This window comes from Geodermatophilus sp. Leaf369, from assembly GCF_001424455.1.
Taxonomy (GTDB): domain Bacteria; phylum Actinomycetota; class Actinomycetes; order Mycobacteriales; family Geodermatophilaceae; genus Klenkia.
On sequence record NZ_LMQA01000004.1, the window covers coordinates 283,929 to 340,310 of the forward strand.

At 74.9% G+C, this 56,382-nt stretch carries 57 protein-coding genes (2 of these 57 running past the window's edge); 27 read left to right on the plus strand and 30 right to left on the minus strand.

From position 1 onward, the window contains the following. Positions 1–1,012: the start of an APC family permease gene (locus ASG36_RS17680; protein WP_055766985.1), read on the minus strand. 1,016 nt of this gene lie to the left of the window's left edge; 1,012 of the gene's 2,028 nt are visible here — the first part of the coding sequence; its start codon is at positions 1,010–1,012; its stop codon lies beyond the left edge, outside the window. 134 nt (positions 1,013–1,146) lie between these two features. Here ASG36_RS17680 and ASG36_RS17685 point away from each other — a divergent pair, with 134 nt between their 5' ends. Both ASG36_RS17685 and ASG36_RS17690 read left to right on the plus strand, forming a co-directional pair. After that, a complete protein-coding gene (locus ASG36_RS17685; protein WP_055766986.1) occupies positions 1,147–1,815 on the plus strand; it encodes a TrkA family potassium uptake protein in 669 nt (222 codons plus the stop codon). Beyond that, positions 1,815–2,483 (plus strand): TrkA family potassium uptake protein, encoded by a 669-nt coding sequence (locus ASG36_RS17690; RefSeq protein WP_055766989.1) that lies wholly within the window; start codon positions 1,815–1,817, stop codon positions 2,481–2,483. The genes ASG36_RS17685 and ASG36_RS17690 overlap by 1 nt, the downstream gene beginning before the upstream one ends. A gap of 69 nt (positions 2,484–2,552) precedes the next feature. Here the strand turns inward: ASG36_RS17690 and ASG36_RS17695 are convergent, their stop codons facing one another. Genes ASG36_RS17695 through ASG36_RS17725 form a run of 7 tightly spaced genes read right to left on the minus strand, consistent with a single transcriptional unit; the run spans position 2,553 to position 6,972 of the window. Next, the gene (locus ASG36_RS17695) at positions 2,553–3,326 is read right to left on the minus strand and encodes a DUF3159 domain-containing protein (protein WP_235495188.1); all 774 of its coding nucleotides are present in this window, start codon (positions 3,324–3,326) and stop codon (positions 2,553–2,555) included. Next, entirely contained in the window at positions 3,323–3,700 is a 378-nt protein-coding gene (locus ASG36_RS17700; RefSeq protein ID WP_055766992.1) for an OB-fold nucleic acid binding domain-containing protein, read from the minus strand. Before ASG36_RS17700 ends, ASG36_RS17695 begins: the two co-directional genes overlap by 4 nt. Beyond that, positions 3,697–4,476, minus strand: coding sequence for a S9 family peptidase (locus tag ASG36_RS17705; protein WP_055766995.1), 780 nt, complete (start codon positions 4,474–4,476; stop codon positions 3,697–3,699). Before ASG36_RS17705 ends, ASG36_RS17700 begins: the two co-directional genes overlap by 4 nt. Then, complete coding sequence (locus ASG36_RS17710; RefSeq protein WP_055766998.1) at positions 4,473–5,216, minus strand: DUF3710 domain-containing protein; 744 nt, start codon at positions 5,214–5,216, stop codon at positions 4,473–4,475. Before ASG36_RS17710 ends, ASG36_RS17705 begins: the two co-directional genes overlap by 4 nt. A 1-nt stretch (position 5,217) precedes the next feature. Beyond that, complete coding sequence (gene dut / locus ASG36_RS17715; RefSeq protein WP_235495190.1) at positions 5,218–5,706, minus strand: dUTP diphosphatase; 489 nt, start codon at positions 5,704–5,706, stop codon at positions 5,218–5,220. 29 nt (positions 5,707–5,735) lie between these two features. Continuing rightward, positions 5,736–6,662: a hypothetical protein gene (locus ASG36_RS17720; protein WP_055767001.1), complete on the minus strand. Its 927-nt coding sequence runs from the start codon at positions 6,660–6,662 to the stop codon at positions 5,736–5,738. Between the two features lie 10 nt (positions 6,663–6,672). Further along, positions 6,673–6,972: a DUF4193 domain-containing protein gene (locus ASG36_RS17725; protein ID WP_055767004.1), complete on the minus strand. Its 300-nt coding sequence runs from the start codon at positions 6,970–6,972 to the stop codon at positions 6,673–6,675. Positions 6,973–7,267: 295 nt separating this feature from the next. Here ASG36_RS17725 and ASG36_RS17730 point away from each other — a divergent pair, with 295 nt between their 5' ends. Further along, the gene (locus ASG36_RS17730; protein WP_055767007.1) at positions 7,268–8,314 is read left to right on the plus strand and encodes a phosphotransferase family protein; all 1,047 of its coding nucleotides are present in this window, start codon (positions 7,268–7,270) and stop codon (positions 8,312–8,314) included. A gap of 58 nt (positions 8,315–8,372) precedes the next feature. Further along, positions 8,373–8,909 carry a LytR C-terminal domain-containing protein gene (locus ASG36_RS17735; protein WP_055767009.1) on the plus strand — a complete coding sequence of 179 codons (537 nt, stop codon included), beginning with the start codon at positions 8,373–8,375 and terminating at the stop codon, positions 8,907–8,909. On the opposite strand, the gene ASG36_RS17740 is transcribed toward ASG36_RS17735, so the two are convergent. Next, positions 8,906–9,736 carry an inositol monophosphatase family protein gene (locus ASG36_RS17740; RefSeq protein WP_055767012.1) on the minus strand — a complete coding sequence of 277 codons (831 nt, stop codon included), beginning with the start codon at positions 9,734–9,736 and terminating at the stop codon, positions 8,906–8,908. The genes ASG36_RS17735 and ASG36_RS17740 overlap by 4 nt on opposite strands. A gap of 62 nt (positions 9,737–9,798) precedes the next feature. On the opposite strand from ASG36_RS17740, the gene ppgK reads away from it, so the two are divergent. The 5 genes from ppgK (at position 9,799) to ASG36_RS17765 (ending at position 16,319) form a co-directional block, all read left to right on the plus strand. Continuing rightward, positions 9,799–10,542: a polyphosphate--glucose phosphotransferase gene (gene ppgK, locus ASG36_RS17745; RefSeq protein WP_055767015.1), complete on the plus strand. Its 744-nt coding sequence runs from the start codon at positions 9,799–9,801 to the stop codon at positions 10,540–10,542. A 160-nt stretch (positions 10,543–10,702) separates the two neighbouring features. Further along, positions 10,703–12,031 carry an RNA polymerase sigma factor gene (locus ASG36_RS17750; RefSeq protein ID WP_055767018.1) on the plus strand — a complete coding sequence of 443 codons (1,329 nt, stop codon included), beginning with the start codon at positions 10,703–10,705 and terminating at the stop codon, positions 12,029–12,031. A gap of 415 nt (positions 12,032–12,446) precedes the next feature. Next, the gene (locus tag ASG36_RS17755) at positions 12,447–12,662 is read left to right on the plus strand and encodes a hypothetical protein (protein ID WP_055767021.1); all 216 of its coding nucleotides are present in this window, start codon (positions 12,447–12,449) and stop codon (positions 12,660–12,662) included. A 142-nt stretch (positions 12,663–12,804) separates the two neighbouring features. Next, entirely contained in the window at positions 12,805–15,171 is a 2,367-nt protein-coding gene (locus tag ASG36_RS17760; protein WP_082523254.1) for a VanW family protein, read from the plus strand. A 56-nt stretch (positions 15,172–15,227) separates the two neighbouring features. Continuing rightward, the gene (locus tag ASG36_RS17765) at positions 15,228–16,319 is read left to right on the plus strand and encodes a YihY/virulence factor BrkB family protein (RefSeq protein WP_235495208.1); all 1,092 of its coding nucleotides are present in this window, start codon (positions 15,228–15,230) and stop codon (positions 16,317–16,319) included. A gap of 1 nt (position 16,320) precedes the next feature. Here the strand turns inward: ASG36_RS17765 and ASG36_RS17770 are convergent, their stop codons facing one another. The 3 genes from ASG36_RS17770 to ASG36_RS17780 form a co-directional block, all read right to left on the minus strand. After that, the gene (locus ASG36_RS17770; protein ID WP_055767024.1) at positions 16,321–16,545 is read right to left on the minus strand and encodes a DUF3039 domain-containing protein; all 225 of its coding nucleotides are present in this window, start codon (positions 16,543–16,545) and stop codon (positions 16,321–16,323) included. 130 nt (positions 16,546–16,675) lie between these two features. Further along, positions 16,676–17,014: a DUF3099 domain-containing protein gene (locus ASG36_RS17775; protein ID WP_055767026.1), complete on the minus strand. Its 339-nt coding sequence runs from the start codon at positions 17,012–17,014 to the stop codon at positions 16,676–16,678. Positions 17,015–17,182: 168 nt separating this feature from the next. Further along, positions 17,183–17,779 (minus strand): HhH-GPD-type base excision DNA repair protein, encoded by a 597-nt coding sequence (locus tag ASG36_RS17780; protein ID WP_055767030.1) that lies wholly within the window; start codon positions 17,777–17,779, stop codon positions 17,183–17,185. A gap of 42 nt (positions 17,780–17,821) precedes the next feature. On the opposite strand from ASG36_RS17780, the gene dtd reads away from it, so the two are divergent. After that, entirely contained in the window at positions 17,822–18,253 is a 432-nt protein-coding gene (dtd, locus tag ASG36_RS17785) for a D-aminoacyl-tRNA deacylase (RefSeq protein WP_055767033.1), read from the plus strand. A 240-nt stretch (positions 18,254–18,493) separates the two neighbouring features. Then, on the plus strand, positions 18,494–19,477 hold the full coding sequence (gene sigB / locus ASG36_RS17790; RefSeq protein WP_055767036.1) for an RNA polymerase sigma factor SigB: 984 nt from the start codon (positions 18,494–18,496) through the stop codon (positions 19,475–19,477). Positions 19,478–19,532: 55 nt separating this feature from the next. On the opposite strand, the gene ASG36_RS17795 is transcribed toward sigB, so the two are convergent. Both ASG36_RS17795 and ASG36_RS17800 read right to left on the minus strand, forming a co-directional pair. Further along, a complete protein-coding gene (locus ASG36_RS17795; protein ID WP_235495210.1) occupies positions 19,533–22,265 on the minus strand; it encodes a bifunctional GNAT family N-acetyltransferase/acetate--CoA ligase family protein in 2,733 nt (910 codons plus the stop codon). After that, entirely contained in the window at positions 22,258–23,439 is a 1,182-nt protein-coding gene (locus tag ASG36_RS17800; protein ID WP_055767039.1) for an acetoin utilization protein AcuC, read from the minus strand. The genes ASG36_RS17795 and ASG36_RS17800 overlap by 8 nt, the downstream gene beginning before the upstream one ends. A 146-nt stretch (positions 23,440–23,585) precedes the next feature. Here ASG36_RS17800 and ASG36_RS17805 point away from each other — a divergent pair, with 146 nt between their 5' ends. Next, positions 23,586–24,281, plus strand: coding sequence for a metal-dependent transcriptional regulator (locus tag ASG36_RS17805; RefSeq protein ID WP_055767042.1), 696 nt, complete (start codon positions 23,586–23,588; stop codon positions 24,279–24,281). Positions 24,282–24,350: 69 nt separating this feature from the next. Next, entirely contained in the window at positions 24,351–26,405 is a 2,055-nt protein-coding gene (locus ASG36_RS17810; protein ID WP_055767045.1) for a S9 family peptidase, read from the plus strand. A 20-nt stretch (positions 26,406–26,425) separates the two neighbouring features. Here ASG36_RS17810 and ASG36_RS17815 read toward each other — a convergent pair whose 3' ends face one another. The 3 genes from ASG36_RS17815 to ASG36_RS17825 form a co-directional block, all read right to left on the minus strand. Next, a complete protein-coding gene (locus ASG36_RS17815) occupies positions 26,426–27,499 on the minus strand; it encodes a DUF4192 domain-containing protein (protein ID WP_055767048.1) in 1,074 nt (357 codons plus the stop codon). A gap of 158 nt (positions 27,500–27,657) precedes the next feature. Beyond that, positions 27,658–28,401 (minus strand): hypothetical protein, encoded by a 744-nt coding sequence (locus ASG36_RS17820; RefSeq protein WP_055767050.1) that lies wholly within the window; start codon positions 28,399–28,401, stop codon positions 27,658–27,660. A gap of 43 nt (positions 28,402–28,444) precedes the next feature. Further along, the gene (locus tag ASG36_RS17825; protein WP_055767053.1) at positions 28,445–29,185 is read right to left on the minus strand and encodes a hypothetical protein; all 741 of its coding nucleotides are present in this window, start codon (positions 29,183–29,185) and stop codon (positions 28,445–28,447) included. Positions 29,186–29,256: 71 nt separating this feature from the next. On the opposite strand from ASG36_RS17825, the gene ASG36_RS17830 reads away from it, so the two are divergent. Genes ASG36_RS17830 through ASG36_RS17845 form a run of 4 tightly spaced genes read left to right on the plus strand, consistent with a single transcriptional unit; the run spans position 29,257 to position 32,517 of the window. Continuing rightward, positions 29,257–30,480 (plus strand): glycosyltransferase family 4 protein, encoded by a 1,224-nt coding sequence (locus ASG36_RS17830; protein WP_082523256.1) that lies wholly within the window; start codon positions 29,257–29,259, stop codon positions 30,478–30,480. After that, positions 30,474–31,184, plus strand: coding sequence for a class I SAM-dependent methyltransferase (locus ASG36_RS17835; protein ID WP_055767055.1), 711 nt, complete (start codon positions 30,474–30,476; stop codon positions 31,182–31,184). Before ASG36_RS17830 ends, ASG36_RS17835 begins: the two co-directional genes overlap by 7 nt. Next, on the plus strand, positions 31,181–32,224 hold the full coding sequence (locus ASG36_RS17840; protein WP_055767058.1) for a prenyltransferase: 1,044 nt from the start codon (positions 31,181–31,183) through the stop codon (positions 32,222–32,224). Before ASG36_RS17835 ends, ASG36_RS17840 begins: the two co-directional genes overlap by 4 nt. A 5-nt stretch (positions 32,225–32,229) precedes the next feature. Continuing rightward, a complete protein-coding gene (locus ASG36_RS17845) occupies positions 32,230–32,517 on the plus strand; it encodes a hypothetical protein (RefSeq protein WP_055767061.1) in 288 nt (95 codons plus the stop codon). Here ASG36_RS17845 and ASG36_RS17850 read toward each other — a convergent pair. The 3 genes from ASG36_RS17850 to ASG36_RS17860 all read right to left on the minus strand — a co-directional run bounded on the left by ASG36_RS17850 (position 32,514) and on the right by ASG36_RS17860 (position 33,776). Then, positions 32,514–32,873 carry a hypothetical protein gene (locus ASG36_RS17850; protein WP_055767062.1) on the minus strand — a complete coding sequence of 120 codons (360 nt, stop codon included), beginning with the start codon at positions 32,871–32,873 and terminating at the stop codon, positions 32,514–32,516. The genes ASG36_RS17845 and ASG36_RS17850 overlap by 4 nt on opposite strands. After that, on the minus strand, positions 32,870–33,373 hold the full coding sequence (locus ASG36_RS17855; RefSeq protein WP_055767065.1) for a putative immunity protein: 504 nt from the start codon (positions 33,371–33,373) through the stop codon (positions 32,870–32,872). The genes ASG36_RS17850 and ASG36_RS17855 overlap by 4 nt, the downstream gene beginning before the upstream one ends. Positions 33,374–33,443: 70 nt before the next feature. Then, positions 33,444–33,776 (minus strand): TraR/DksA C4-type zinc finger protein, encoded by a 333-nt coding sequence (locus ASG36_RS17860; RefSeq protein ID WP_055767068.1) that lies wholly within the window; start codon positions 33,774–33,776, stop codon positions 33,444–33,446. 764 nt (positions 33,777–34,540) lie between these two features. Between ASG36_RS17860 and ASG36_RS21615 the strand changes: the two genes are divergently transcribed. After that, positions 34,541–35,136: HNH endonuclease signature motif containing protein (locus ASG36_RS21615; protein ID WP_235495212.1), on the plus strand; the 596-nt coding region annotated here is incomplete at its 3' end. A gap of 198 nt (positions 35,137–35,334) precedes the next feature. On the opposite strand, the gene ASG36_RS17870 is transcribed toward ASG36_RS21615, so the two are convergent. Beyond that, positions 35,335–35,826, minus strand: coding sequence for a hypothetical protein (locus tag ASG36_RS17870; protein ID WP_055767072.1), 492 nt, complete (start codon positions 35,824–35,826; stop codon positions 35,335–35,337). A 128-nt stretch (positions 35,827–35,954) separates the two neighbouring features. Between ASG36_RS17870 and ASG36_RS17875 the strand changes: the two genes are divergently transcribed. The 3 genes from ASG36_RS17875 to ASG36_RS17885 are packed head-to-tail and all read left to right on the plus strand — an operon-like array spanning position 35,955 to position 39,329. Then, a complete protein-coding gene (locus tag ASG36_RS17875) occupies positions 35,955–36,920 on the plus strand; it encodes an ATP-binding cassette domain-containing protein (protein WP_055767841.1) in 966 nt (321 codons plus the stop codon). Beyond that, positions 36,917–37,735 carry an ABC transporter permease gene (locus ASG36_RS17880; RefSeq protein ID WP_055767075.1) on the plus strand — a complete coding sequence of 273 codons (819 nt, stop codon included), beginning with the start codon at positions 36,917–36,919 and terminating at the stop codon, positions 37,733–37,735. Before ASG36_RS17875 ends, ASG36_RS17880 begins: the two co-directional genes overlap by 4 nt. 13 nt (positions 37,736–37,748) lie before the next feature. Further along, positions 37,749–39,329 (plus strand): sodium:proton antiporter, encoded by a 1,581-nt coding sequence (locus ASG36_RS17885; protein ID WP_055767078.1) that lies wholly within the window; start codon positions 37,749–37,751, stop codon positions 39,327–39,329. Here ASG36_RS17885 and ASG36_RS17890 read toward each other — a convergent pair. The 4 genes from ASG36_RS17890 to ASG36_RS17905 are packed head-to-tail and all read right to left on the minus strand — an operon-like array spanning position 39,310 to position 45,512. Next, positions 39,310–42,390 carry a BTAD domain-containing putative transcriptional regulator gene (locus tag ASG36_RS17890; protein WP_082523258.1) on the minus strand — a complete coding sequence of 1,027 codons (3,081 nt, stop codon included), beginning with the start codon at positions 42,388–42,390 and terminating at the stop codon, positions 39,310–39,312. The genes ASG36_RS17885 and ASG36_RS17890 overlap by 20 nt on opposite strands. Next, positions 42,387–43,007: a class I SAM-dependent methyltransferase gene (locus ASG36_RS17895; protein ID WP_235495214.1), complete on the minus strand. Its 621-nt coding sequence runs from the start codon at positions 43,005–43,007 to the stop codon at positions 42,387–42,389. Before ASG36_RS17895 ends, ASG36_RS17890 begins: the two co-directional genes overlap by 4 nt. After that, the gene (locus ASG36_RS17900; protein WP_055767080.1) at positions 43,004–44,260 is read right to left on the minus strand and encodes a YibE/F family protein; all 1,257 of its coding nucleotides are present in this window, start codon (positions 44,258–44,260) and stop codon (positions 43,004–43,006) included. The genes ASG36_RS17895 and ASG36_RS17900 overlap by 4 nt, the downstream gene beginning before the upstream one ends. A 4-nt stretch (positions 44,261–44,264) precedes the next feature. Beyond that, positions 44,265–45,512 carry a M20 family metallopeptidase gene (locus ASG36_RS17905; RefSeq protein WP_157498921.1) on the minus strand — a complete coding sequence of 416 codons (1,248 nt, stop codon included), beginning with the start codon at positions 45,510–45,512 and terminating at the stop codon, positions 44,265–44,267. A 53-nt stretch (positions 45,513–45,565) separates the two neighbouring features. Between ASG36_RS17905 and ASG36_RS17910 the strand changes: the two genes are divergently transcribed. Next, positions 45,566–46,492: an FRG domain-containing protein gene (locus ASG36_RS17910; protein WP_055767083.1), complete on the plus strand. Its 927-nt coding sequence runs from the start codon at positions 45,566–45,568 to the stop codon at positions 46,490–46,492. Here the strand turns inward: ASG36_RS17910 and ASG36_RS17915 are convergent. Next, a complete protein-coding gene (locus tag ASG36_RS17915; protein WP_235495216.1) occupies positions 46,480–47,586 on the minus strand; it encodes an amidohydrolase family protein in 1,107 nt (368 codons plus the stop codon). The two genes, ASG36_RS17910 and ASG36_RS17915, sit on opposite strands and share 13 nt — an antisense overlap. 25 nt (positions 47,587–47,611) lie before the next feature. Between ASG36_RS17915 and ASG36_RS17920 the strand changes: the two genes are divergently transcribed. Next, positions 47,612–48,484 (plus strand): oxidoreductase, encoded by an 873-nt coding sequence (locus ASG36_RS17920; RefSeq protein ID WP_055767850.1) that lies wholly within the window; start codon positions 47,612–47,614, stop codon positions 48,482–48,484. Here ASG36_RS17920 and ASG36_RS17925 read toward each other — a convergent pair. Next, a complete protein-coding gene (locus tag ASG36_RS17925) occupies positions 48,477–49,745 on the minus strand; it encodes an FAD-dependent monooxygenase (RefSeq protein WP_055767090.1) in 1,269 nt (422 codons plus the stop codon). The genes ASG36_RS17920 and ASG36_RS17925 overlap by 8 nt on opposite strands. Positions 49,746–49,821: 76 nt before the next feature. Here ASG36_RS17925 and ASG36_RS17930 point away from each other — a divergent pair, with 76 nt between their 5' ends. Further along, positions 49,822–50,364: a TetR family transcriptional regulator gene (locus ASG36_RS17930; protein WP_055767093.1), complete on the plus strand. Its 543-nt coding sequence runs from the start codon at positions 49,822–49,824 to the stop codon at positions 50,362–50,364. Positions 50,365–50,439: 75 nt separating this feature from the next. On the opposite strand, the gene ASG36_RS17935 is transcribed toward ASG36_RS17930, so the two are convergent. Continuing rightward, positions 50,440–51,528, minus strand: coding sequence for an epoxide hydrolase family protein (locus ASG36_RS17935; protein ID WP_055767096.1), 1,089 nt, complete (start codon positions 51,526–51,528; stop codon positions 50,440–50,442). Positions 51,529–51,546: 18 nt separating this feature from the next. Continuing rightward, positions 51,547–53,058, minus strand: a complete 1,512-nt coding sequence (locus ASG36_RS17940) for an APC family permease (RefSeq protein ID WP_055767100.1) — start codon at positions 53,056–53,058, stop codon at positions 51,547–51,549. A gap of 162 nt (positions 53,059–53,220) precedes the next feature. Here ASG36_RS17940 and ASG36_RS17945 point away from each other — a divergent pair, with 162 nt between their 5' ends. After that, positions 53,221–53,913 carry a hypothetical protein gene (locus ASG36_RS17945; RefSeq protein ID WP_055767103.1) on the plus strand — a complete coding sequence of 231 codons (693 nt, stop codon included), beginning with the start codon at positions 53,221–53,223 and terminating at the stop codon, positions 53,911–53,913. A 3-nt stretch (positions 53,914–53,916) separates the two neighbouring features. Here ASG36_RS17945 and ASG36_RS17950 read toward each other — a convergent pair whose 3' ends face one another. Continuing rightward, positions 53,917–55,614 (minus strand): thiamine pyrophosphate-binding protein, encoded by a 1,698-nt coding sequence (locus ASG36_RS17950; RefSeq protein WP_162245208.1) that lies wholly within the window; start codon positions 55,612–55,614, stop codon positions 53,917–53,919. 104 nt (positions 55,615–55,718) lie between these two features. On the opposite strand from ASG36_RS17950, the gene ASG36_RS17955 reads away from it, so the two are divergent. Both ASG36_RS17955 and ASG36_RS17960 read left to right on the plus strand, forming a co-directional pair. Beyond that, entirely contained in the window at positions 55,719–56,192 is a 474-nt protein-coding gene (locus ASG36_RS17955; RefSeq protein WP_055767106.1) for an Lrp/AsnC family transcriptional regulator, read from the plus strand. Positions 56,193–56,201: 9 nt separating this feature from the next. Continuing rightward, positions 56,202–56,382: the 5' portion of an IclR family transcriptional regulator gene (locus ASG36_RS17960; RefSeq protein WP_235495218.1), read on the plus strand. Its footprint extends 500 nt past the window's final position; the window shows 181 of its 681 coding nt (coding positions 1–181); it begins with the start codon at positions 56,202–56,204; its stop codon lies beyond the right edge, outside the window.

The window sequence follows — 56,382 nt, forward strand, 5'->3', positions numbered from 1 at the left end:
TGGCCGCCTGGATGTAGAAGAACCCGATGGAGGTGTCCCCGCCGAAGACGGCGCTGGCGACCTGGGCGATGACCGTGCGCTGCGGCTCGGTCTCGCAGTTCGTGAACCCCTCGAGGTCGCAGGGGAACTCGGCGTACTTGACCCCGGAGAACAACGCCAGCGCGGTCACGCCGGCGAACATCGTGGCGGCGATCCCGCCCATCAGCGCCAGCGTGGTGGCCGCGTTCTTCGACTTCGGGGGCTTGAAGGCCGGCACCCCGTTGGCGATCGCCTCGACCCCGGTCAGCGCGGTGCAGCCCGAGGCGAAGGCGCGCAACGCGAAGAACAGCAGGGCGACGCCGGTGAGGTTGTCGAAGCCCGGCTCCGGCGTGATCGTGTACGCCGCGCTCTCGGCGACCAGCGAGGCGTCCCGGAAGAAGTACTCGATGAACCCGGTGACGATCATGACCATGATCCCGGCCACGAACAGGTACGTGGGGACGGCGAAGCTCTTGCCCGACTCCCGCAGGCCCCGCAGGTTCGCCGCGGCCAGGAACCCGACCAGGACGACGGCGATCAACACGCGGTGCTGGGCCAGCTGCGGGAACGCCGAGATGATGTTGTCGGTGCCGGCGCTGACCGACACGGCCACGGTGAGCACGTAGTCGGTGAGCAGCGCGCTGGCGACCACCAGCGAGGCGAACCGGCCGTGGTTCTTGGCCGCCACCTCGTAGTCCCCGCCGCCGGAGGGGTAGGCGTGCACCACCTGGCGGTAGGACAGCACCACCACGACCAGCAGCAGGACGACGGCGACGGCCAGCCAGGGCGCCAGGAACAGGAACGCCGTCCCCGCGAGGGTCAGCACGATGAGGATCTCCTGGGTGGCGTAGGCCACCGAGGAGAGCGGGTCGCTGGCGAAGATCGGCAGCGCGAGCCGCTTGGGCAGGAGGGACTCGCCGGCCCGGTCGCTGCGGACGGGACGCCCGAGGACCAGGCGCTTGGGGAGTTGCCCGAGGTCGGACAGCGAAGGCACGAGCGGATGGTACGGACGGTGCGTGCGCGGACCCGCCCGACGGACCGCGGTCGTGTCGTGCAGCGGGTGTACGTTCGCGCGCTGTACGCCTCGGCGGTCCACGCCGGGGGGCCGGACCCGCGGGGAGAACCTCAGTGCACGTGGTCGTCATGGGCTGCGGTCGGGTCGGCTCGGCCATCGCCCGCCGTCTCGAGGAGATCGGGCACAGCGTCGCGGTCATCGACCAGAACGCCGAGGCCTTCCGTCGCCTCGGCCCGGAGTTCGAGGGCCGCCAGGTCACCGGCCTGGGCTTCGACCGGCAGACGCTGCTGGACGCCGGCATCGACTCCGCCGGGGCGTTCGCCGCGGTCAGCAGCGGTGACAACTCCAACATCATCGCCGCGCGGGTGGCCCGGGAGACCTTCGGCGTCGAGCACGTCGTCGCCCGGATCTACGACTCCAAGCGGGCCGAGGTCTACGAGCGGATGGGCATCCCCAGCGTCGCCACCGTCCCGTGGACGGTGAACCGGCTGATGCGCGAGCTGCTCAGCGTCAAGGTCACCGAGATCTGGCGCGAGCCCACCGGCAAGGTGCTGCTCATGCGGGTCACGGTCACCGACGGCTGGGTCGGCCGCCCGCTGGCCGACCTCGAGCGGGCCACCGGCGCCCGCGCCGCCTGGCTGGTCCGCTTCGGCGACGCCCAGCTCCCCCGCGCCAGCACCGTGCTGCAGACCGGTGACCACCTCGTGGTCGCCGCCACCGACGACATCGCCGCCCAGGTGCACGACGCGGTCGAGAACGTCCCCGCAGGAGGACAGCACTGATGCGCATCGCCATCGTGGGGGCCGGCGCGGTCGGCCGGTCCATCGCCGGGGAGCTGCTGGGCAACGGGCACACCGTGATGCTCATCGAGAAGAACGGCGCCAAGGTGCGCGCCAAGTCCGTCCCCGGCGCCGAATGGGTGCAGGCCGACGCCTGCGAGGTCACCGCGCTGGAGGAGGCCAACCTGTCCAGCTGCGACGTGGTCATCGCCGCCACCGGCGACGACAAGGCCAACCTGGTCGTCTCGCTGCTGGCCAAGACCGAGTTCGCGGTCGCCCGGGTCGTCGCCCGGGTCAAGGACCCGCGCAACGAGTGGCTCTACACCGAGGCGTGGGGCGTCGACGTCGCCGTCTCCACCCCGCGGGTGCTCGCCGCCCTCGTCGAGGAGGCGTTCACCGTCGGCGACGTCGTCCGGCTGATGAGCTTCCGCAAGGGCGCGGCCAACCTCTCCGAGATCACCCTCGCCGAGGACACCCCGTGGGTGGGCCGTCCGCTCCGCGACGTGCCGCTGCCCCGGGAGACCGTGCTCACCGCGATCCTGCGCGGCGAGCGGGTCATCACGCCCACCCCCGACGAGCCCCTCGAGGCCGGGGACGAGCTGCTGTTCGTGCTGCACGGCGATGTCGAGGAGGAGCTCCAGCGCCTGCTCTGCCGCGACGGCAACTGTTGAAGGACCCCGGTGCCCCCACCCCTCGCTGACGCTCGGGGCGGGACCCTGCACCGGGGCCGTCACAGGCGGTTACGCGACCCCGGCGGCGGGAGGCGTGCGGTGGCGGTGCAGGCGGGCGACGGCCCACAGGGTGACGACGAGCGCCACGGCGGTCACCGGCAGCCCGAGCACCAGGGACGCGGTGCCGAGCAGCTCCACCTGGTCCTGCCAGTACAGGACCCCCTGGACGGCGAAGCGGACCAGGAAGGTCATCGCCCACATCAGCGTCAGCCAGGAGTAGGCCCGGACCATCCGCCGGTCGGTGCGCCAGTGCCGCTCGGCGACGGCGTCGGGCTCCTGGTCGGCCGGAGCGGCACCCGCGGCGGCCTTCTCCTTGAGCCGGCCCGACAGCTTCCCGCCGCCCATGCTGTCGCGCAGGCTGTGCGTGGCCATCGACCCGAGGTGGCTGGGGGCCAGGAACTCCGCGGCCACCCCGACCAACGGCCAGCGCACCACGATCGAGCCCAGCAGCACCACACCGAGCGCGGCGTTGCGAATCAGGCCGGGGACGAAGAAGTCCCGCGCCTCCCCCGACACCCGGGCGATGGCCACCGCGATCGCGACGCCGATCAGCCCGGAGAACGCCTGCTGCACGCTCTCCTTGCGCACCAGCCGCAGCCCGAAGACCAGCACGGCGGCACCGACCGCGGCCCAGATGCCGACGGTCAGCCCGCCGATGGAGTTGGCGACGACGAAGGCGATCGTGGGCAGCGAGACGTCGATCATCCCGCGCCAGCCGCCGAGCTGGTCCAGGACCATCTGACGGTCGACCACCGGGGCCTTGCGGCCGTCGGTGGAACTCACCCGGCGCTCAGCTCGTACCAGGGGTTGTAGACGACCTGGCGCCCCTCGAAGGAGGCGAACCGGCCGCGGGCGGTGAGCGTGCGGCCGGGCTCGATGCCCGGGATGCGCCGGCGACCCAGCCAGACCAGCGTCACCGAGCCCGAGCCGTCGAACAGCTCGGCCTCCAGGGTCGGCACGGTCTCCCGCGGGGTGTAGACGACGGACTTGAGCCGCCCGGTCACGGTCACCACCTGCCCCTTGCGGCAGGCGCTGACCGGCTCGCACCCGGCCGTGGCGACGTCGGACTGCAGCTCCTGGGCGTCGATGGTCCGGTCGTCGGCCGTCAGCTTGTGCAGCTTGCGGGACAACCAGCTCGGCGCGCGGGTCTCGGTCACGGCCCCAGCGTAGGACGGTGCGGGCCCGCTGTCCGGTGTCGGTCCAGCCACGTCGTGGTGATCTGCCAGGCAGGTCCGGCCACGTCGATGACCACCATGTGGTCGCCGTCGACCAGCGCGACCTCGGCGGCGGGGTCCACCTCGGCGTACCGCCGGCTCTGCTCCGGCGGCACGGTGGTGTCGGCCTCGCCGTGCACGCACAGCACGGGCACCCCGGTGGGGGCCATTCGGGTCGGGGACGCCGCGGCGTACCGGTCCGGGTGCTCGGCGGGCGAGCCGCCCAGGAAGTCCGTGACCGCGCCGTCGCCCATCCGCTGACCGGCCGCGAGCTCGAGGTCGAGCACGCCGGCCTGCAGCACCGCCGCGGTGACCCGGGTGCGCGGGTCCGCGCCGGGGGCTCCGGCGGGGAGCAGGTGCCGGCCGGCGGCCCAGCCGGCCAGGTGGCCACCGGCGGAGTGCCCGACGACGGCGAGCACCGAGAGGTCCAGCCGGTCGGCGTCGGGGAGGTCGGGCAGCAGGTCCAGCGCCGCGGCGACGTCGTCCAGGGTCGTGGGCCACCCGCCGCCGGTGCCGACCCGGCGGTACTCGACGGCGACGGCGGCCCAGCCGCGGGCGGCCAGGTCGGCGGCCAGCGGCCGGGCCAGGTCGACCCCGTAGGCCGCGCGCCAGAACCCGCCGTGCAGGACGACGGCCACCGGCGCCGGGTCCGACCCGGCCGGCAGGGTGAGCTCGAGGAACTGCTGCTCGTCGGCCCCGTAGGCGTGGGTGGTGGTCACGCGGTGGGCGGCTCGGGCAGCGTGGCGGCCGGCCGCGCTCCCGCGGCGGGCGCGCCGGCCTTGGCCGCCGCCTGCTGGCGGGCGACCTGCTCGGCTGCCTGCGGGGGCAGGGTCATCGGCAGCTGCTCGCGCACCGGCATCGGCTCGGACCCCCGGACGACGACGATCCCGCGGAAGGCGTCCTCCAGCGCGGCACCGGCCTCCGGGCTCTCGGCAGCGGCGCCGCTGATCATCCCGCGCAGGAACCAGCGCGGACCGTCGACGCCGATGAACCGGGTCGCCCGCGCCACCGGCTGGGGCGGCGTCGTCTGGCCCGGCTGCTGCGGCGGGGTGGCCCGCACGTGGCCGGCCAGCTCGGGGCCGAAGGGCCCGTCCTGCTCGGTGAGCGAGCCGCCCTGGCCGCTGGCGCTGGTGGCCAGGTCGGCGCGGACGCCGTCCCAGATGCCACCGGCGCGCGGCGCGGCGAAGGCCGACACCTGCAGCAACGAGTCCCCGGCGCGCAGGCTGGCGCCGATCACCTTCTGACTGGCGTTCACGTCGACCCGCAGCTCCATGCCGGGCACCGCGGGCAGCTTCAGCGACCCCAGGTCGACCCGGGTGACGCCGTCCTCGGGGGCGTCGGCGGAGTCCCACGGCCCGGTGGTCTCGTCCTGCTCGCGCTCGCGCACCTGCGGCTCCGGGGGCACGCCCCGCTCCCGCACGCTGCGCTCGATCCGGTTGCGCCGCCGTCCGAACGGCATGTCAGTCCTGCCCCTCTGTCGTGTCCGTGGTCGTGGGTGCTGCGAACCCGCCGGTCGAGCCGTGCCCGCCGGCGCCGCGCTCGCTGTCGGGCAGCTGGGCGACCGGCGTGAAGACCGCGCGGACGACGGGCTGGACGACCAGCTGGGCGATCCGGTCGCCGCGGCGGAGCCGGATCGTCGTGCTCGGGTCGGTGTTGACCAGGTTGACCCGGATCTCCCCGCGGTAGCCGCTGTCCACCGTGCCCGGCGCGTTGACCAGGCCCAGTCCGTGCCGGTGGGCCAGGCCCGAGCGGGGGTGCACGAAGCCCGCGTACCCCTCGGGGATGGCCACCGACACCCCGGTGCCCACCAGCGCCCGCTGGTGCGGCGCGAGCTCCACGTCCTCGGTGGTGACCAGGTCCGCGCCGGCGTCCCCGGGCAGGGCGTAGGACGGCGCGACCGCGCCCGGGGCGAGTGCCACCGGGACGGTCACGGTCGGTTCGTCGGGCACGACGGCGAGGCTAGACCGGGTGGCCCGGCTCACCGGTCAGGGTGGCCCGTGCCCGGGAGCGCCGTCCGCAGGTCGACCAGCACGGCCTCGGCCAGCTGTGTGGTGGCCTTGCGGTTGCTGCGGGCGGCCAGCCCCGCGCCGATCAGCAGCGGAGCCGCCGAGGACACGTTGCGGGCCAGCCGGCGGGTGACCCGACGACGGAGCGCGTTCACCCCGGCGGAGCCGATCTGGGCGATCAGCCCGCCGGTGCGTGCCCCGCCCTCCACGGCCCGCTGCTGGGTCCAGGCGGTCAGGTAGGCCCCGGCCCGCGAGCGCGCGTCCCCGGTGGCGGGCCGGCCGTAGAGCTCGTGCAGCTCGCCGATGAGCACGACCTCGACCATGGCCACCAGCACGGTCTCCGCGCCCAGCTCCAGCGGCAGCGCCACCAGCGAGGGGGTGGCGAACCACTGGGCGGCGGTGAGCCCCCCAGTGGCCGCGCCCACCCCGGCGGTCAGCCGGGCGGCGCGGGCGACCAGCCGGTCGGCGATCTCGCCGTCGGTGGACCCGGGGTGGGCGGCCCGGATCTTCTCCCGGTCCCGGATCGACAGCCGCGGGGCCGCCGTGCGGAGCAGGTCGGTCAGCACCGTCCCGGGGTGCCAGCCCGAGCCGGTGGAGTCCTCCGGCGCCCGGGCCGGGCCGTCGTCCGTGCCGGTCCGCGCGCCGCGGACGGCCGAGGCGACCGCGCCGACGACGTCCTTGAGCGTGTCGGTCGGCTTGGCCTTCGCGGTCGAGCCGTCGGCGGACTCCCGGTCGCCGAGGAGCCCGGCGACGGCGTCGGCGAGGGACCGGGCAGCACCGCCCAGTCCCCCGCCCGCCGTCTCCTCGCCCGCGGGCGCACCGTAGACCGGGCGTGGCCGCGGGACGTCCCGGGCCGGCGCGGTCCGCGGCGTCCCGTCCTGCGTCGGTCCCCCGGTCACCGTCGGGCGGTCAGGCGCAGTCGCGGCAGACGAGCTGGTCGCCCTTGGTGCTGGCCAGCCGGCTGCGGTGGTGCACCAGGAAGCAGCGCGAGCAGGTGAACTCGTCCTCCTGCTTGGGCAGCACGCGGACGGTCAGCTCCTCGTTGCTGAGGTCGGCGCCGGGCAGCTCGAGGGCCTCGTTGTAGTCGGTCTCGTCGACGTCGACCGAGGAGGACTGCGCCTCGGCCCGTCGGGCCTTGAGCTCCTCGAGGCTGTCCTCGCCGGCCTCGTCGGACTCGTTGCGGCGCGGGGCGTCGTAATCGGTGGCCATGGGGTGCCCCTCTTTCCTTCGTGGTCGCGGGCCTCGTGTGCCCGCTCGTCTGGTCGCACCCCGGCCGCCTCGTGAGCGGCCATGGTGTCTGGGTCGTGCACCGCGGTCACGGCGGTCGGCGGGCCCCCCGGGTCCTCCGCGCGCACCGCTGTTCGACTCCGGCAGCCCCCCAACGCGGCGGGCGGGGACTTTGTGCCCGGCAGCGCGGTGCTCACACACCACACCGCCGCGCCGCTCCCCACACCACCGCCGACGGGTCGTCCGGGGGTGGGGCGGCGAAGGCTACCCTGCGCCGATGACCGCCGTCGTGGGTGCTGATCCAGGGGTCGTCGGCCCCTACCTGGCCACCGTCCTGGCCGATGACCGGTGGCGGGAGGTCGACGTCGACCTGATCGCCGCGGGCATGTCCAACCTCACGTACGTGGTGACCCCCCGCGGGGGTCCGGAGTCCGACGCGGTGATCCTCCGCCGTCCCCCGACCGGCGCCGTCCTGGCCACCGCGCACGACATGGTCCGCGAGCACAAGGTGATCAGCGCCCTGGGGGACACCGCCGTGCCGGTGCCCCGCACGCTGCACCTGTGCACCGACACCGAGGTCCTCGGGGCGCCGTTCTACGTGATGGAGCGCGTCGTCGGCGTGCACGTGGTGGACGCGCTGCCCGCCGGCTTCGCCGACACCCCCGAGGAGCGCCGGGCGCTGGGCGACGGCCTGGTCGACGTGCTGACCGACCTGCACGCGGTCGACCCGGCAGCCGTGGGCCTGGGCGACTTCGGTCGGCCCGAGGGCTTCCTGGCCCGTCAGGTGCGCCGCTGGACCACCCAGTGGGAGGCGACCCGGGACACCGACCGCCCCGACCTGGACGCGCTGGCCGCGCGGCTGGCTGCGACCGTGCCCGAGACCCGGCGGACCGGGATCGTGCACGGGGACTACCGGATGGACAACTGCCTGCTCGACCCCGAGGTCCCCGGCCGGGTCCGGGCGGTGCTGGACTGGGAGATGTCCACCCTGGGCGACCCGCTGACCGACCTGGGCATGCTGTTCGTCTACTGGCCCGAGGCCGGTGAGGAGCGGAAGGTGGCGCTCTCCCCGGTGACGACCCTGCCCGGCTTCCCGACCCGGCTCGAGGTCGCCGAGCGCTACGCCGCGCGCAGCGGCACCGACCTCGGTGACCTGTCCTGGTACGTGGGCTTCGCCTACTTCAAGTTCGCCTCGATCCTGGCCGGGATCGTGGCCCGCAACGCCGCCGGCGCCATGGCCGGCAAGGACGCCACCGGGTACGCCGAGAAGATCGGCCCGTGCGTCGAGCTGGGACGCGCCGCGCTCGAGGACGGTGCCGTCTGACCCCGGCCGGGCGCACTACAGTCCCCGGCACCACAGTCCAGCCCCGAGTGGAGCGCAGTTGAGCGAGTCAGGCGACCGGCCTCCCGTCCGCTCCCGCAGCGGCCGTCGTCCCATCCCGCCGTTGATCTTCCTGCTGGTGCTCGCACTGGCCGCCCTCGGCGTGTGGTGGAACGTGCTGCGCGACGCCCAGCAGGCCGAGGCCGCCCAGGCCGCCGCGTGCACCACGGCGGCCGAGGCGCCGCCGGCGCTGGACCCCGCCAGCCTCCAGGTCCGGGTCTTCAACGCCACCGACCAGGCCGGTCTGGCCCAGGCCGTGGCCGCCACCCTGCAGTCGCGCGGCTTCGTCGTCACCGAGGTGGCCAACGACTCCTCCGGCCGTGAGGTCACCGGGGTGGGCGAGCTCCGGCACGGTCCCCGCGGCAACGACGCAGCCCGTTACCTGGCGGTCTTCCTGCCCGGCGTGGGCGACCTGCCCGACACCCGGGCCGACTCCGTCGTCGACCTGGTCGTCGGCCCGGAGTTCGTCGAGCTGGCCACGCCCGAGCAGGTGGCGGCCACCCTCTCCCCCGTCGCGAGCGCCGAAGCCGCCTGTTAGGGGTGCAGCTCCTCGAGCAGCCCCTGCAGGTCGGCGGCGATGCTCGGGGCGGCGGCCACGGCCATCGGCTCGGCGAACGGGGTGTCCCGCAGCCCGCTGAGCACCAGGCCGGCCTCGGCCGCGACCAGGGCGCCGGCCGCGTGGTCCCAGGGCTTGAGGTCCAGCTCGTAGTAGGCGTCCACCCGACCGTCCGCGGCCGCGCAGAGGTCCAGTGAGGCGCAGCCGGCCCGGCGGATGTCCCGGACCCGGGTGACCAGCTCGGCGACGACGGCGCCCTGGGCGCGGCGCTGCTCGACCCGGTAGCCGAACCCGGTGGCCACGAGGGTCTGCTCCAGCGACACCGGGCTGCTCCCCCGCAACCGCCGCGGCTGCACGCCGGGCGAGGTCAGCCACGAGCCCCGGCCGCGCACCGCCGTCCACACCTCGCCGGAGGCGGCGTCGTGCACCACCCCGACCCGGGTGACCCCGTCGACCTCCGCGGCGATGGAGACGGCGTAGCCGGCGAAGCCGTACAGGAAGTTGACCGTGCCGTCGATCGGGTCGATCACCCAGCGCACCCCGCTGGTCGACTCCCGCGCGGCGCCCTCCTCGCCCAGCACCCCGTCGTCGGGGCGGGCGGCCAGCAGCCGGTCCACCACCAGCTGCTCGCTGGCCCGGTCCACGGCGGTCACCACGTCCACCGGGCTGCTCTTGGTGTCCACCTGGGCCGACGCGGTCGCCCGCCCCGCGGCGACCAGCTCGGCGGCCTCGGCAGCGGTGCTGCGGGCCAGGGCGAGGAGGTCGTCGAGCAGCTGGTCGTCGGGGGTCTGGACCGGTGTCGTCGTCACGACGGGTGATCCTGCCGGAGTCGGTGCACACCAGCAGCGGTGAGGATCACTAGCCTGTCCGCGTGCAGGGCTTCGGAGTGGACGTCGGTGGCAGTGGCATCAAGGGGTGCCTGGTCGACCTCGAGCGGGGTGAGCTGGTCGGGGAACGGGTGCGCATCCCCACCCCGCAACCCGCGCTCCCCGACCCGGTCTACGACGTGATCGGCGACATCGTCGGCCAGTTCGGGTGGGAGGGACGCATCGGCGTCACCTACCCGGGCGTCATGAAGAGCGGCGTGGCCTACACCGCCGCGAACATGGACCCCACCTGGATCGGCACCGACATGGCCGCCGGTCTGGAGACCCGGATCCCGGGCACGGTGCAGACCCTCAACGACGCCGACGCCGCCGGGCTCGCCGAGATGGCCTACGGGGCCGGCAAGGGCCAGCGCGGCCTGGTCCTCATGCTCACCTTCGGCACCGGCATCGGCAGCGCGCTGTTCATCGACGGCCGGCTGGTCCCCAACACCGAGTTCGGGCACATCGAGGTCGACGGGCACGACGGGGAGAAGGCCGCCTCGGCCGCCGCCCGCGAGCGCGAGGACCTCTCCTACCCCGACTGGGCCAAGCGGGTCGACCGTTACCTGGACACCCTCGAGCGCGGGCTGTGGCCCGACCTCATCGTGGTCGGCGGCGGGGTGAGCAAGAAGGCGCACAAGTGGGTGCCGCTGCTGTCCACCCGCACCCGCGTCGTCCCCGCCCAGCTGCTCAACGACGCCGGCATCGTCGGCGCCGCACTGGCCGCCGAGGAGCGCATCGGCCAGTAGCCGGTGGTCCTCCCCCGGGGGACACCCGAGGCGGTGCCGTACCGCAACCGGTGGTGGCCTTCGTCACGCTCGTTACACTGACAGCGCCGGCAACCGTCCTCGGTGGTGAGACCTCGGTCTCCCCGTGGCGGCGCCACCCCAGCACGGGAAGGGAAGTCGAGTGCCCGCCGCCAAGTCCGCAGCACCCTCCGTCGCACCCGTCGAGTCCGCTGCCGACGCAGCCGGCTCCACGACCACCCGGACCACGCGCTCCCCCGCCCGGAAGTCCAGCCGCACCAAGCCGACCATCTCGGCCTCCCCCGGCCTGGACCCGCCCGAAGGCACCGTGCTGACCGCCGTCACCACCCCCGAGGGCGCGGCTGCAGCCGTCGTCGCCGGCTCGACCGGGCTGACCCTGGACGCCGCCGCCGTCGTCGGCAAGGACGGCGTCGCCGAGGACAAGGACGACGACGAGACCGACGGCGGCACCGACACCGCCAAGGACGGCAACCCCTCCACCGAGTTCGTCTGGGAGGACGAGGAGGAGTCCGAGGCGCTGCGCAAGGCGCGCAAGGACGCCGAGCTCACGGCCTCCGCCGACTCGGTCCGCGCCTACCTCAAGCAGATCGGCAAGGTCGCGCTGCTCACCGCCGAGGAGGAGGTCGACCTCGCCAAGCGGATCGAGGCCGGGCTCTACGGCTCCGAGCGGCTCAAGCAGGTCGAGGCCGAGGGCACGAAGCTGACCCCGCAGATGCGCCGGGACCTGAACTGGATCACCCGGGACGGCGAACGGGCCAAGAACCACCTGCTGGAGGCCAACCTCCGTCTGGTGGTCTCCCTCGCCAAGCGCTACACCGGCCGCGGCATGGCCTTCCTGGACCTGATCCAGGAGGGCAACCTCGGGCTCATCCGCGCGGTGGAGAAGTTCGACTACACCAAGGGCTACAAGTTCTCCACGTACGCGACGTGGTGGATCCGCCAGGCGATCACCCGCGCGATGGCCGACCAGGCGCGCACCATCCGCATCCCGGTGCACATGGTCGAGGTCATCAACAAGCTCGGCCGCATCCAGCGCGAGCTCCTGCAGGACCTGGGCCGGGAGCCCACGCCCGAGGAGCTGGCCAAGGAGATGGACATCACCCCGGAGAAGGTGCTGGAGATCCAGCAGTACGCCCGGGAGCCGATCAGCCTCGACCAGAACATCGGCGACGAGGGCGACAGCCAGCTCGGTGACTTCATCGAGGACTCCGAGGCCGTCGTCGCCGTCGACGCGGTCAGCTTCACCCTCATGCAGGACCAGCTGACCAACGTGCTGCAGACCCTGTCCGAGCGGGAGGCCGGCGTGGTCAAGCTGCGCTTCGGGCTCACCGACGGCCAGCCGCGGACCCTCGACGAGATCGGCCAGGTCTACGGGGTCACCCGGGAGCGGATCCGCCAGATCGAGTCCAAGACGATGTCCAAGCTGCGCCACCCCAGCCGCTCCCAGGTGCTCCGCGACTACCTGGACTGAGGAAGGACCCCCTCGCCCCCCCGCCACTCGCAAGCTCGCGGCGGGACCCTGCGAGGGGGCCGGTCCTGCTGCCTCCTGATGGGTGAGGACGGTCCGGGTTGGGACGACGGTGCACGGGTATCGGCGTACCGTGGGAGGGGTCAGCAGAGCAGCGGACCCCGCGTCGGCCCCCTGGGTCGGCGGACCACAGATCCATCCCGCACGTGCACCACGAACACCCTGTAGGACCACCAAGTCCAGCGACGTCCCCTGCTCACCCGCTCCAGCACGACGGCCCACCGGGCCCCGACAGACCGCGATCGGCGAGTCGGGATCCAACTGGGTCGGATCGGGAACACCGGGGGCCATCCTGGCGCTGTGCAGGAGGCCGATCCGCAAGCGCGGGTCCGTGCGGTAGAGAGCGAGTGATGACCAGATGACCGAGACCCTGACGACGAGCCCGCCCACCGACGACCTGGTCGTGCCCTTCCACTGTGACCGCTGCGGGGCACTCGCCAAGGTGCGGGTGGTCCTCCCCAGTGGCAGCGACCTCGTCTTCTGCGGGCACCACGCCCGTGAGTACGACGCCAAGCTCCGCGACCTGTCCGCCGACATCATCGACGCAGACAGCGAGCAGCCCGTCTCCAGCTGATCGAGACGCTATCGTCGCCACCAGCGATGGAGCTCTCACCTAACGACGCCGCCGGCGCTCCGATCCCCACCAGGGTCGGGCACCGGCGGCGTCGTCACGCTCAGGGTGTGTCCCTGGACCAGATCGAGGCGGAGAACACCCGATGAGCGACCCGAACCCCCGCGACGGCGACCAGCCGGAGCAGGAGCCGGTGGCCGACGCCCCGTCCGCCCGGGACGAGGACAGCACCCAGCGCCTCGCGGCCGACGGCACCGTGGGCTCGGCCCGACCCGGCACCCCCGAGGCCCCGGCCGCACCCCGGCCTGCGGCTGCGGTCCCCCCGGTGCAGCAGCTCCCGCTGTCTCCCCGCCGCCGCTCCCGCGATGAGCCCGCGCCCACGCCGGTCCCGGTCGAGCAGCTGCCCACCAGCGAGCTCCCGTCCGCCCGCCCGGCCGACGCGACCGTGGAGGCCGGCCCGACGGACGCGGCGGAGGAGACCCCCGCCCCGGTCCCGGCGCGGCCCGCCGGCCCGGTGATCCCCGAGCGCGAGGACGACGACGCCCCCACCGCGGTGGTCCCGGCGGCGGTCGTCCCGGCCGGCATCTTCGACGACGGGCCGCGCGAGCCCGACGAGGACCCGACCGAGGAGGACGACGCGACGACCGTCGTCCCGGCCGCGGCCGACACCCCGCCCCCTGCTCCCCCGGTCGAGGACGACCGCACCGCCGGCGAGCCGGGCCGCCCCTGGTGGAAGCGGCCCGTGGTGCTCGCTCCCGTCGGCCTGCTGGTGGTCCTCGGCGTCGCGTACGGCGCCGACCTGCTGGTGGCCGGTGACGACGTGCCCCGCAACACCGTGGTGGCCGGCGTCGACATCGGCGGGATGTCGCCCGTGGCCGCTGCCGACACCCTCACCGCCGACCTGGCGCCGCGCGTCACCGCCGACCACGTGATCGTCGCCGACGACGTCCAGGGCGTCCTCTCCCCCGCGACCGCCGGCATCACCCTGGACGTCGACGCCACGGTGGACGCTGCGGGCGGTCAGCCGCTGAACCCGTGGACCCGCCTGACCTCGCTGTTCGGCGATCGGCAGGTCACCCCGGTGGTCACCGGGGACGAGACCGCGCTCGACGCCCAGCTCGAGCAGTTCGCCGGGACGGTGGACCGCGCACCCAGCGACGCCACCATCGCCGTCGAGGGCACCACCGCCTCGGTCGTCCCGGCCGTGACCGGCCGGATGCTCGACCGGGCCGGCGCCGCCGACGCGGTCACCGAGGCGCTGGCCTCCGGCGGGGACCCGGAGACCCCGATCGAGCTGCCGGTGGAGACCACCGACGTCCTGGTGCACGAGGACGCCGCCCAGCAGGCCCTCGACCAGACCGTCACCCCCGCGCTGTCGGGACCGGTCACCGTGGTCGGCGACGACGGCACCACCAGCGCGGAGGTCGGCGTCGAGGCCATCGCCGGCGCGCTGGTCTTCACCGGCCAGCAGGACGGCTCCCTGGCCGTGACCCTGGACCCGGCGGCCCTGCAGGCGTCCCTCGGTGACGAGCTCGGCGAGTTCGGCACCCCGGCCCAGGACGCGGAGTTCCAGGTCACCGGCAACGCCATCGCCGTCGTCCCCTCGGTGGACGGCACCGGCATCGACCCCACCGTGCTGGCCGGGCAGCTGCTGCCCGCGCTCACCCAGCCCGCCCCCCGGCAGGTCACCGCGACCCTGGGCCCGGTGCCGGCGGACTTCACCACCGACGAGGCCAACGCACTCGGCATCACCGAGCAGATCAGCACCTTCACCACGAACTTCACCAACTCGGCCAGCGGCACCAACATCCGCGTCGTGGCCGGCGAGGTCGACGGTGCGGTCGTGCTGCCCGGGGACACCTTCAGCCTGAACGGCTACACCGGCCCCCGCGGCAAGGCCGAGGGCTACGTGCCCGCCGGCGTGATCAACAACGGTGAGTTCACCCAGGCGGTCGGCGGGGGCATCAGCCAGTTCGCCACCACGATGTTCAACGCCGTGTTCTTCGCCGGGCTCGAGGACGTCTTCCACAAGCCGCACAGCTACTACATCAGCCGCTACCCGGCCGGCCGCGAGGCCACCGTGTACTACGACTCGATCGACCTGTCCTGGCGCAACGACAGCCCGACCGGGGTCTACGTGCAGGCGGTCTGGCAGCCCGGTGCCCTCACGGTCACGTTCTGGGGCACCCAGCGCTACGAGATCGAGTCGGTCAGCAGCGACCGGTACAACGTGCGCACCCCGGTGGTCCAGGAGAAGCCCGACGACGGCAACTGCTCCCCGCAGGGCGGCGCCAACGGCTTCGACATCACCGTCACCCGGGTGTTCAAGGACCCCGCGACCGGTCAGCAGATCCGCACCGAGGACTTCCAGACGCGGTACGCGGCCGAGCCGGTCATCCGGTGCATCCCGGTCGCGCCGCCCGCTGCACCGGAGTCCACCGCTCCGGCGGCACCGGCCACCCCGGCCGGACGACGTCCGGTGCGCCCCCGCGCGGTCGGGGTCACCAGCTGACCCGTCCGGGTGGGCGTGGCGACACGCCGGACGGTTGGCCCGTGCACACTGGTGCGGTGGCGACCGTCCTCCCTCCCGGGTCCCCGGTGGACGGCGACCTGCCCGAGCACCCGGACACCGGGCAGACCGCCACGGTCGGTGGCGCCACCCGGGTCGACCCCCCGCCCACCGTGGCCCGCAGCTGGCACCCCCGCGACCTGGTGGCCATGGTCACCGCACCGGTCCGGGTGCCGCTGCAGGTGCTCGGCCGGACCATCGCCAAGGCCTGGCACGACCGCATCCTGGGGCTGAGCGCCGAGGCGTCGTTCTGGCAGGTGCTGTCGGTCCCGCCGCTGCTCATCGGACTGCTCGGCTCGCTGGGCTACCTCGGGGTGTTCATCGGGGACAGCGCGGTCACCGAGATCGAGGACCGGCTCGTGGACCTCGCCTCGGAGGCACTGACCCCCACGGTCGTGGAGACCCTCGTCCAGCCGACGCTGACCGACATCCTCGGGTCGGGTCGGCTCGACGTGGTCAGCGTCGGGTTCCTGCTGTCGCTCTGGGCGGGGTCGTCGGCGACGGCGACGTTCGTCAACACCATCGTCATCGCCTACGACCAGCGCGACGTCCGCGGCCCGATCCGCACCCGGCTCATGGCCCTGGGGCTGTTCGTCGTGGGCCTGCTGGTCGCCGTGCTGTCCCTGCCCCTGCTGGTGCTGGGTCGCACGGCCCTGGTCGCGCTGCTGCCGGTCGGCTGGCAGGACACCGCGACCGTGCTGGTCAACGCCGTCTACTGGCCGCTGGTCCTGGTGCTGCTGGTGATCGTGCTGACCAGCCTCTACCACGTGGCCCTGCCCCGGCGGCTGCCGTGGCTGCGGCACCTGGTGGGGGCCGTGTTCGCGGTGGCGTTCTTCATCGCCGCGGCGCTGCTGCTGCGCACCTACGTGGCCGACATCCTCACCACCGCGCTCCCCTACGGGGCGCTGGCCGCGCCCATCGCGGCGCTGCTGTTCTGCTTCTTCCTCGGCATGTCGATCCTGCTGGGCGCCGAGCTCAACGCCACCGTCGAGGCCCGCTGGCCGGCCGGCCAGCGCCGGCACGACCGCCGCCGGCGCCGCCGCCGCGCCGCCAAGATCCAGCTCGAAGCCCGCAAGATGGGCTTGCGCTAGCTCATTTTTTGAGCTGGGCGTAGACCTCCTTGCAGGGCTCGCACACCGGGCTGCCGGGCTTGGCGCTCTTGGTGACCGGGAAGACCTCGCCGCACAGGGCCTCGACCATGGTGCCCATGACCGCGCTCTCGGCGATCTTGTTCTTCTTGACGTAGTGGAAGACCTCGGGCCCCTGATCGGTGCTGGAGTCGCGGACGTCGGGCCGCTCGAGGATCTCGGTGCTCACGGTGTGCTCCCTGCGTGGGTGGTGGTGGCCTGCCCGCCCATGATGGCAGCCGGGCCGGGGACGACGGAGGGGCCGCACCCGGTCGGGTGCGGCCCCTCGGCCGTGCGGTGCGGTCGTGCCGGTGGGTGTCTCAGCCGTCGATGACCCGGCCGGCGCTGGGCCGGCTCTCCAGGATCCGGTCGGGCGCGGGGACCTTGTACCGGTTGACGTCGAGCTTCTTCTTCGGCGGCCGGTCGTTGGCCATCACCACCGCGATCCACGGCAGCACCGTGCCCAGCACCGCGAACACGGCCATGAGCCAGACGGTCTGGTAGAAGACGCAGGCGAGCACCAGGCTCACCATGCGGATGAGCATCGTGACGACGTACCGCTTCTTGCGGGCGTCGTGCTGGTCGGCGCGACTCGGCTCGGCCTCGGTGATGAGGACCGGCTCGGACGAGCGGTTCGTGTGCTGCTGGCTCGAGGCCACGGACACCTTCCCTGTCGCTGGCCGGGGTGATCGGGTGGACGCGGGTCGGCGTCGGGCACGTGGTGTGCGGGCGACCGGCCCCGGAGCTCCCCGGCTCCTGTGGCCCATCGTGCCACCGTGTCCCGGGACGTGCAGCCACCCGGGTGCCAACGGTGCTTCCGCAGGCCCTCAGGCCGTGGGGTCCCCTGCCTGGGCGGCCTTCGCCGCGGCCTTCACCTGCTGCTTGAACGCCCGGACCTCCCCCAGCGACACCGGGTCGGTGACGTCGGCCACCGAGCGCCGGGCGCCGTCGTCCCCGTAGTCGCCGGCGGCCTCGCGCCAGCCGGGCGGGGTGACGCCGTACTGCTTGCCCAGCAGCGCGACCAGGATCTTCGCCTTCTGCGCCCCGAAGCCGGGCAGCTCGCCGATCCGCCGGAGCAGGGTGGCGCCGTCCGGGACGTCGTCCCAGAGGCCCTCGGCCCGGCCGTCGTACCGCTCCACCAGCAGCCGGCACACCGCCTGGGTGCGCTCGGCCATCGAGCCGGGGTAGCGGTGCACGGCGGGCGGGCCGGTGAAGACCTCCTTGAGGCGTTCGGGCTCGACCTCTGCCAGGTCCTGCGCCGACAGGGTCGACACCCCCAGCCGCTGGGCGAGCAGCGCCGGCCCGGCGAAGGCCCGCTCCATCGGGAACTGCTGGTCCAGCAGCATCCCCAGCACGAGCGCGAGGGGGTCGCGGCCGAGGAGCTCGTCCGCGGCGGGGTCCTGGGCGATCCGGATGTCGGGCACCCCGTCATCCTGCCGTGTCGCCGTCCCGGCAGGATCGGGTCCGTGCGTGCCGTGGTGACCCGGGTCAGCAGCGCCTCCGTCGAGGTGGACGGCGAGGTCGTGGGCGCGGTCGGGCGGGGCCTGCTGGCCCTGGTCGGGGTCCGCCGGGGCGACGGCGTCGACCAGGCGCGGGAACTGGCCCGGAAGGTCCACGGGCTGCGGGTGTTCCCGGGTGAGGACGGCGAACGGTCGGCGTCGGACCTCGGTCTGCCGGTGCTGGTGGTCAGCCAGTTCACGCTCTACGGCGACACCCGCAAGGGACGTCGTCCCTCGTGGGTGGAGGCAGCGCCCGGCCCGGAGGCCGAACCGCTGGTGGACGCGGTCGTCGCCGAGCTGCGGGCCCGTGGGGCCGAGGTCGCCACCGGGGTCTTCGGGGCCTCGATGCGGGTGGCGTCGGTCAACGAGGGGCCGATGACCCTGCTGCTGGAGGTCTAGAGCGGGTCGCGTCTGGGCACAGGGTGGCCAGCGACACCCTGGCCGTCAGCTGTGAACGTGGTCGGCCAGGAACACCAGGGGGCGTTCCCGCCGTTGTGCAGGACGTACCACACGGGGTGAGAACCCCGCGGAGGCACCCGCCGGGAGGTGGGCGGACCGGTCCCCCGGTCGACACGCCCGGCAGGACCGCCAGCACCACCGGCGGACATCCGACCCCAGAGGCAAGGACGAAGACACATCGTGACGCTGCTGCAGTCCTCCCCCACCGACACCCTCGAGGTGCGCACGCCGCGCCGTGCGCCGGACACCAGCGGACTGGTGTCGACGGACCTGGTGCGCGTCTACCTGAACACCATCGGCAAGACCCCGCTGCTGACCGCCGTCGAGGAGGTCGAGCTGGCCAAGCGCATCGAGGCCGGCCTCTACGCCGAGCGACTGCTGGTCGAGAAGCAGCTCAAGCCGGCCGCCAAGCGGGACTACAAGCTGCTCGTCGCCGACGGCAAGGCCGCCAAGCGCCACCTGCTGGAGGCCAACCTCCGCCTCGTGGTGTCGGTCGCCAAGCGCTACACCGGGCACGGCATGACGTTCCTGGACCTCATCCAGGAAGGCAACGTCGGCCTGATCCGGGCCGTGGAGAAGTTCGACTACGCCAAGGGCTTCAAGTTCTCCACCTACGCGACCTGGTGGATCCGTCAGGCGATCACCCGGGCCATGGCCGACAGCGGTCGCACCATCCGGCTGCCCGTCCACCTGGCCGAGCAGGTCAACAAGGTGGTGCGCACCCGGCGCCGGATGCACCAGGAGCTGGAGCGGGAGCCCACCGCCGAGGAGCTCGGCCTCGAGCTGGACATGACCGAGGAGCGGATCATCGAGCTCCTGGAGTACAGCCGCGACCTGGTCTCCCTCGACCAGACCGTCGGTGCCGACGAGGAGTCCCGGCTCGGTGACTTCATCGAGGACGCCGACGCCGCCGTGGCCGAGGACGCCGTGGCCTTCCAGATGATGAAGGGCGACGTGCGCACCGTGCTCGGCACCCTGGAGGACCGCGAGCGTGACGTCGTCATCATGCGGTTCGGCCTGGACGGCGAGCAGCCCCGCACCCTGGAGCAGATCGGCAAGCGCTTCGGGCTGTCCCGCGAGCGGGTCCGCCAGATCGAGCGCGAGACGATGAGCAAGCTGCGCGCCCCGGACCGGGCGGACGCCCTGCGCGACTACCTGGCCTGACGCGAACCCCGGAGCCCCGGTCACCCCTCGTGGGTGACCGGGGCTCCGTCGTGTCTCAGGACCCGGTGAACATCCGCCGCGGGCCGGGGTCGACCCGGGCCGTGGGTGGACCGACCCGCACGGCGGCCCCGGCCACGACCAGCGAGCGCCCGCCGTGCCACGGGTTCGGCGGGCCCACGATCACCGGCTCCAGGGACAGCGACAGCACCTCGGGCAGGTCGTCGGCGAGCTGGGCGATGCGCAGCAGCAGTTCCTCCAGCGCCGGGACGTCGACCCGCTCGCTGCCCCGGTAGCCGTCCAGCAGCGGCCAGGCCCGCGGTTCCCGCACCAGCTCGGCGGCGTCGGCGTCGGTCAGCGGCAGGGTGCGGAACGCCCGGTCGCCGAGCAGGTCCGTCGCCACCCCGCCCAGGCCGAAGCTGACCAGCGCCCCGAAGGACGGGTCGTCGACCACCTCGACCACGGTGGCCACCCCGGGGGCGGCCATCTCCTGCACGATCACCGGGTCGCCCGAGGGGATGGCCTCGAACCCGATCCGGACGTCCTCGGCGTCGCGCAGGTCCAGCCGGACCCCGCCGAGGTCGGAGCGGTGCCGCAGCCACGGGGCGGTGGACTTCAGCACCACCGGGTAGCCGATCTCCTCGGCGGCGGCGACCGCGGCATCGGCGTCGGTGACCCGCCGGGTGCCCAGCAGCGGCACCCCGTAGGCGGCCAGCAGGGCGATGACCTCCTCGTCGGTGAGGTCCCGGCCGCCGCCGTCGGCGAGCGCGCCCACCACCACGGCGCGGGCCGCGGCCTCGTCGATGCCCTCGAGCTCGGGCACCGTGCCGGCGGGGCGACGCCGCCAGCGGGCGTACTCCGCCATCCGGGCCAGGGCGATGACCGCCCGCTCCGGGGTGGAGAACGAGGGCACTGAGCCACGCTCGGGCATCCCGTCCTCACCGCGCACCACCAGGTCGGCGTGGATGCCGTCGGTGGAGAGGAAGTTGGCGACCAGCGGCTTGGTCGACCCGATCGACACCTCGCGGAGCACCCGGCCGTAGGGCTGCACCCCCCGCACCAGCGGCGGCAGGAACACGGCGATGACCGCGTCCACCGTCTCGTCGTCCAGGGCGGCCTGAAGCGCGGCCCGGAACTCCTCGGGCCCGGCCTGGGTGCCGATGTCGACCGGGCGCTCGTGCGCCAGGGCCAGGCCCTGCTCGAGCACGGCGTCGGCCACCAGCACCCCCACCGCGGTGGAGTTGCCGACCACGGCGACCCGGTCACCGGCCGGCAGCGGCTGGTGGGCCAGCAGCGTGCCGACGTCGAACAGCTCGGCGAGGGTCTCCACCCGGATCACCCCGGCGGAGGCGAACAGTGCCGCCACCGACTGCTCGGGGACGGTCACGCTGGTGCCGGCCAGCCCCGCGGTCATGCCCACGTGCCGGCCGCTCTTGACCGCCACGACCGGCTTCGTGCGGCCCACCCGGCGGGCGAGCCGGGCGAACTTGCGCGGGTTGCCGAAGCTCTCCAGGTGCAGCAGCACGACCTCCGTGCCCGGGTCGGTGGCCCAGTACTGGAGCATGTCGTTGCCGCTGACGTCGGCCCGGTTGCCCGCGGAGACGAAGCTGGACAGCCCGATCCCGCGGTCCCGGGCCCGCTCGAGCAGCATCACGCCGAGCGCACCGGACTGGGCGAAGAACCCGACCCGACCGCGGCCGGGCACCTGCGGGGCGAGGCTGGAGTTCAGCCGCACCGCGGGGTCGGTGTTGACCACGCCGAGGCAGTTGGGGCCCACGACGCGCATGCCGCTGGCCCGGGCCGCGGCCACGAACCGGCGCTCGGCGGCGCGGCCCTCGGGGCCGGTCTCGCCGAACCCGCCGGAGATGACGATCAGGCCCTTGACGTGCTTGCGCCGGCAGGCCTCGACGACCCCGGGCACCTCGTCGGCGGGCACGGCCAGGATCGCGAGGTCCACGTCGTCCGGGATGTCCTCGATGGTGGCGTGCGCCGGCACCCCGGCCACGTGCCGGACCGCCGGGTTGACCGGGTAGATCGGCCCGGCGAACCCGTAGTCGAGCAGGTGCCGCAGCACGGCGTGCCCGATCTTGGTGACGTCGTTGCTCGCCCCGACGACGGCCACCGACCCCGGGGTGAGCAGTCGGCCGATCGACCGGGACTCGCTGCGCTGCTCGCGCTCCCAGGTCACCGCCAGCGCCTGTTCGGTGGGCGCGATCGGGAAGGTCAGGTGGACGACGCCGTCCTCGTAGGAGCGACGGGCCTCGTAACCGGCGTCCAGGAACACCCGGACCATCCCGGAGTTCTGGCTGAGCACCTCGGCGACGAACCGGGTGATGCCCTTCTCCCGGGCGGCGGCGGCGAGGTGCTCCAGCAGCACCGAGCCCAGACCGCGCCGCTGGTGGGCGTCCTCGACGAGGAAGGCGACCTCGGCGTCGTCGGTGTCGGGGTAGCGGTCGTAGCGGCCCACGCCGATGAGCTCGTCGCCCAGCAGCACCACGAAGGCGACCCGGGCGACGTGGTCGACGTGGGTGAACCGGTAGAGGTCCTTGTCCGACAGCCTCTTCATCGGCCCGAAGAACCGGTAGTAGCGGGTCTGGTCGGAGCTGCGCTCCATCAGCCCGACGATGCCGTCGGCGTCCTCGGGGGTGATGGGGCGCAGGTGCACGGTGCCGCCGTCGGCGGCCACCACGTCGGCCTCCCACCCGGGGGGCGGCGTGGAGTGCTCGGGCACCGTCGGGTCCCCGACGATCGGCGGCGGCGCGGGAGCGGCCGGCTCCTCGGGGCTAGTCACGGGGGTCGTCCGGGTCGAGGCCGAAGAGCGGGAAGGTGGCCGCGCGCGTGCGGCTGATGGCCCGGTCGACCCGGTTCTCGGTGAAGGGGTCCCAGCGCTGGAAGCCGGTCCACCCGCCCTCGGTCATCGAGGCCGGGGGCTCGGTGCGCAGCCCGCGGGCCAGCACGTCGCGCACCCAGGAGTCCGGCACCGGCGTCGTCGGCGACAGCGGGTCACCGCCCATCTCGGCGAGCAGGTGCGTCCAGGCCCGCGGCACGCAGCGCACCAGTCCGTAACCGCCCCCGCCCAGGGCGACCCACTTGCCGTCGCACACCTCGTGGACCAGGTCGTGCATCGCCCGGTAAGAGGCGCGCTGGCCGTCCACGGTGAGCCCGAGGTCGGCCATCGGGTCCTCGTGGTGGGCGTCGCAGCCGCACTGGGTGACCACGATCTGCGGCGCGAAGGCCCGGACGACGCTGGGGACGACGGCGTGGAAGGCGCGCAGCCACCCCGAGTCGTCGGTGCCGTTGGGGAGCCCGAGGTTGACCGCCGTCCCCGGTGCCTTCTCCGACCCGGTCTCCTCGGGGAACCCGGTGCCCGGCCACAGGGTGAGCGGCGTCTGGTGGATGCTCACCGTCAGCACCCGCGGGTCGTCGTAGAAGGCGGCCTGCACGCCGTCACCGTGGTGCACGTCGAGGTCGACGTAGGCGATCCGCTCGTAGCCCTGGCCCAGCAGCCACGCGATCGCGATCGCGGCGTCGTTGAAGACGCAGAAGCCGGCCGCCCGGTCGCGCATGGCGTGGTGCAGCCCGCCGGCGATGTTGGCCGCGTGCTGCGCCTTGCCCTCGTGCACCAGCCGCGCGGCGGTGACCGACCCGCCGGCGATGAGCGCGGAGGACTCGTACATGCCCTCGAAGACCGGGTTGTCGTCGGTGTCCAGACCGTGCCCGGCGCCCTGCGGGTCCAGCGGGGCCTTCTGCACGGCGTCCAGGTAGCCCTCGTCGTGGACCAGGGTGAGCAGGTCCCGTCCGGCGCTCTCGGGCGCCACCACGGTGATGCGGTCGTTGGACAGCACCCCGAGCTGCTCGGCCAGCCGCATCGTGAGGTCCAGCCGGACCGGGTGCATCGGGTGGTCCCCACCCATCGTGTAGCCCAGCAGCGCGTCGTCCCACACCACCGAGACGGCGTCACTCACGGTCGTTCCCAGCGGTCGGCCTCATCGCCTCATCACCGACCGGACGCTACCGGGGTCGGGGGCGTCGCGCGCCGCCTCGCGCGGCTGCCCGGGATGGCGCGGCCCCCGTAGAGTCGGGGCAGACCCCGACGGAGGAGCCTGCTGCTGTGAACGACCTCATCGACACCACCGAGATGTACCTCCGCACCGTCTTCGAGCTCGAGGAGGAGGGGATCACCCCCCTCCGCGCCCGCATCGCCGAGCGCCTGCACCAGAGCGGCCCCACCGTGAGCCAGACGGTGGCCCGGATGGAGCGCGACGGACTGCTCTCCGTCGAGGGCGACCGCCACCTGCAGCTGTCCCCGGAGGGCCGCGCGCTGGCCACCGCGGTGATGCGCAAGCACCGGCTGGCCGAGTGCCTGCTCGTGGACGTGATCGGTCTGGACTACGCCGACGTGCACGAGGAGGCCTGCCGCTGGGAGCACGTGATGAGCGAGGCCGTGGAGCGCAAGCTGCTGACGCTGCTGGGCAACCCGCACGTGTCGCCGTTCGGCAACCCCATCCCCGGCCTGGACGCCCTCGGCGGCGCTGCGACGCCCTCGCAGGACGCGCTGACCCTGCTCTCCACCTCGGCCACCCCCGAGGGCGCCCCGGTGGTGGTGCGCCGGATCTCCGAGCAGCTGCAGGAGGACGCCGACCTGCTCCGCTCCCTGGCCGACCAGGGCGTCCGCCCGGGCAGCACCGTGACGGCCTCGCTGGTCGGCGGCCAGGTGGCCATCGACGGAGAGGTGTTGGCCCCCGGGGTCGCCCAGCACGTGTTCGTCAGCCCCGCCGAGGTGGAGGAGCCGGTCTCCGCCGGCTGAGCCCCGGGCCCGGCCGGACGCCCCGATTTCGTTCGCCGGGCTCACGACCGGGTCACTAGGCTGGGCGGCATGACCGACCACACGGCTGACCAGCCGGAGCCCGCACCCACCCCCTTCCACCGGCTGTCCGACTTCGTCGCGCTGCCGCGGCTGGGCGGGTTGGCCCTGTCGCCGGACGGCTCCCGGCTGGTCACCTCGGTCGCGACGCTGGCCGCCGACCGGAAGACCTGGCAGTCGGCACTGTGGGAGCTCGACCCGACCGGACGGGCCGACGCCCGACGGCTGACCCGCAGCAGCCCCGGCGAGTCCGGCCCGGTGTTCGCCCCCGACGGTTCGTTGCTGTTCACCTCGGCCCGCCCGGACCCCGACGCCGGCAAGGACGCCGGGGAGCCCAAGCCCGCGCTGTGGACCCTGCCCGCCGAGGGCGGCGAGGCCCGGTTGGTGCTCGGCCGGAAGAACGGGGTGTCCGGCGTCGACGTGGCCGCCGACACCGGCGCCGTCGTCGTGGTCGCCTCCACGACCCCGGGCACCGCGGACGCCGAGGACGACGACGCCCGCCGGACCGCCCGGAAGGACGCCGGGGTGTCGGCGATCCTGCACGAGGCCTACCCGGTGCGGTACTGGGACCACGACCTGGGACCGACGGTGCCGCACGTGTTCTTACTCGACGCCCTGCCGGCCGAGGGGGCCGACGCACCCACCTGGCGTGACCTCACCCCGGACGCCGGGCCCCCGAACGGGGCCGGCAGCGACGTCGCGCTCTCCCCCGACGGCCGCTGGGTGGCCCGCAGCGAGGAGGTGCCCGACGGCGCCGCGTCGTGGCGGAACCGTCTCGTGGTCACCGACACCGCGTCCGGGGAGACCCGCGTGCTGGTCGACGACCCGGCCGCCGACGTGTCCGGGGCGTCCTGGTCGCCGGACTCCACCCGCGTGGTCGCGGTCCGCGAGAGCGTCACCACCCAGGAGCTGCCGCCGGACTACACGCTGCTGCTCGTCGACGTCGCCGCCGGGACCAGCACCGACCTGACGGCGGGCTTCGACCGGTGGCCGTCGGCGCCGCAGTTCGACGCCGCGGGCGAGGCCGTGTACTTCCTCGCCGACGAGGACGGCCGGCACGCGCTGTTCCGCGTGGTCGAGGGCGAGGCCCCGGTGCGGCTGACCCGGGACGGCGCGTACAGCGACCTGCAGGTGGCGAAAGACGGGTCGGCGCTCTACGCGCTGCGCTCGGCCTACGACTCCCCGCCGGTGCCGGTGCGGCTGGACCCCACCGCGACCGACCAGCAGCCCGACCCGCTGCCCAACCCGGGCACGATCGCTGCCTACCCGGGCACCCTGCGTGAGCTGCGGGCCACCGCGGCCGACGGTGCCGAGGTCCAGTCCTGGCTCGTGCTGCCCGAAGGTGCTGCAGCCGAGCAGCCCGCCCCGCTGGTGCTGTGGATCCACGGCGGGCCGCTGATGAGCTGGAACGGCTGGTCGTGGCGGTGGACGCCGTGGGTGCTGGCCGCCCGCGGCTACGCGGTGCTGCTGCCCAACCCGGCGCTGTCCCAGGGCTTCGGTCAGGACTTCGTCCGCCGCGGGTGGGGCAACTGGGGGGCCGCGCCGTACACCGACCTGATGACCGCGGTGGACGCCGCGGTGGAGCTGCCCGAGGTCGACGGCACCCGGACGGCGGCGATGGGCGGCTCGTTCGGCGGCTACATGGCCAACTGGGTCGCCACCCAGACCGACCGGTTCGACGCGATCGTCACCCACGCCAGTCTCTGGCACCTGGACGGCTTCATCGGGGCCACCGACGCCTCCTACTACTGGGAGAAGGAGTTCGGCGACCCGCTCACCGAGCCGGCCCGCTACGAGGCGAACTCCCCGCACCGGTACGCCGACGCGATCACCACGCCGATGCTGGTGATCCACGGCGACAAGGACTACCGGGTGCCGATCGGTGAGGGCCTGCGGCTCTGGTACGACCTGCAGAAGCGCGGGGTGCCCTCGAAGTTCCTCTACTTCCCGGACGAGAACCACTGGGTGCTCACCCCAGGGAACGCGGTGGTCTGGTACGAGACGGTGCTGGCGTTCCTGGCCGAGCACGTGCTCGGTGCGGACTGGGAGCGTCCTGCGCTGCTCTGACCCCTCCACGCCCTGATCGCTCACCCGGCTCGTCGCCCCTCGGCGACGGGCCGGTGGTCCGTGGCGTCCAGCCCGGCGAGGAAGCGGCGGAGGTCGTGCGGGGGCAGAGCCGCGGCCAGCGCCGCCCGGAGCGTCAGCGCGAACGGGTGGCCGGGCTGCCCGTCCAGGGCCCGGTCCAGGGCGATCGAGGCGGTGGTGCCGTCACCGCGGCTCCACGCCGTCACCGCGAGCAGGGTGGCCGGGGCGACGTCCAGCGGGGCGGGGACCCGGCGGAGGACCTCGGTCCACAGCGTCTCGGCCGCTGCGGCGTCCTCCCCGAGCCCGAGGGTCAGCGCGCGGCCGCGCAGCTCGGTGTCCCCGACCGCCCACGCGACCCGGGCCAGCGCCTCGTCGTCCGGCTGCGTCCGGCTGCCGGGGCGGCACAGCTCCAGGGCGGTGAGCACCGACGCCCAGGACTCCTCTGCCCACTGCTCCCACCCCACCTGAGACAGCCGGGCCGCGTGACCGGCCCCGATCCGGGCGCAGACCCGGACCGCCGCCGCGGCGGCCGGCCCGGAGACGCGGGCGGTCCGGGCCACGAGGGCGGCCCGGTCGGGGGCGGTCACCTGCCCGGCGTAGGCGCTCGCCGCGGCCAGGGCGCTGGTCCCGCTGGGCAGCGTCCGTCCGGCGCCGTCCGCGGGGTCGTCGTAGTCCCAGCAGCGTCCCCCGCGCACCAGCAGCCTCTCGGTCACCCGGATGCCGGCGCGCACCAGCGCGGCGGTCACCTCGTGCAGGAGAGCGAGCCTCGGCAGTGTCGACCCCTGCAGGACCGGCCACGGCTCGTCGGGGTCCTCGGTGACCACCAGCACGACCGCCGCGGTGGGCCGCCCGGGACGCAGCGCGTCGACCAGCTCGTCGGCCAGCGCCCGTTCGCGACCGGGAGGAGGCAGGTCCACGCGCAGCGTGAGACCCACCCGCCGGTCCCCGCCGAGCGCGACGACGACCAGCGACTCCTCGGGGGCGAACCCCAGGAGCTGGGGCAGTGCGGCGGCGATGCCGGGGCCGGCGCTGACCTGGACGCAGGGACGGTCGGGGGGCGGGAGGTCGTGGTCCATGTCGGCAGCCTGGCCGCGACCGGGGCCGCCGGGCCGTCCGGTGCCGCCCCTGGGGATCGACCCCCCGGATGTGGACGACGACGAGCAGGGCCGCCCCCCGGTGTGCTCCGGGGGACGGCCCTGTCGGGGTGGTGCCGGGGTCAGTCGAGTGCGTCGGCCTAGTACTCGTAGGCCTGCTGCAGGAGCGGCCCGAACGAGGCCTCGTCGACGGTGCCGCCCAGGCTGGTGCTGGTCAGGGTGAGGAGCCGGTCGCCGTCGGAGACGATGCCGACCAGCGCCGGGATGGAGATGGCCGTGCCGTCCGGCCCGGTCACCGTGGTGGTGTAGCTGACCGCGGCCGACCCGTCCCCGAGGTCGGGCACGTCGACGGCGGTGAAGCTGACGGTGGCGGTGCCGATCTCCGGGGAGGTGATGGTGGCCTCGGGGCAGGTCTCGGCGGCGGAGGCGAGGTCACCGACGGGGTCCTCGACCGAGCCGCCCGAGGTGAGCAGCTGCACGACGATCGAGGACGCGGACTGGGCGCTCTGCGCCGCGAAGTCGTCGAAGTCCTCGAGGCCGGGCTGGCTGTCCTGCACGGCGGCGGCACAGGACTCCGGGGTGATGGTGAGGCCCTCGGTGTCGGCGGCGAGCGCGGCGCCGGCGGCCAGCTCCTCCTCGCTGAGCGGGGCGACGGTGGCGTCGGCCCCGAAGGCGTCGGCGGGGAGCAGCCCCGCCGTGAGGTCCACCGGGGCGGCGGACTCCTCGGACTCCGAGGTCGACGCCGCGGACGAGGAGTCCGAGGACGCCGGGGAGGCGGAGCCCTCCTCCGTGCTGCCGCAACCGGCGAGCACGAGCGCGGTCGACAGACCGGTGGCGGGGACCAGCGGGGTCCGGGACAGACGGGCGCGGCGCAGGGTGATCACGCGCGACATCCGATCACGGCCCGTCTCGAACCGCGCTCCCGGGTCAGCCCAGCGTGTCGGCGGCGTGACCCACCGCAGTCGCGAGCAGCTCGTCGAACGCGGCGGCGTCGGTGGTGCCGAGCCCGCCGCGGACCAGGGTCAGCACGCGGTCCCCGTCGGAGACGACGCCGAGCAGCGCCGCCCCGGTCATCGGGGTGCCACCGGCCTGGGTGAGCGTGGCCGTCACCGGGACGACGGCCGCGGCGTCGCCGAGGTCGGGGGTGGTGACGGCGCCGAAGGTGACCACGGCGTCGCCCATCGGCGTGGTGATCGTGGCCGTGGGGCAGGCGGCGACCGCGTCGGTCAGCGTGCCGACGACCGTGTCGGCGGGCCCGCCGACGGTCAGGAGCTCGGCGGTCGCGGCGAAGCCGGCACGGGCGACCTGTCCGGCGGCGTCGGTGACGGCGGCGGGGTCCCCGAGGGCGGAGACGGCGGCCTGCACGGCGGTGACGCACGTGTCGGGGGTGACCGTCACCGAGCCGGGGTCGACCCCGGCGGCCTGGCCCTGCGCGGAACCGAGCGCCTCCTGCAGCTGACCGGCGGTCACCGGGGTGACCTCGGCGCCGGGGGCGAACTCGTCAGCGGGCAGCAGACCGTCGGCGAGCTCGGCGGCGGCGTCGGTGGCGGCGGCCGGCTGCACCGAGACGGACGCGGCGGAGTCGGCCTGCGACGTCGTCCCGCAGCCGGCCAGCAGCAGGGAGGCGGAGGCGGCAGCGGCGAGCGGGAGGAACAGGGTGCGACGCATCTCCCGACGGTAAGGGTTCGGGGCCGCTGCGCGCACGGAGACCGTCGCACCCGCTCGTTACAGTCCGCCGCATGGGACGGTCGCTGCGCATCGCACTCCTGTCCTACCGCTCCAAGCCGCACAGCGGCGGGCAGGGCGTGTACGTCCGGGCGTTGTCCCGGGAGCTCCGCGAGCTGGGCCACCGGGTCGAGGTCGTCAGCGGGCAGCCCTGGCCCGAGCTGGACGACGGGGTGCCGCTGACGAAGCTGCCGAGCCTGGACCTCTACCGGGAACCCGACCCGTTCCGCACCCCGCACTGGCGGGAGTTCCGCGACTGGGTCGACGTCGCCGAGTACGCCGCGATGTGCACCGCGGCCTTCCCCGAGCCGCTGACCTTCTCGCTGCGCGCGGCCCGGATGCTGCGCGCCCGCCGGCACGAGTTCGACCTCGCGCACGACAACCAGTCGCTGGGGTGGGGGCTCCTGCGCACCGGGCTGCCGACCGTGGCCACCGTGCACCACCCGGTCGCCATCGACCGCCGGCTCGAGCTCGACGCGGCGAAGTCGCTGCGCCGCCGGGTCACGCTGCGCCGCTGGTACGCCTTCACCGGCATGCAGGCCAAGGTCGCCCGGCGGCTCGACGGCGTCACGACCGTGTCGACCAACAGCCGCACCGACATCGGCACCCACCTGGGGCTGGCCCCCGAGCGGGTGGAGGTCATCCCGGTGGGCATCGACCCCGACGTGTTCACCCCGGTCGACCGGCCGCGGGACGACGCGCACGTCGTGGTCACCACCAGCGCCGACGCCCCGCTCAAGGGCCTCGTGCCGCTGCTGGAGGCGGTCGCCAAGCTGCGCACCGAGCGCGAGCTGCGGCTCACCGTCGTCGGCTCGGCGAAGCCGGGCGGGCTGGCCGCGGTGGCGGTCGACCGGCTGGGGCTGGCCGACGCGGTCCGGTTCACCGGTCCGCTCCCCCAGGCCGAGCTCGTCGAGGTGCTGCAGTCGGCCACGGTGGCCGCCGTCCCCTCGCTGTACGAGGGCTTCTCGCTGCCGGCGATCGAGGCGATGGCCTGCGGCACGCCGCTGGTCGCGACCGATGCCGGTGCGCTGCCCGAGGTCGTCGGGGACGCCGCCGTGCAGGTCCCGGCCGGGGACGTCGACGCGCTCGCGGCCGCGCTGGCCCGGGTGCTCGACGACCCGGCGCTCCAGCGGCACCTGGGCACCGCCGGCCGGGCCCGGGTGCTGGAGAACTACACGTGGCGGGCGACCGCCGTGGCGACCGCCGCCTGGTACGAGGAGGTGCTGGCCCGGTGCTGACCGTCGACTACGACCGGCTCGACGTGCGGGCCGGGCACACCGTCCTCGACCTGGGGTGCGGCGAGGGCCGGCACGCCTTCGAGGCCTACCGGCGGGGCGCGACGGTGGTGGCGCTGGACTGGGGCACGTCCGAGGTGACGACGACACAGACCTGGCTCGGGGCCATCGACGCGGCCGGCGAGGCGCCGGCCGGGGCCGTGGCCACGGCGGTGCGCGGTGACCTTCTGCACCTGCCGGTGCCCGACGCCAGCGTGGACCGGGTGATGGCCTCGGAGGTGCTCGAGCACATCCCCGACGACGCGACGGCCTTCGCCGAGATCGCCCGGGTGCTCAAGCCCGGCGGGCGGGTCGCGGTGACCGTGCCCCGGTACGGGCCGGAGCGGGTCTGCTGGGCGCTGAGCGACGAGTACCACGCCAACGAGGGCGGCCACATCCGGGTCTACCGGGCCGAGACCGTGCGGGCCCGGCTGCGGGCGGCCGGGCTGGTGCCCGGTGGCAGCCACCACGCGCACTCCCTGCACGCGCCGTACTGGTGGCTCAAGTGCGCGGTCGGCGTGGAGCGGGACACCGCCGTCGTCCGCGCCTACCACCGCCTCCTGGTGTGGGACCTGACGAAGCGCCCGTGGGCGACCCGGACGGCGGAGCGGCTGCTGGACCCGGTGATCGGCAAGAGCCTGGTCGTCTACGCCGACAAGCCCGCGTGAGCGACCTCCCCGAGGTGCCCGGCGTGCTGGACGCCGGCCAGGTCGCGGCCACGGTGGCGGCGATCGCCGCCGAGCAGTCCGCGGACGGGATGCTGCCCTGGTGGCGGGGCGGTCAGCTGGACGCCTGGGACTCCGTCGAGGCCGCGATGGCGCTGGCCGTGGGCGGTGAGCACGACCGGGCCGCGGCCGCGCTGGACTGGCTGTGCGACCGGCAGGGCGCGACCGGGGGCTTCCCCGCGGAGTGGCGCGACGGCGCGGTCACCGCGCCCGGGGTGGAGAGCAACCACGCCGGCTACCTCGCCGTCGGCGTGCGGCACCACGGGCTGGTCACCGGGGACGAGCGGGCCCAGGAGCGCTGGTGGCCGCACGTGCGGCGGGCGCTGGACCTGGTGACGGCGATGCAGCTGCCCACCGGCGGGATCGGCTGGGCACTGCGCCCCGACGACACGCCCGACGACACCGCGCTGCTCACCGGCAACGCCAGCCTGCTTCAGGCCCTGCGCTGCGGGATCGCGATCGCCGGGGACCGCGACGAGCCGCAGCCGCACTGGGACCTCGCCGCGGCGGACCTGCAGACGGCGCTCACCGACCGACCGGACGCCTTCGCCGACCGGTCGCGGTTCTCGATGGACTGGTACTACCCGGTGCTCGGTGGGGCGCTGACCGGGCCGGCCGCCCGGGCCCGGCTGGCTGGGAGCTGGGACGCCTTCGTCGTCCCCGGGCTCGGCGTGCGGTGCGTGGCCGACCGGCCGTGGGTGACCGGGGCGGAGACCTGCGAGCTGGCGATCGCGTTGGCCGCGGCCGGGCAGCGGGACGCCGGGATCGAGCAGCTCGCCGCGATGCAGCACCTGCGGGACGACGACGGGGGTTACTGGACCGGCTACGTCTACGCCGACGACGCCCGCTGGCCGGTCGAGCGGACGACGTGGACGGCGGCCGCGGTGGTCCTGGCGGCCGACGCGCTGTCCGGGGCGACCCCCGGGGCCCGCCTGTTCACCGACCCCGCGCGCCCCGGTCAGGTCGTCGGGGAGCACCGCTGAGCCGGGTGCGGGGCGCCCTCGACTGGCTGTTCGTCGACCGCACCGACCCGGACCGCCGGTGGGTGCTGGGCCAGTGGCCCAACGTCGCGATCCTGGTGTTCCTGGTGCTCACCGTGATCGCGTCGTTCGTCGCCGACGACGGCCCGTGGGGTCTCGCCCTGTACGTCGGCACCCGGACCGCGATCCTGTGGTGGGCCGCCGACGAGCTGCTCCGCGGGGTGAACCCGTTCCGGCGGATCACCGGCGCGGGGGTGCTGGTGTTCGTGCTGGTGGGGGTCGCGCAGCGGCTCTAGGCCGGTGGCACCGGACCGAGGACCGCGAGGCTGGCGATCACGGTCGGCTCGTCGGGGGCGAGGAACACGACGCACGAGGGGTGACCCCCGGCCGCCTCGATGCCGATCAGCCGGAGGGTCCGGTGCTCGGTGGCGGTCAGCTGCTGCGCCGCCTCGTCGAAGCCGAGCGTCGGCAGGCCGATGCGCGCCACGTGCGACGCACGGCGCCGGTAGATCGTCGCCACGTGTGCCGTGGTCGTCGCAGGCCGGTCGGCCCCGTCGACGCGCGTGGTCGCGTCGTCGAGGAGCGCCAGGCACGTCGGGACGGCCGCCCCGCCCGCGCGGACGAGTGCGGCCCGGAGCTCCTCGACGGTCACGCGTCGAAGACCGACCAGCAGATCGCGTTGCGGGCTCGCTGGTCCTCCAGCACGAGCTGCCGGACGGCGTCGGGGAGCCGGTCGCGCTGCCAGTGGCACTCCTGCTCCCCTGCGTCCGGGCCGTCGGCCGCCTGTACGGCCTTGATCGCGTAGGCGGCGGCGCCGAGGTCGTGCTCGGCGACGTGCGCGACGGCACCGGCCTGACCTGCTGCGTACGCCGCGTGCCGGGCAGCCCCGCGCAGGTCCCGGGCGGCGCCCATCGCGTGCCCACCGGCGGCGCGGGCCTGCATCATCGGCAGCTCGCCACGGGTCCAGGCCCGGGCCGCCTCGATCGCTGCGCGCGGCCTCATGTCCTGTGGGCTCTCGGTCTCGAACAGCGGGAGCACGTGCTCGGCGCAGTCGGCAGCCCACAGCGCGAGCAGGTGGTGATCGGCGTCGGTCAGCGTGCCGCCGCGCCGGACGGTGACCAACCGCGGGTCGCGGACCCCGGGGAGGATCACGCCCGGCGGGCTGCGACGAGGGTCTGCACCCGACGCGTCATGCCCACAGCCTAGGGCGGGGACGCCCGCCTCAGGCGTGGTCGATGCAGGTGCGGGCGGCGGGGCGGGCGGCCAGGCGGGCGTCGCCGATCGGGCGACCACAGACCTCGCAGCGGCCGTAGCTGCCGGCGGCGACGCGGGCGGTGGCAGCGTCCAGCTCGGCCAGCCGGGACGTCGCCTGGGCCAGCACCGCACCGAGCTGGGCGCGTTCGAAGCCGATGGTGGCGCCCTCGGGGTCGTGCTCGTCGTCGGCGTTGTCCCCGCGGGAGGCCTCCACGACGGCGGCGTACTCGGCGGTGAGCGCCTCGATCTGGGCCTGGGTGGCGGCCCGGGCCTGGGCGAGCACGTCCTCGAGAGCTGTCACCGCACCATCGTCCTCCGCCGCGGTGCGCACGTGCCCGACAACGGAGGGACATGGGCTCTGAGCTGGGGTTTCGTCTGGTCGGGAGACTGCCAGTGCGGTAGACTTCGAACACCTGATCGAACAGCCTGGGGGTGTCGTGAGCGAACTGCAGTCCGCCGTCGACGCCCTCGCGGCCGACGATCTGCACGGGTTGGCGGACGGTCAGCTGCTGGACCGGACGGCGGATCTGGTGCAGTCGATCAACCGGCTGAGCGCGGAGCTGACCCGCACCGTGCGGCACGCCGACGTGGTCGGGGCTGCCGAGCACGACGGGCTGAGGACGATGCAGTCGTTGCTGCGCGGGCACCACCACTTCTCGACCGGGGCAGCCGCTGCAGTGGTGAAGGCCGGTCGGGTGTTGGAGCACCTGCCACGGTTGGAGGCGGCGTTTGCCGAGGGAGCGGTCACCGCCGCCCAGGTCGGGGTGGTCGCCGACGCACTGAGGCCGTGCGACATCGCGGCGGCCGCCGAGCAGGACGTCGACCTGGACGCGTTCGACGAGGCGTGGACCGAGGTCGCGCGGACGCTGCCGCACGCGAAGCTCGCCACTGCGGTGAACGCGTTCCGCAACGCCCTGGACCCCGACGGCCCGGAGCCCGACCCGACCGAGGAGCGCCGCTTCACCATGACCCGGCACGCCAACGGCTCCGGGTCCGGCCGCTTCGACCTCGACCCTGGACCCCGACGGCCCGGAGCCCGACCCGACCGAGGAGCGCCGCTTCACCATGACCCGGCACGCCAACGGCTCCGGGTCCGGCCGCTTCGACCTCGAGGCCGTGGGCTTCGAGAAGGTCCAGGCCGTCATCGAGTCGATCGTGCAGGCCGACCGTCCCCTCGGGGACCTGCGGAACCGAGCCCAGCAGCAGGCCGACGCCCTCGTGCAGTGGGCCGACAACACCCTGTCCGCCGGCGACCTGCCGTTCCTGCGCACGGTGAAGCCGCAGGTCGTGGTCACCATCGACCTCGAGGACCTGGTCGACCCCGCCACCGGACACGACACCGCGACCACCGGCTTCGGGGCCACCATCTCCGCCGCGAGGGCCCGCTGGATCGCCTGCGACTCCGCGGTCACCCGGATCGTGATGGGCCCCGACGGGGTGCCACTCGACGTCGGCCGCACCAAGCGGGTCGTGCCCCCGCACATCCGCCGGGCCGTGGAGCAACGCGACGGGCACTGCGTGTTCGCGGGCTGTCACGCCCCCATCCACTGGTGCGACGTCCACCACCTGGCCGAGTGGCTCCGCGACGGTGGAGACACGAGCGTGGAGAACTCGGCGCTGCTCTGCGAACGCCACCACACGAAGGTCCACCACGGGTTCCGNCACCACCTGGCCGAGTGGCTCCGCGACGGTGGAGACACGAGCGTGGAGAACTCGGCGCTGCTCTGCGAACGCCACCACACGAAGGTCCACCACGGGTTCCGGGTCCACCGCGACGACGGGGCGCCACCCGGTGAGCGCTGGCGCACGTACCGACCCGACGGCAGCGAGATCGTCCTCGACCGCCTGCTCGGCTGACCTCAGTCGAGGCCCGTGCTCCGGCGGTGTTCCTCGCGGGCTGCCCGCATCTCCCGAAGCAGCGCGGTGACCATGGCCACCGACACCGGCAGGGACGGCAGCCCCTGCACCAGGTACCCCCACAGCGGCGACCGGTCCCGGAGCACCACCGCACGCGACGTGCCCGCGGCCGCCAGCGGCCCCAGGACGCAGGCAGCCAGACCGGCGAGCAGCGCCGCGCGCAGGCCGAGCGTGACCGGGTCACCGGAGCGCGGGCGGCCCCGGCTCCGGAGCGCCCGGACGACCAGCCCCGCCACCACGGCGTCGAGCTGGCCCACGATCGCCGGAGCGAGCGCCACCCCGGACTGGCCCGTTGCCAACCGGACCACCGGCACCAGCAGCTCCGCGGGGAGCGACAGGGTCCGAGCCAGCTGGGCGGCGCCGAACTCCGCGCCGATCCGGGCGGCCACGGCCGCCTTCACCGCGGCGCGCTCGGCGGCCCGCTCCGGCGTCACGGGCTCAGCAGGAGGGCGTCTCGGGAACACCCCCACACCTTCCCCGGCCGACACCCACCCGGCGACCCGTCAGCCCACGTCAGCGCCCCGTCACCGCGACGTCAGTGGCGGGGCCGACGGTGGGCACCATGACGCACACCATCGAGGCCGAGGGCCTCACCCTCAGCTACGGCAGCACGAAGGCCCTGGACGGGGTCGACCTCACCGTCCCGGCCGGCACGGTGCTCGGCGTGCTGGGCCCCAACGGCGCGGGCAAGACCACTGCCGTCCGGGTGCTCTCCACCCTCCTGCGGGCCGATGCCGGCAGCGCCCGGGTCGCGGGCTTCGACGTCCGCACCCAGCCGCAGGAGGTCCGCCGCCGGATCGGGCTCACCGGGCAGTACGCCTCGGTCGACGAGGACCTCACCGGCGCCCAGAACGTCGCCATGATCGGTCGGCTGCTCGGCATGTCCCGCCCGGCCGCCAAGGCCCGCGCGGCCGAGCTGCTCGCCGGCTTCAGCCTGTCCGACGCCGCCGACCGCTCCGCCAAGACCTACTCCGGCGGCATGCGCCGGCGCCTGGACCTCGCCGCCAGCCTCGTCGGCCGCCCGCAGGTGCTCTTCCTCGACGAGCCCACCACCGGCCTGGACCCACGTAGCCGCACCGAGGTGTGGGACGTCGTCCGCCGCCTGGTCACCGACGGCACGTCGGTGCTGCTGACCACCCAGTACCTCGAGGAGGCCGACGAGCTCGCCGACGACATCGTCGTCTTCGACACCGGCCGGGTCGTCGCCCACGGCACCAGCGACGAGCTCAAGCACCGCACCGGCGCGCAGACCCTCACCGTGCGCCCCCGCGACCGGGCCGACACCCCGACCGTGCTCGCCGTCCTCGAGCAGGTCACCGGCGCCACCCCGGCCCTCGACGGACACGGCACCGCCTCGGTCCCGGTCCGCAACGAGGCCCTGCTGGGCACCGTGCTCGACCTGCTCACCACCCAGGGCGTCGGGCTCTCCGAGCTCGCCGTCCGCCTCCCCAGCCTCGACGAGGTCTTCCTCGCCCTCACCGGGCACGCCACCCAGTCCGACACCCCCGAGAAGGAGGCCGTGGCATGACCACCGCCACCCGACCCGCCCCCCGCTTCGACGTCCCCGAGATCGCCTCGACCCCCCGGCTGCCCGCCGTCCAGCAGGCGCTCACCCTCGCCTGGCGCAACGTGGTGAAGATCCGCCACCAGCCCGAGGCGCTGATGGACGTCAGCCTCCAGCCGATCATCTTCACGGTGCTGTTCGTGTTCGTCTTCGGCGGCGCGATCGCCGGCGACTGGCGGGACTACCTCACCTACCTGGTGCCCGGCATCCTCGTGCAGACCCTGATGTTCGCCACCGGCGGCATCGGCGTCGCGCTGAACAACGACATCACCAAGGGCGTCTTCGACCGCTTCCGCAGCCTGCCGATCGCCCGGTCGGCGCCGCTGGTCGGCGCGGTGCTGGCCGACGTCGTCCGGTTCGTCACCGCGATCACCGTGCTGCTGGCGTTCACCGCCCTGCTGGGCTTCCGGACGACGCAGGGCCTGCCCGCGGCCGCCCTGGCCGTGGTGGTCGCGATCGGCTTCGCGATGTGCCTGTCCTGGGTGTTCGTCTGGATCGGGCTCACCGTCCGCTCCGCCGGCGCGGTGCAGGGCGTCGGCTTCCTGGCCACCTTCCCGCTCACCTTCGGCAGCACGGCGCTGGTCTCGGCCGACACGCTGCCCGGCTGGCTGGCCGCCTTCACCCGCAACAACCCGGTCACCCACGTCATCGACACCGTCCGCGGGCTGCTGCTGGGCGGCCCGGTCGCCGAGCCGCTGGCCTGGACCGCCGGCTGGTCGGCCCTGCTGCTGGTGGTCTTCGTGCCGCTGGCCATGCGCGCCTACCGCCGGCGCGTCTGAGCGAGCCGACGACATGGACCCGCTGACCACCACCCTCGCCCTCGCGGTCCTCGCGGTGCTCGTCGTCGTGGCCGCCTCGGCCCTCGGCGAGCGCCTCGGGGTCGCCGCCCCGCTGCTGCTGGTGGGGGCCGGGGTGGTGGCCAGCCTGGTCCCGGGGTTCCCGGCGGTCGAGGTCGAGCCCGAGTGGGTGCTCGCCGGCCTGCTCCCCCCGCTGCTCTACTCCGCGGCCGTCTCGGTCCCGGCCATGGACCTGCGCCGCGAGCTGTCCGCCGTCAGCGGCCTGTCGGTCGTCCTGGTCGTGCTGAGCTCGTTCGCCCTCGGTGGCTTCTTCGCCCTGGTGGTCCCCGGGCTCGGGCTCGCCTGGGGTGTGGCGCTGGGTGCGGTGGTCAGCCCCACCGACGCCGTCGCCACCTCGATCGCCCGCCGGCTCGGCGTCCCCGCCCGCGCCGTGACGATCCTGGACGGCGAGGGGCTGCTCAACGACGCCACCGCCCTCGTCGTGCTGCGGGCCGCGATCGCCGCAGCGGCCACCGGGGTCTCGCTGTGGGGCGTGGCCGGCCGGTTCGTCTGGGCCGTCGCCGGCGCCGCGCTGATCGGCGTGCTGGTCGGCCGGGTCGGGCTCTGGGTGCGGTCCCGGCTGCACGAGGTCCCGGCCACCACGGCGCTGTCCTTCGCCGTCCCGTTCGTCGCTGCGATCCCCGCCGAGCTGGCCGGCGCGTCCGGGCTGGTGGCCGCCGTCCTGGCCGGGCTGACCACCGGCTGGCGCGCCCCGCGGGTGCTCTCCCCCGGCGCCCGGCTGTCCGACGCGCAGAACTGGGGATGCGTCGAGATGCTGCTCGAGGGGGCGGTCTTCCTGCTCATGGGCCTGCAGCTGGTCGGGATCGTCCGCGACGTGCAGGCCGACCACGCCGGCGTCGGGACCGCGCTGGGCATCGCCGCCGGCGCCCTGCTGCTCACCGTCGTCGTCCGGGCGGTCTACGTGAGCCTGCTGCTCCTCGGCCAACGCACCCGGACCGGCCGCGCCGAGCAGCGCCGGGAGGTGTTCGCCCGGTTGCACGCCGGCGAGGAGGTGGGCCACCGCAAGCCCCGGCGCACCCCCACCGAGCGGCAGGTCGCGCAGTTCCGCTCCCGGGGCGCCCGCGCCCTCGCCGACCTCGACCACCTGCTCGCGCACCCCCTGGACGCCCGGCAGGGCGCCGTCGTGGTGTGGGCGGGGATGCGCGGTGCGATCACCCTGGCCGCCGCCCAGACGCTGCCCGCGGAGACCCCCGCCCGTCCGCTGCTGCTGCTGGTGGCCGTCGCGGTCGCGGTGGGGTCGTTGCTGCTGCAGGGCGCGACCCTGCCGTGGGTGGTCCGGCGGCTGCTGCCCGGCCACGCCACCGTCGCCGACCCCGCCCAGTGGGACGTCGTCCGGGCCCGGCTGGACGACGCGGCCGCCGGCACGACCGACCCGGTGGCCGTCCTCGACGCCCAGCGGGCCGCCCTGCTCGACGAGCGCGACCTGGGCCGGCTGGAGTCCGCCGTGCTGACCGCAGCGCTGGCCGAGCTGGACGCCGACCAGATCGCGCTGGAGGTCAGAGCCCGCGCGGGCTGACCAGCACCGCCCCGACCTCGTCCAGCGCGGCCGCCCGGCCCACGGCCACCCCGGCGGCCTCCCCCGCCCCCGCGGTGGCCGCGCCCAGCGCCGTGGCGAGCCGGACCCGCAGCGCCGCGGCGGCCGGGTCCCCGCGGTCGGCCCGGCCGCGCACCGCCTCGGCCAGTCCGAGCAGCCGGGCCGAGGCCGCCGGCTCCCCGGCGGCCTCGGCCACCACCGCGCGGCCGACCAGCACGGTCGCCAGCACCGGGATGTCTCCTGCGCTCTGTGCCGCCCCCTGCTGCGCCTGCGCCAGGAGCTCCTCGGCCTCGGCCACGGCGCCCCGGCCGGCCAGCACCTGGGCCCGCACGGTCCGCACGAGCGCACCGATCTGGTCCAGGCCCGCGCCCGCCGCCTCGGCGAGCCGGCCCACCGCCGCGCGGCTGGTCCGGTCGGCCCGCTCGAGGTCGTCGGCCAGCAGCGCCACCTGCGCCCGGGCCGCCTCGGCGTAGGCGAGCCCGGTGCCCCCGGTCCGGGCCAGGGGCACCAGGACCTCGTCCAGGTCCGCCCCGGCGCCGGCCAGCTCACCGGCCGCGGCGCGCAGCAGGGCCAGCCGCACCCGGAGCATGGGCGAGTCGTCGGAGGTGCCCAGCTCGTCGGAGCAGCGCAACGCCTCCGTCACCAGTTCCCTCGCCCGGGCCAGGTCGCCGTCCTGGGCGGCGATCTGACCCAGCGCGGCCGCGGTGACCGACATCCCCCAGCGGTCGCCCAGCTCGTGGAAGGCCGACCGGGCGGCCTGCAGGTCCTCACCCAGGGTGTCGTAGCGCCCGTCGTTCTCCGCGGCCATCCCGACCGCGGCGCGGACGACGGCCCGCACCCACGGGTCGGGGTGCGCGGCCGGACGGTCCAGCCCCTCCGGCCGACCGAGGAACACCGAGGCCAGGGCCCAGCTGACCGCGGCGACCGGTTCGTCCGCGGCTGCGCCGAGCTCGTCGGGGAAGGCGACGACCTCGGTCAACGCGCCCCGCGCACCGTCCCAGCCGAGCTCGTCGGCGGCGGCCAGCGCCGCGAAGGTCAGGCAGACCGTGCGCAGCGGGGTGGGTGACGACGGCAGCCGGGCCACCTCGGCCAGCTGCCGGGCGGCGGCGACCTGCTGCCCGGACAGCAGCCAGAACCAGGCCAGCCGGCCGGCCAGGTGCACGGCCTCGTCCCCGCGGCCCGCGGAGACCTCGCGCTGCAGTGCGGCCAGCAGCCCGTCGTGCTCGGCACGCAGCTCGCGCAGGGCGTCGAGCTGCCCCGGGCCGCGCAGCAGCGGGTCCAGCCGGTCCAACAGGGCCCGGCACCAGGCGGAGTGCGCGGCCTCGGCCGCCGCGCGCTCGCCTGCGGCGTCCAGCTGTTCGGCGCCGTAGGCCCGCACCGTCTCCAGCATCCGGTACCGGACGCCGTCCCCCTCGGGCACCGCGGTCAGCAGCGACTTCTCCACCAGCCCGGCGATCGCGTCGAGCACGTCGGGGTCGCCGCAGACGGCCTCCGCGGCCTCGAGCGTCACCCCGTCCGCGGGCACCGACAGCCGCCGCCCGACGGCCTGCTCGGCCGGACGCAGGGCCTCCCAGCTCCACTCGACCACCGCCCGCAGGGTCTGCTGGCGAGGCAGCGCCACCCGGCTGCCCCCGGTCAGCAGCGCGAAGCGGTCGTCGAGCCGGGCGGCGATCTGGGCCAGGCCCAGCGTGCGCAGCCGGGCCGCGGCCAGCTCCAGGGCCAGCGGCATGCCGTCCAGCCGCCGGCACACCTCGAGCACGAGCGGCAGGGTGCCCGCGGTCACCGCGAACCCGGGGCTGGCGGCGACCGCCCGGTCGGTGAACAGCCGGACGACGTCGGAGTCGGCGGCCCGCGGGTCGTCGGCCGCCGGCACCGACAGGGGCCCCACCGGCACCAGCGCCTCCCCCGGGATGCCGAGGGCCTCCCGGCTCGTGGTGAGCACGACGAGGCCGGGGCAGGCGCCCAGCAGCTCGTCGGTCAGCCGGGCCACGGCGTCGACGAGGTGCTCGCAGTTGTCCAGCACCAGCAGCCCCCGCCGGGCGGCGAGCACCTCGCGCAGCCGCACCCCGGTCTCGACCACGGTGGGCACCCGCTCCAGCGTGGTGGACCCCCGCTGCCCCACGGCGGTGAGGACGGCGGCGGGCAGCTGGCGCGGCTCCCCGAGCGGGGCCAGCTCGACCCACCAGACCCCGTCCTGGGTCGCGGACTCCCGCTGCCGGGCGACCTCCTGGGCCAGCCGGGTCTTGCCCGCACCGCCGGGGCCCAGCAGGGTGACCAGGCGCCCGCGGTCGAGCCGGTCGGCGACCAGGTCAAGCTCTGCGGCCCGGCCGCGGAAGCTGGTGAGCGCCGTGCGCAGGACAGGGCGCTCCGGGGTCTCGTCCCGGAGCACGGCCAGCTGGGCGGCCTGCAGCGCCGGTCCGGGGTCGGTCCCGAGCTCGTCGGCCAGCCGCCGCCGGGCCTGCTCGTACGCGGCCAGCGCGTCCGCCGTCCGGCCGGCCCGGTGCAGGGCCCGGACCCGCAGGGCGACCAGTGCCTCGCGGAGGGGGTGCTCGATGACGAGCCGGTCGAGCTCGGGCAGCTCCGCGGCTCCCGCGCCGGAGAGCCGGCCCTCGGCACCGACCAGCCGCAGCTCGCCCCAGCGGGCGGCCGGGGCGGCGGTGAAGGCCAGGTCACGCAGGTCGGCCAGCGGCTCGCCCCGCCACAGCGCCTCGGCGGCGACGGGGTCGGTGGCGACCAGGTCCTCGAACCGGCAGGCGTCGACGGCGTCCCGGGGCAGGTCGATCAGGTAGCCCGGCGGCTGGGCCCGCAGCGGTACCCCGGGCACGGCCCGGCGCACCCGGGACACCACGGCCTGCAGGGCGTTGGCCGGGGCGGCCGGCGGGGCGCCGTCCCAGAGCGCCTCGACCAGCGCGTCGATCGAGACCACCCGGCCGGGGTCCAGCGCCAGCCGGGCCAGCAGCGCCCGCGCCCGGACCCCGAGGTCGGCGGGGACGCCGTCGACCCGGACGAGGACCGGCCCGAGCAGCTCGACGGCGAGGGTCACGCGTCCCGGCGCAGCAGCCGCAGCGAACCGGTGCCGGGCAGCTCGGTGAACTCCCCCGAGGCCAGCACCCGGGTGTAGACGCCGAAGGGCGCCTGGCCGCCGTCGGCGGGGTCGGGGAAGACGTCGTGCACGGCGAGCGTGCCGCCGACGGCGAGCTTCTCGACCCAGGCGTCCTGGTCGCGGCGGGCGGACTCCTCGGTGTGGCTGCCGTCCAGGAACAGCAGCGCCAGGGGAGCCGCCCACAGCGGGGCGAGGGTCTCCGACCGGGCGACGACGGCGACCACCAGGTCCTCGGCCGGGTGCACGGTGCGGCGGAAGGAGGGCAGCGTGTCCAGCTCGTCGACGGCCGGGTCGACCAGCTCGGGCTGGTGGTACTCCCAGCCGGGCTGGTGCTCCTCCGAGCCGCGGTGGTGGTCCACGGTGACGACGACCCGCCCGGTCTCGGCGGCCGCGGCTGCCAGGTAGAGCGCGGACTTGCCCATCCAGCTGCCGATCTCCAGCAGCGGCCCGGGCACCGCGACCGAGCGGGCCGCCGCGTACAGCGCCCGCCCCTCGTCCTCGGGCATGAACCCCGGTGCCGCGACCGCCAGGGCCAGCAGCTCCTCGGTGCAGGTCACCGGGCGAACCGGGTGAGCAGCGTCGGCGCGGGCCGGTTGCCCGCGGCCTTGGCGAAGAACGCGCCGACCGCCGTCGTCACCGGGACGGCGAGGACCAGCGCGATGGCGCCGACCAGCGTCCGGATGACCTCCTCGCCCACCTCGGTGCCGGTGACGACGTCCCACAGCGGCCGGTCGTAGATCTCGAAGAGCAGCAGCAGCGGGAGCGCGGCCCCGGCGTAGGCGAAGACGATCGTGTAGATCGTGGAGGCGATGTGGTCGCGGCCCACGCTCATCCCGCGGGCGAACAGCTGCGCCCAGGTGAGCGTCGGGTCGACCTCGTGCAGCTGCCAGATCGCCGAGGCCTGGGTGATGGTGACGTCGTTGAGCACGCCGAGCCCGGCCACGGTGATGCCGGCCAGCACCAGCCCGGAGAAGTCCAGCGTCGGGTCGAAGGTGGACAGCTGCACCGTCTCCTCGCTCGACAGCCCGGTCAGCTTGGCCGCCGACACCGCCAGCGCCCCCATGACCGCGACCAGCGTCAGCCCGAACAGGGTGCCGATCAGCGCCGTCGTCGTCCGGGCGCTGAAGCCGTGCGCCAGGTAGAGGACGACGAACATGATCGCCGAACTGCCCACCAGGGTGACCAGCGTCGGGGAGCTCTCACCGAGGATCCCCGGCAGCACGAACTTCAGCAGCACGAAGAACGAAAACGCCAGCCCGACGAGGGCGGCGATGCCGCGCAGCCGGGCGACCGCGGCCACCACCAGCACGAACCCCAGCGCCAGGGTGATGATCGGCGCGCCCCGGGCGAAGTCGTTGAACGTGTAGCTGGCCTGGCCGTCGCCCGTGTCGGCGGACCGGGCGACCACGATCGTCTCGCCCTCCTCGATGCCGTAGGCGACCACGTCGGCGGACAGCTCGATCGAGACGTACTCCCCGGTGCCCTCGCCCTCCACGACCTCCACCACCGCGGTGGCGCAGGTGAGCGTCTGGCCCTCGACCGCCCCGGTGGAGCAGTCGTAGGTCTGCAGCGACACCACCCGCGCGTCGGCCAGCGTGGTGCTCCCGCTGGGCAGGTACTGCTGGGCGGTCTGCCCGGCCCGGGTCTCACCGCCCGAGGGCCACAGCGCGATCAGCCCGACGACGGTGGCCAGCGCGACCGGCACGAGCACCAGCAGCATCAGCCAGGTCGCCCGCCGGCGGCGGGCGAGCACCTGCTCGGTCGGCGGGGCGTCGTCCGTGGGTCCGTGGGAGTGGGAGTGGGCCGGCACCGGGTCAGGCTAGGCGGCGACCGGCACGCGGGGGCTCGACCGGGCCGAGCCGGCCCGCCCCGGCCAGGTACCCGGCCAGCAGCGCCTCGGCGACCCGGGCGACGGCGTCCTCCCCGGGCAGGAAGCGCGGCGAGTGCAGGCCCGGACGACGTCCGGCGGCGTCCGGCGCACCGCCGTCGACCCCCAGGAAGAGCATCAGGCCGCGGGCGTCGGCGCAGTAGTGGCTGAAGTCGTCGGCGCCGAAGGACCGCCAGGAGTCGTCCACCTCGACCCCGGCGCGGGCCAGCCAGGGCAGCGTGGCCCGGGCGAGGTCGGGGTCGTTGGCGAGCACCGGCTCGTTGCTCTCGCTGTGCACGACGGCGGTGCACCCGTACGCGGCGGCGGTGTGCTCTGCGACGTCGCCGAGCGCCTGCAGCAGCATCGTGCGGTCGCTCTCCCGCATCACCCGCAGGCCACCGCGGGCCCGGGCGGTGTCGGGGACGACGTTGAAGCTGCTGCCCGCGTCCAGCTGGGTGACCGCCAGGACGGCGCCCACGGTGGGGTCGACCCGGCGGCTCACCAGCTGCTGCAGCGCGACCACCACGGCGGCCAGGGCGAGCACCGGGTCGGCGGTGGTGTGCGGGTAGCCGCCGTGCCCGCCGTGCCCGGTGACGGTGACGGTGAACTCGTCGGTGGCCGCGTTGACCGGGCCGGGGGTCGCGTTGACCACGCCGTCGGCGAGCTGGGGCTGCACGTGCGCGGCGACGATGGCGACCACCTGCTCCTCGGCCAGCAGCCCGGACGCCACGACGTCCCGGGCCCCCGAGGGCGCGCCCTCCTCCCGCGGCTGCAGCAGGGCCAGCAGCGGGGCCGGTCCGCCGACGCGGGCGACCGCGCGGCAGACGGCGACCAGCCCGGCCAGGTGCGCGTCGTGCCCGCAGGCGTGCATGACCGGCCCGGTGGCCGCCCACTCCACCGCGGTGGTCTCGGTGACGACCAGCCCGTCGAGCTCGGCACGCAGCGCGACGGTGGGCCCGGTGGTGGTGCCGATCCGGACCAGTCGGCCCGTCCCGGCGACCTGCCGACCCTCCCCCGCGCCCAGCGCGGCGACCACGGCGGACGTGGTGTCGGCCTCGTCGCCGGAGCGGCGCGGGTCGGCGTGCAGGGCGTGCCGCAGCGCGACCGCGGCCGGCAGCTCTTCGGCGACGGCGGCGCGCAGCAGGTCGTGCCAGGCGGCCAGGGCGGGATCGGGGTCGCCGACGGGGGTGCTCACCCGCCCATGGTGCCGGGCAGGCGTTGCCGGGACGTCACGGGCAGACTCGGCCCGTGACGGACCAGGCAGACCCCGGCTGGGTCCGCAGCGGGTGGGGCCACCGGGTGGACTCCCAGGACGAGGCGTTCCGGGCGATCACCCGGATCGTGTCGCTGTCGGCGAACCGGCGGTACGTGTGGCGGGGCTGCACGAACAGCGCGTTCCGGCTGCGGTCCTCGCTGCTGCGGGAGCTGATCGTCGCGGAGGGCGAGCCGCTGCCGAACGAGCAGCTGGTGCGCCAGCACGAGGTCGCGATGCTGCGGGAGGCCCGGGAGTGGGGGCTGGCCCGGGAGCTGGGCCCACCGGCCTCGGACCTCCAGCTGCTCGCCCACCTGCAGCAGCACGGGCTGCCGACCCGGCTGCTGGACGTCACGCACGACCCGATGACGGCGCTGTGGTTCGCCTGCGCGAGCGGGGACGACCAGGCCGGCGTCGTGTTCGCCGTCGACGTCACGGCCGTGCCGACCCACGACACCGTCGACCCGCTGGGCCCCACGTTGCGGCAGGCGCTGCGGGAGTCGGCGGTGCGGGGCGAGCCGTTCCTGGTCCGACCGACGGTCCCGAGCGCGCGATCCTCGGCCCAGCAGGGCCTCCACCTCTCCGGCGTCGTCCCGACGGTCGAGTCACCGGGCGGCATCGACGGCCTGCCGCTGCGCCTGGGCCCGGCGCCGGGGAGGGACAAGCTCGGCGTCCTGTTCGGTGAGTCCGCCCGGCGGGCGGGGCGACCGACGCGGCTGCCGTTCTGCGCCCTCGTCGTCCCGGCGCGCCTGAAGGGCACCATCCGGAGCCACCTGACCGCGCTGAACCGCACCCGGGCCGTGCTGTTCCCCGACGCCGACGGGTTCCGGGACGCCTACCGCGGCGAGCACGTACAGCTCCACCCGCTGCCCGACGTCGTCCCCGCCCAGGACGACACCGAGGCCGGGTCTCAGAGCCGGTAGGCCCGCCGGGCGTTCTCCGAGCCGATCATCGCGGCCACCCGCTCGGCGTCGTCCGCCGTCCACGCGCCGTCCGCGACGCCGTCGCCCAGGTAGGACCCCAGGTTGCGGCGGAAGAGCAGCGTGCCCAGCACGTACAGCTCGGCGAGACCGAAGGCGTCGGAGGAGAACAGCACCTTCCCGAACGGGGCCAGCTCCAGCAGCTCGGCCTGCAGCGCCGCCGAGCGCGCGCCCAGGTTGTGCGTGGCCAGCCCGACGTCGACGAAGACGTGGCCGAACACCTGGGCCAGGAAGCCGGCGTTGCGGTGGAACGGGTAGTTGTGCAGCAGCAGCACCGGCACCCCGGCCGGCTCGGTGGCCCGCAGCAGGTCGGTGAGCAGCAGCGGGTCGCAGCGGTGCAGGTCGACGTCGGCGTCGCCGTAGCCGACGTGGAACTGCACCGGCAGCCCCGCGTCGATGCCCGACCACACCAGGAAGCGGTGCAGCACCGGGTCGGCGATCCGCAGCGGGCCCCGGCCGTGCAGCAGGTGGTCGGCGGCCTGGGACACCTCGAGGTCGGTGGGCCGGGCGCCGTCCAGGGCAAGGCCGACCCGGTAGGCGGCGATCGACTTGCAGCCGACGGCCGAGCGGGCCCGCTCGGCCAGCCGGTCACGGAAGGCCGCGGCGAACCCGTCGGCGCCGCAGTCGGCGGCCAGGCACTCCTCGGCCAGCGCCTCGAGCCGGACGATCTCGTGCCCGGTGCCGCCGGTGAGCGCAGCGAGCTCGGCAGGGCTGGTGATCGGCTCGGGCAGGTAGCCGGTGTCGACCAGGAACGTCTGTGTGCCGACCGCGGCCATCAGCCGGCGGTTGACCTCGTCGGCACCGAGCTCGGCCCGGCGGGCGAGGTAGGTGTCGGTGTCGGTGTGCGGCTCGAGGTCCAGCAGCGGCGGGCACCAGCGGCGCAGCGCGAACCCGATCTGGGAGTCCATCAGCGACCCGCCCAGCGCGCTCGGCGCGCTGGCCTCGGTGAGCATCGCCTCGAACGCGGGGCGGTCGAGGTCACGGCGCACCAGGCCGTGGCAGTGGTGGTCGATCAGCTCGAGCCCGGTGAGGTCCACCCGCGCAGTCTCTACCGTGGACGGCATGAGCACCCCGTGGACGACCGCCGACATCCCCGACCAGGCCGGCCGCACGGTCGTCGTCACCGGGGCCAACTCCGGGCTCGGCCTGGCCACCTCGCGGGCACTGGCCGCCGCCGGCGCGCGGGTGGTCATGGCCGTCCGGGACACCGAGCGCGGCGGGGCGGCCGCCCGGTCGATCACCGGGGACGTCGAGGTGCGCCGGCTGGACCTCGCCGACCTGGCCAGCGTGCGGGAGTTCGCCGCCGGGTGGGAGGGCGGTCTCGACGTCCTGGTGAACAACGCCGGGATCATGATGGTGCCGCAGGGCCGCACCGCCGACGGCTTCGAGCTGCAGTTCGGCACCAACCACCTGGGTCACTTCGCGCTGACGAACCTGCTGCTGCCGCACGTCACCGACCGGGTGGTCACCGTGTCCTCCGGGCTGCACCGTGGCGGGCGGATCGTGCTCGACGACCTCAACTGGGAGAACCGGCCCTACTCCGACACCGGCGCCTACGGGGCCTCGAAGCTGGCGAACCTGCTGTTCACCCTCGAGCTGCAGCGCCGGCTCACCGCCGCGGGTTCCACGGTGCGCTCGACGGCCGCACACCCCGGGTACGCCGCGACCAACCTGCAGTCGCACACCGGCAGCCGGCTCAAGGACCTCGGGATGAAGCTGGGCAACCGGTTCATCGCCCAGTCCGACACCGACGGCGCGCTGCCCACGCTCTTCGCCGCCACCGCCGACCTGCCCGGCGGCAGCTACGCCGGCCCGTCCGGGTTCCAGGAGGGCCGCGGCGCCCCGACGCTGGTCGGCCGGTCGCAGTCGGCCTCCGACGTCGACCTGGCGAAGGCGCTGTGGACGGCGTCCGAACAGCTCACCGGGATCAGCTGACCTCGGCGATGTGGCCGTCGGGTCGGACCAGCAGGCCGGGGCCGCCGTCGGTGCGCTCCTCGGGTCCGATCCGCACGAAGCCGGCCGTCCGCTGCCGCTCGGCCAGCCGGGCCCCGCGCAGGGGGACATCGCCCGCGCGGGTGCCCACCAGCCCCGGGCCGGGGTACCGGATGCCGACCCCGGAGAACAGCCCGGCGCCGCGGCGGGCGACCGCTGGCAGCCGGAACAGACCGCGCAGCACCACCGCCCGGGCGACCCGGCCCCGGACGCCGCCCAGGGTCATCAGCCGGATCGTCGCCCCCGAGGAGCGCAACACCGTGGCGCCGACGGGACGCCGTTCGCGCTCGTAGCCGTCGGGGTCGCCGGCGGCCAGCCGCCAGCCCAGCGCGAAGGCATCCTGGATGCCGGTGTTCATGCCCTGCCCGCCGGCCGGGGAGTGCACGTGCGCGGCGTCGCCGGCCAGCAGCACCCGACCCACCCGGTAGGCCGGCACCTGGCGCTCGTCGCTGGCGAACCGGGACGACCAGCGCACCTCCCCCATCGGCAGCCCGAACACCCGCTGCAGCAGCCCGGCGACCTCGGCGTCCTCCACGGGTGCGTCGGTGCCGACCTGGCGGCGGCGGTCCCACCCGATGAGCCGGAACCAGCCGTCACCGAACGGGGCGAGGAACCCGAAGCCGTGCGCGTCGACGTCCACCCGCAGCTCGGTCGCGGCCAGCGCGGGCAGCCGGACGTCGGCCAGCACCACCGAGCGCAGCACCGTCCGGCCCGGGAACGGCAGCCCGACCAGCTGCCGGACGGCGCTGTGCACCCCGTCGGCGCCCACCACCCAGCGGGCCCGCCACTCCCGCTCCCCCGCCCGGACGACGACGCCGTCGCCGTCCTGGTCGAGGCCGGTGACGGTCACCCCGCGCTCGACCAGGGCACCCGCGTCGAGGGCGTAGCGCTCCAGCAACCGGTCGACGTGCACCTGTGGGGTCATCAGCACGAACGGGAAGCGGCTGGGCAGCCGGCTCAGGTCTAGCCCGGCGTCCCCGACCAACTGCAACCGGTCGACCGGGGTGCCGGTGGCGACCAGCTCGTCGGCCAGGCCGCGGCTGTCCAGCAGCTCGAGGGTGCGGGCGTGCACCCCGAACGCCCTGCTCAGCGGGCTGGGCGCGGCGTGCTTCTCCAGCATCGTCACCGAGCCACCGGCCCGGGCCACCTCCCCGGCCACCGCGCACCCGGTGGGTCCTGCCCCCACGACCACGACGTCGTCCATGCCGGCCTCCTCGTGTCATCACCTGATGACATGACGGTAGGCCTGGTGTCAACGGCTGATGACTTAGGCTCCGGCCATGCGCCCCCGCGATGCCGCCGCCACCGAGCAGGCCCTGCTCGACGCGGCCCGGGCCCGGTTCGCCACCGACGGCTTCGACCGCACGACCATCCGCGCGGTGGCCGCCGACGTCGGCGTCGACGCCGCACTCGTCATCCGGTACTTCGGCAGCAAGCAGGGGTTGTTCACCCGAGCTGCCGACCTCGACCTGGGGCTCCCCGACCTCACCGGCGTGCGGGCCGGGGACCTGGCGCGGGTGCTGGTCGACCGGTTCTTCGCCGTCTGGGAGGACGACCCCACGTTCCTGGCCCTGCTGCGCGCGGCGACCACCAGCGAGGTGGCCGCAGCCGCGATGCGCGAGGTGTTCGCCGCCCAGGTGGCCCCGGCGCTGGCCGCGGTGACCGACGACCGGCCCGCCGAGCGCGCCGCCCTGGTGGGCGCCACCGTGCTCGGCTTCGCGCTGGCCCGGTACGTGCTGCGGGTCCCCCCGCTGGTCGCGATGTCCCGGGAGGACGCCCAGACGTGGCTCGGCCCGACCCTGCGGCACTACCTCCTGGACTGACCCTCGCCGAGTGACAGCTCAGCGGTCTCGCCCGGGCCCGTCAGCCCCGCTCAGCTGTCACTCGGTGGCGGGGCGTCAGCGGACGACCCGCTCCACGAACGTGCGGATGTCCTTGACCAAGAGCTCGGGGACCTCGATGCCCGGGAAGTGGCCACCCCGGGGCAGCTCGGTCCAGTGCACCAGGGTGGTGGCTGCCTCCACCGCCGATCGGGAGGGCAGGTGGATGTCGTGCGGCAGCACGCACACCCCGGTGGGCACCGTGGCCGACCACTCGTCGCCGGGGTGCTCGCGGCGCTCCCAGTACAGCTGGGACGACGACCCCGCCGTCCCGGTGAACCAGTAGACGGCGACGTTCGCCAGCACCTGGCCCAGCGCCTGCGGCCCGAGGACGTCGGAGGCCGGGTCGGTCCAGTCGCGGAACCGCTCGGCGATCCAGGCCAGCTGCCCGGCCGGGGAGTCGGTCAGCGCCGGGGCCAGCGACAGGGGCTTGGTGGCCTGCGTCTTGTTGTAGCCCGACAGCTCCTTGGCGTAGGTCGTCGCCCGGTCGGCGGCCCGCTGGTCGGACTCGTCGGTCAGCCCCATCGTCATCGTCACGTGGATGCCGGCCACGTGCGCCGCGTCGACCACCGCGAGGTCACGGGCCACCCGGGAGCCCCAGTCGCCACCGTGCGCGACGTAGGACCCGTACCCCAGCCGGGCCATCAGCTCGGCGATCGCGGCGGCCATCCGCTGCGACGTCCAGCCACCGGTCGGGGTGGGCCCGGAGAAGCCGTACCCGGGCAGCGACGGGACGACGACGTGCATCGTCTCGGCCAGCGGCCCGATCACCTGCTGGAACTCCACGACCGACCCCGGCCAGCCGTGCAGCAGCACGACGACCGGCGCGTCCGGGTCGGCCGCCCGCACGTGCAGGGCGTGCACCGTGGTGCCGTCGATCGTCGTCGTCACCTGGTCGTGGGCGTTGAGCGCGGCTTCGTGCTCGCGCCAGTCCCACTCCCCGGCCATGTGCGCGGCCAGCCGCTTCGTCAGCTCCAGCGGGATGCCGCGCTCGCCCTCGAGTTGCTGGTCGGCCGGCCATCGGGTGCGGGCCAGCCGGTCGCGCAGGTCGTCGAGCTCGGCCTGCGGGATGTCGACGGTGAACGGGTGGACGTCGGTGTCAGCCACGGCCCCATGTAACCCACCTCAGCTGCCCACCGCCTCCCGACTGCCCAGCTCGGCGGCCATCAGGGCGGCGCCGGCCCGGCGGGCGATGGCCGGCTTGGCGAGCACCGCGACCAACCCGACGAGCAGCCACCCGCCGGCCACGACGGGGAACCAGAACGCGGCACCGTCGGCGTAGGCCGGGTAGGGGAAGACGTTGCGGATGATCGTGTAGCCGAGCACGACGAGCGCCGCGGCCGGGATGACCACCTGCCACATCGGCACCCCGGGCAGCTTCTTCTGCACGAACACCAGCCGGATCGCCCCGACCGTGGTGAGCACGTAGGCCACCAGCAGGATCAGCGTGCCGATGGTGCCCGACCAGAAGAACGTGTCCTCGGCCTGCGCGCCGAAGAACAGTGCGCTGACGGCCACGATGAGCGCCATCACCAGCGTCGAGGCCAGCGCGGCCCGGGCGGGCACGCCCTCGCCGTTCACCGCGGCCAGCCCGCTGGTCTCCCTGCCCTCGGACGCGGTGTCCCGGGAGAAGGCGAACACCAACCGGGACGCCCCGACGACGCAGGCCAGGCAGCAGCCGAAGGCGCTGATCGCGGCTCCCAGGGTGATCACGTCGCCGATCCAGGAGCCGATGTAGCTCGTGCCGATGTCGCCGAGCAGCGACGGGGAGGCGGTGAAGGCGGCCACCCCGGCGTCGTCGGTGCCGAAGGCCATCATCTCCACCGCGGTGACGACGACGAAGTACACGCCGCCGAACAGCGCCGTCCCCAGGATCGCGCGGGGGATGTCCCGCCGCGGGTTCTTCGCCTCCTCCCCCAGGGTCGCCGCGGCCTCGAAGCCGGCGAAGGAGAGGAACCCGAAGACGACGCCGAGGAACACCGCGGAGACGTCGGTGCCCGGGGAGACGCTGAAGACGTCGAGGGTGAAGCCGCGGTCGGCGAAGGTGCCCTCGTCGGGGGTGCTGCCACCGACCAGGCGGACCAGCACGACGGCGACGATCACCAGGATCAGCGCGACGGTGACGCCCTCGACGCTGAGCAGCACGCTGGTGCCGCGCTTGGCCGGTACGACGGTGAGCAGGTAGGCCGCGACGAGGGCGACGGCGACGATCACGAACGGCCCCCACGACGGCGGGTTCGGCCAGATGCCGACCTGGGTGAGGAACGCCGTCCCGAAGATGCCGGTCGCGCTCGCGGTCACCACGCCGTAGAAGCAGTAGGTGCCCAGCAGGCCGAACCCGGAGAACAGCCCTGTGCGCGGGCCGAGCGTGGCCCCGACGAAGGCGTAGACGCTCCCCGCGTGCTGGAAGTACTGGCACAGCCGGACGAACCCGTAGGCCACCAGCAGCACCCCGACCGCGGCCAGCAGGAACGCCAGCGGCACGGCCCGCCCGACGGTGGACGCCGTCCCCTGCGGGTTGATGTTGGCCGCCATCGACGGCGCCATCAGCGCGACCGAGAGCCCGATCGCCTGCCACACCGACAGCGAGCGGCGCAGGCCGCCCTTCGTGGACCGTTCCTGGTCGGCGACCGCCATGACGACTCCTCACGCACAGCCGTTGCACAGCGCAACGGGGGTTGGTGCGGGGAGTGTGCGCCCCCGTGGGCCAGATCGGCGCGGACGTCACACGGTGTTCACGCGTCGTGTCCTGCGCCGGGCCCTCACCAGGGTCTCATCACCCGTCGTTACCGTCCCGGCGTGCCCCCGACCGAGATCCGCACCGGCCACCGCCTGGCCCGGGTGCTGGCGGTGGTGGCCGTCGCGGTCGTCGCGGTCAGCCTCCTCACCCGCTGGCTGGCGTACCGCCGCGAGATCGCCACCCCCGGCATCGCGCCGCCCTGGTGGCTGCAGTACTTCGACGTCAACACCGAGATGAACCTGCCGACCTGGTTCGCCGGCGGCCTGCTGGTGGTCACCGGCGTGGTGACCCTCGTGGTCGCGGCGCTGCACCGACCGACGCACCCGCGGGTGGCCCGCTTCCTCGGCCTGCTCGGTGTCGGCCTGCTGGCGCTGTCGCTGGACGAGCTGACCGGGCTGCACGAGCGGCTCGGCGGGGTGGTCGACTCCGGGCTGCACTTCACCTGGGTGCTGCCCGGGCTGGCCCTGGCCGCGGTCGCGCTGGTGCTGCTGGTGCGCGGGCTGCGGGCGGTGTCCCCGGCCGACCGTCGCCCGTTCCTGCTGGCCGCGGTGCTGTTCTTCACCGGCGCGCTGGTGCTGGAGACCGTCAGCGGGCAGGTGCTGCTGGCCCACGGCGATCGGGCGGGCTACCTCCTGGTCACCGCGGCCGAGGAGCTGCTGGAGATGCTCGGCGTCGTCGTCGCGCTGTACGCGGTGCTCCGGCTGGTGCGCAGCAGCCGGGACGACGCCGGGTGGCGGCTCTCCCCCGCCTGAGCCTCAGCCCTTGGCGGCGGTGGCGAGCCGCGCCAGGGCGTCGATCAGCGGCGGGGTGTCGTCGGCGTCCAGGTGGGCCTGCACGAACACCAGGTGCGTGGTGTCGGCGAAGGCGTCGGCCAGGGCGGCGGACAGCTCGCCGGCCGTGCGCACCGACACCGCCCGGCCGCGGTCCCCGGTGAGCGCCGGGACCAGCGCGCACCAGTCCCAGGCGGCGACGTCGTTGTAGGAGGCCCGCGGGCTCTGCAGCGCGCGCTCGATCGTGTATCCGCGGTTGTCCAGCAGCAGCACGACCGGGGCGAGGCCGGCCGCGGCGATGGTGGACAGCTCCTGCACCGTCATCTGCGCGGCGCCGTCGCCGATCACCAGCACCGGACGACGGGTGCGGTCGGCCAGGCCCTGACCGAGGACGGCGGGCAGCGCGTAGCCGATCGAGCTCCACACCGGCTGGCCGCCGAACACGGTGTCGGCGGGCAGCGGCATGGCGGCGGCACCCCAGTAGGCGGTGCCGGTGTCGGCGAGCAGCGCGGTGTGCTCGGGCAGGGCGGCAGCGAGCAGGTCCCAGGTGGCGGCCTGGGTGAGCGGTGCGTCCGGGGCGTGCACCGGGGTCGCGGCCACGGGTCGGCCGGCGCGGACGAACCGCGGCCCGCGGCGGCCGGCCAGTGCCCGGTCGAGGGCGGCCAGTGCGTCGGGGAGGAGCACGCGGCCGGTCGCCGTGGCCCCGAAGCCGGCCTCGGTGGCGGCCAGGAACGGGGTGTCGGCACCCGGACGGCGGTGCGAGCCGAAGCCGGTGAGCTCCGACGTCAGCAGCGTCCCGACCTGCACCACGACGTCGGCGGCGGCGACCAGCTCGGCGGTGCCGTTGTCCAGCATCGTCCCGGCGTGGTCGCCGGCGAACGAGGGGTGCTCGGGGTCGAGGACGCCGCGCGCGGACAACTGGGTGACCACGGCGACGCCGGCCCGGGCGGCGAGGTCGGCGAGGTCGGCGCCCAGCCCGAAGCGCGCCACCAGCTGGCCGACGACGAGCACCGGGCGCTGGGCGTCGACCAGCAGCTCGGTCACCCGGCTCTCGAAGGCGTGCAGCGCAGCCGGGTCGGACGCCGCGGTGAGCCGGTGCTCCAGCGGGCCGGCGTCGATCCGGGCCAGCGCGAGGTCCTGCGGCACGGACAGGTAGGCGGGCCGGCGGTGCGTGGTGGCGGCCAGGACGACGGTGTCGATCTGCTCGGCGGCCCGCTCCAGCGTCAGCGTCTCGGTGACCACGGTGAGCTCGGCGGCGGCCCGGGAGAAGTGCCCGAACTCGCCGTCGGCCAGCGTGTGGTGCACCAGGGCGCCGGCCTCGACGGCGGCCCGGCGGGGCGAGCCGACGACGTGCAGCAGCGGGGCGTCCTCCGCGGCCGCCCCGGCGAGGGCGTTGATCGCCGACAGCTCCCCCACGCCGTAGGTGGTGACCAGCACGGCGAGCCCGCGCACCCGGGCGTAGGCGTCGGCGGCGTAGCCCGCGCCGAGCTCGTTGGGCGACCCGACCCAGGCCAGCCCCTCGACGGTGGCCAGCCCGTCGAGCAGGTCCAGGTTGAAGTCCCCGGGCACGCCGAACAGGTCGGTGACACCGGCCTGCAGCAGCCGGGCGCCGAGGTACTCCGCGACGCTCACGGTGGTGGTGGTCGTCGGGCGGGACGCGGGGCGCTCGTCGAGTGCGGTCACGAGCGCCAGGGTGGCGGCGCACTGCGAGAGTGCGCAAACATGTGCCGACACGCTGCGCAGAGTGCGCAACGAGGAGCCCGACCGACCTGCTGGAGCTGCGCAGCATGCCCACCCTCGACGCCACCGACGCCCGCATCCTGCTGGCCCTGGACGACGACCCGCAGGCCTCCACGATGGCGTTGTCCACCCGGCTCGGCCTGGCCCGCAACACCGTGCACGCCCGGCTGCGCCGGCTGGAGGCCGAGGGGGCGCTGGGCGCACCGAGCCGACGGGTGGAGGCCGCCGCCCTGGACCGCGGGCTGCTGGCGTTCATGACGCTGTCGCTGAGCCAGCGCGGCGGCGGGGAGGGCGCGGCCGCCGCCCTGGCCGCGATCCCCGAGGTCGTCGAGGTGCTGGCCACCACCGGGGAGGGCGACCTGCTGGCGCGGGTGGTCGCCCGGGACACCGCCGACCTCTACCGGATCACCGAGCAGGTGCTGACCGCGCCGGGCGTCGAGCGGGCCAGCACCGTGATCGCGCTGGTGGAGGTCGTGCCGATGCGGCTCGCGCCGCTGCTGGCGCAGCGGGCCCGCTCGTAGGGTGTGGCCGTGACCGCCCCCGCGCCCCAGTCGCAGACCCTGGACCGGGGCCTGCGCATCCTGGAGCACCTGGCCGAGGCCGGCTCACCCCGGCCGGTCATGGAGATCGCCACCGCCGTCGACCTGCACCGCTCGATCACTTACCGGCTGCTGCGCACGCTGGAGGACCGCGGCTTCGTCGAGCGCGACC

Coding starts and splice junctions, on each gene's coding strand:
- ASG36_RS17810 (WP_055767045.1), top strand. CDS start 24,351: ATGACCGACCACACGGCTGACCAGCCGGAGCCCGCACCCACCCCCTTC.
- ASG36_RS17730 (WP_055767007.1), top strand. CDS start 7,268: ATGACCGCCGTCGTGGGTGCTGATCCAGGGGTCGTCGGCCCCTACCTG.
- ASG36_RS17725 (WP_055767004.1), bottom strand. CDS start 6,972: ATGGCCACCGATTACGACGCCCCGCGCCGCAACGAGTCCGACGAGGCC.
- ASG36_RS17710 (WP_055766998.1), bottom strand. CDS start 5,216: ATGCCGTTCGGACGGCGGCGCAACCGGATCGAGCGCAGCGTGCGGGAG.
- ASG36_RS17875 (WP_055767841.1), top strand. CDS start 35,955: ATGACGCACACCATCGAGGCCGAGGGCCTCACCCTCAGCTACGGCAGC.
- ASG36_RS17755 (WP_055767021.1), top strand. CDS start 12,447: ATGACCGAGACCCTGACGACGAGCCCGCCCACCGACGACCTGGTCGTG.
- ASG36_RS17830 (WP_082523256.1), top strand. CDS start 29,257: ATGGGACGGTCGCTGCGCATCGCACTCCTGTCCTACCGCTCCAAGCCG.
- ASG36_RS17920 (WP_055767850.1), top strand. CDS start 47,612: ATGAGCACCCCGTGGACGACCGCCGACATCCCCGACCAGGCCGGCCGC.
- ASG36_RS17930 (WP_055767093.1), top strand. CDS start 49,822: ATGCGCCCCCGCGATGCCGCCGCCACCGAGCAGGCCCTGCTCGACGCG.
- ASG36_RS17825 (WP_055767053.1), bottom strand. CDS start 29,185: ATGCGTCGCACCCTGTTCCTCCCGCTCGCCGCTGCCGCCTCCGCCTCC.
- ASG36_RS17885 (WP_055767078.1), top strand. CDS start 37,749: ATGGACCCGCTGACCACCACCCTCGCCCTCGCGGTCCTCGCGGTGCTC.
- ASG36_RS17880 (WP_055767075.1), top strand. CDS start 36,917: ATGACCACCGCCACCCGACCCGCCCCCCGCTTCGACGTCCCCGAGATC.
- ASG36_RS17760 (WP_082523254.1), top strand. CDS start 12,805: ATGAGCGACCCGAACCCCCGCGACGGCGACCAGCCGGAGCAGGAGCCG.
- ASG36_RS17925 (WP_055767090.1), bottom strand. CDS start 49,745: ATGGACGACGTCGTGGTCGTGGGGGCAGGACCCACCGGGTGCGCGGTG.
- ASG36_RS17815 (WP_055767048.1), bottom strand. CDS start 27,499: ATGGACCACGACCTCCCGCCCCCCGACCGTCCCTGCGTCCAGGTCAGC.
- ASG36_RS17690 (WP_055766989.1), top strand. CDS start 1,815: ATGCGCATCGCCATCGTGGGGGCCGGCGCGGTCGGCCGGTCCATCGCC.
- ASG36_RS17940 (WP_055767100.1), bottom strand. CDS start 53,058: ATGGCGGTCGCCGACCAGGAACGGTCCACGAAGGGCGGCCTGCGCCGC.
- ASG36_RS17955 (WP_055767106.1), top strand. CDS start 55,719: ATGCCCACCCTCGACGCCACCGACGCCCGCATCCTGCTGGCCCTGGAC.